The organism is Micromonospora sp. CA-111912 (genome assembly GCF_050948415.1).
Classification (GTDB): domain Bacteria; phylum Actinomycetota; class Actinomycetes; order Mycobacteriales; family Micromonosporaceae; genus Micromonospora.
In genome coordinates, this window is the sequence record NZ_CP192007.1 from 5,951,763 (window position 1) to 6,009,433 (window position 57,671).

Sequence of the window (57,671 nt, forward strand, 5' to 3'; positions counted from 1 at the left end):
ACGGCGTCCAGCTCCGGGCGGGTGGCGTCGCCGAACGGGTCGCGGGCCTGCCAGCCCACCGTCCAGAGGCCGAAGGAGAACTTGTCGGCGGGGGTGGGACGGGACGCCATGGCGGACCTCCGGCAGCTATTTGTTCAGTGGTTGAATTATTTGACGGGCGTGTGGCAGTGTCAAGGGGTGACCCGTCCCGCCGCTCCGGCCGCGGCGGTCCGCCAGGGCAGCCTGCGCGAGCTGAACCTCGCCGTGGTGCTCGGCCGGATCGCCGCCGCGCCCCGCCCACCGTCGCGGGCCGCGGTGGCCGCCGCGACCGGCCTGACCCGGGCCACCGTCTCCGCAGTTGTCGACGACCTCGTCGCCGGCCGGCTGGTGGGCGAGTCGGAGCCGGCCCCCCGCACCGGCGCCGGACGCCCGGCCCGGGGCCTGGTGCTGGCCGGCGACGGCCCGGCCGGGCTGGGCCTGGAGATCAACGTCGACTACCTGGCCGCCTGCGTGGTCGACCTGGCCGGCGAGGTCCGGCACCACACCGTGCGCCGGGCCGACCTGCGCCCGGTCTCCCCCGCCGACGCGCTGGCCCGGCTCGTCGGGCTGGCCGCCGCCGCCCGGGTCGACGCCGAGCGGCAGGGGCTCACCCTGGCCGGGGCCGCCCTCGCGGTGCCCGGGCTGGTCGACGCGGCCGGGCTGGTCCGGCTCGCCCCGAACCTGGGCTGGCGGGACGTGCCCGTCCCCGAACTGCTCTCCGACCATCCGCCGCTGGTCGAGCCGGTCCCCGGCATCCCGGCGCTGGTGGTGGAGAACGAGGCCAACCTGGCCGCGCTGGGCGAGCTGCACGCCGACCCGGACGGGCCGGTCAGCTTCCTGCACGTCTCCGGCGAGGTCGGCATCGGCGCCGGGATCGTCCTCGACGGCACCCTCTTCCGGGGCGTACGCGGCTGGAGCGGCGAGATCGGTCATATCCCCGTCCAGCCGGAGGGCCGGCCCTGCCGGTGCGGCGGCCGGGGCTGCCTCGAACGGTACGCCGGCCAGGAGGCCATCCTCGCCGCCGCCGGGCTGGACCGGGCGGACCTCCCGGCCGACACCGCCGCGACCCGGCTGGCCGACCTCGCGGCCGCCGACCACCCCGCGACCCGGGCGGCCCTGGCCGAGGCGGGGCAGGCGCTCGGGGTCGCGGTGGCCGGCGTGGTGAACCTGCTGGACCTCGACACCGTGGTGCTCGGCGGCGGATACGCCCTGCTCACGCCCTGGCTGCGGCCACCGGTGCTGGCCGAGGTGTCCCGGCGGGTGCTCACCGCCGGCTGGTCGCCGGTGACCGTGCGTTCCTCGGCGCTCGGCCCGGAGGCCGCCGTGGTCGGCGCGGCCGGCTCCGTCGTCCGGCGGATCGTCGCCGACCCGGTCGGATGGCTGAGCCGCACCGGCTGACCTGCTCTTCGTCGATGTACGGCGGGCACCCTCGCCGCAGGTGATCCGACCGCTGCGACCGGGGATGCGGACCAGGACGGCCTTGCTGAGCCCGACTGCGGCGGTCTGGGCCAGGTCCTGGTCAGGCCGTACGCGACCAGCCGCCCGCGGCGGCCTCGCGGGACCACCCGCTCGGGGCTTCGCCGGTCGACCGGCCGTGCGGTATTCCGCCGGGCCGGTTCCCGCTCGACCAGCCGGCCTGCGGCTCCCCCGAGGGCCAGTCACCCGGCCCGGTCGCCGTCGCCTGCTCCCCCGACCGGGTCTCGGCGTCCGGCTCCGCGATTGGCGGCTCCGGCGGGTGCCGGTGCCGGGCCACCTCGTCGAACTCCTGGAGGCCGGCGAGCAGCGCCTGCCGCCCCTCGGGGGTCATCCCGGCCAGGATCACGGCAAGCCGCTGCCGGCGGTCGGCCCGCAGCTCGGCGAGGAGCCATTCGGCCTCCGCGGTGAGGTGCAGGGAGATCTCCCGGCGGTCGGACCGGCCGGGCTCGCGCTCCAGCATGCCTGCGGCCACCAGCCGGTCGCAGAGCCTGCTGGCCGAGGAGAGCAGCATGTCGAGCAGCGTCGCCAGCCGACGCAGGTTGATCCCGTCGTGCTGCTCGACCACCATCACCGCGCGCAGTTGCGCCCCCGAGAGCCGGCTGGTGGTCCGCTCGCGCGCCGCCTCGAAGACCGTGAGCAGGGTGCCTGCGGCCGCATCGAGGGCGGCGGCCATACTCGCTTCTGGTCCGCGTGGACCGTTTTCTTCGGACATGGTGGGCACGAGACTACCCGGCGTCCCTGGTCGCCGGGCCTCCGAACAGAGGAGCGACGATGAGCGGTGCGGTAGACCGGGCCCGCCGGACGCTGACCGAGGCGCCGGCCGACCTGCTGGTCGACCGACTCGCCACGGACCTCGAACGGTCGTACGGGATCACGCACGTCGAACTGCTCCAGGTCGACTACCGGCTCTCGGCGCTGCTTCCGCTCACGGAAGGTGAGCCGGTGACCGGGCCGGGACATCCGGCCTGGCGGTGCTTCGACCACCAGGAGCCGATCGTGGCCGACCGGACCGGCTACTTCCCGGTGAGCATGCGGGGGGAACGGCGCGGGGTCCTGCGGGTCGCCCCGCTCCCCGGGGACCGGGACGCCCGAGACGAGCTGCTCGGGATCGCCACCGCCCTCGGCCACGAACTGATGGCGGTGAACGACGGCACCGACGTGTACCGGGCCACCCGCCGCAGCCGCCGGCTCACCCTGGCCGCCGAGATGCAGTGGGAGCTGCTGCCCGGCCGGAGCCGGATCCGCCCCTCGTTCAGCCTGGCCGGACAGCTCGAACCGGCGTACGCGGTGCGCGGCGACAGCTTCGACTGGTCCGACGACGGGCACCGGCTGTGGCTGTCGACGATCAACGGGATGGGTGAGGGGGTCACCGCGTCCGTGCTGACCGCGCTGGCCACCCACGCCCTGCGCAACGCCCGACGGGGCGGGCTCTGCCTGGCCGACCAGGCGGCGCTGGCCGACCAGGCGGTGTACGCCCTGCACCGGGGCGAGCAGCACGTCTCGGCGTTGCTGCTGGAGCTGGACCTCGCCGCCGGGTTGATGACGGTGGTCGACGCCGGCTCACCCCGACTGGTGCTGCTGCGCGACGGCGAGGTGGTCGAGCAGCCCCTGGAGGCGCAGTTCCCGCTGGGCATGTTCGACGGGACCGACTACCGGGAGCAGCAGTTCACGCTGCACCGCGGGGACCGGCTCTTCGTCCTCAGCGACGGCGTCATCGAGGCGACCGGCCAGGACGTCCGGTACGGCGGGACGGCGCTGGACCGGTTCCTGCGCCGGACCGGCGCGATGGAGCCGCTGGAGGCGGTCCGGTCGCTGCTCGGCGACCTGCGGGCGTTCGTCGCCGGTGACCTCGTCGACGACGCGGTGGTGGTCTGCCTGGACTGGACCGGCCCTCAGCCGTGACCGGGCCGGGCCCTGCCCGTGGCCGTGGCCGTGGCCGTGGCCGTGACCGTGACCGTGACCGTGACCGGCCCCTCAGCCGTTCCCGGGCCCTCGGCCGGGCCGGGGTCGCTGCCGGCGTCGCCCCGCCGCCGGGTGGTCAGTAGGCGCCCCGGCTGCGCATCACCGCGCCGAAGGTCTTCCACATGATGGTCAGGTCGGCGGCCAGCGACCAGTTCTCCACGTAGTAGAGGTCGAGCCGGATGCCGTCCTCCCAGCTCAGGTCGGACCGGCCGCTGACCTGCCAGAGCCCGGTCATGCCGGGCTTGACCAGCAACCGCCGGGCCACATCGCCGTCGTAGCGGGCCACCTCGGAGGGCAGCGGCGGGCGCGGGCCGACCAGGCTCATGTGGCCGAGCAGAACGTTCGCCAACTGGGGCAGCTCGTCCAGCGACCACTTGCGCAGCACCCGGCCGACCCGGGTCACCCGGGGGTCGTCGCGCATCTTGAACATCAGCCCGTCGGTCTCGTTGCGGGCGGCCAGCTCGGCGAGCAGGGCGTCGGCGTTGATCACCATGGTGCGGAACTTGAACACCCCGAACTCCCGGCCGCCCTGGCCGACCCGGGTCTGCCGGAACAGCACCGGCCCCCGGCTGTCGATCTTGATGGCCAGCGCGATCACCGCCACCAGCGGCAGGAGCAGCGCCAGCGCCACGGTGGCGGCGGACCTGTCGACGAAGCCCTTGACCAGCTTGCGGGCCCCCCGGAACTCGGGGGCCTCCACGTGGATCAGGGGGAGGCCGGCGACCGGCCGGGTATGGATGCGGGGACCGGCCACGTCGGTCAGCGCGGGCGCGACGACCAGGTCCACCCCGGTCCCCTCCAGCTGCCAGCCGAGCCGCCGCAGCCGGGTCGCGGTCAGCTCACCGGAGGCGGTGACCGCCACGGTGTCGGCGCCGATCGCGGTGGCCGCCTGCGGGATGCCCCGGAACGAGCCGACCACCGGGACGTCGCCGAGCCGCTGCGGCACCGGTGCCAGCAGCGCGTCCGGGATGCAGGCGCCGACCACCTGGTAGCCGGCGTACGGCTCCCGGCGCAGCTGGTGCACCAGCTCAAGCACGTGCGCGGTGTCGCCCACCACCAGCACCTTGCGCGACCAGCCCCGGCCCTGGGACCGGGCCCGGTGCAGCCGCTTGCGGGCGGCGAACCGGGCCGCCTCCAGGCCCAGCATGCCCACCGCGAACGAGATGGCCAGGAAGCCCCGGGATACGCCGACGTCGGCGATGTAGCCGGCGATCGCGGTGCCCCCGGCGAGCCGCAGGCTGGCCGTGCTCACCCGGCGGTACTCGTCGGCGCCGTAGCCCAGCACCCGGTCGTCGTAGCAGCGCAGCACCTTGAGCGAGACCAGCCAGGTGAGCACGAGCGCGGGCGCGACCACGACGTACGGGATCTTCGAGCCCACCGGCTCCTCGTCGCCGAATCGGGTGACGTAGCCGACCAGCACGGCGACGGCCAGCACGGCGGTGTCCAGCACCACCAGCATGCGGACGTACGCCCGCTCGTCGACGCGGGCCACCGGCCCGGCCCGGTGGTCACCAGGACGCGACGGCGTCCTGGTGGGGGTCAAAAGCGTCGTCGACGTCACCGGCCATCCCCACTTCTGCTGAGGCCGACCCCGGTCAACGGTCTGTCCTTTTCACGGGACCATCGACGCCGGAGCACCCCGACATCTTGCCTCAGAACCATGGCCACCGATCGCCTCGGACGTATTGCCGTCATTTGCTGGGAAGCAGCTTCCATGAAAAAACTTTCCGTCGCACCGGTTCCACCGGCGCGACGGTCCAATCTGCACTGATTGGTTACTCAGCGTGGAGCGTTCGGACGGAGCGCGATCGCCTTCAGGAAGATGTCACCGATCCTGGTCGGGTCCTCGGTGACGAAGTTCCCCCCACCGGTGACCTTGGTGATCGACTCCAGCTCGGCCTTGCTGACGTCGGCGCCGATGCCGATGACGACGACCTGGACCGGCCGCTCGGGGTCGGCGATCCGCTTCAGCTCGGAGAGCAGCTTCTGCTGGGAAATGCCGTCGTCGTCCTCGTTCTTGCCGTCGGTGAACAACACCACCGAGTTGACCCGGCCCGGTTCCCAGTCGTTCTGGACCTCCTGGTACGCGGCCAGCAACGTGTCGTACAGGCCGGTGTCGCCGTTCGAGGGCCGGATCGTGGTCAGCCCCTGCTCCAGCCGGGCGCGGTTGCCCGACAGCGGGTTGATCGGCACCAGCTCGCGGTAGTCCCGGGCGCCCACCAGCTTCGTGGAGAAGGTCCACAGCCCGATCGACCAGGAGTCGTCGAACAGGTTCAGGCCCCGGCTGGCCGCCGCCACCGTGACCTGCTCCCGGGTGGCGTTGTTGGCGCTCGGCACCGGCTGCTTCATCGAACCGGAGACGTCGATCACGCACAACATCCGGCCGGACTGGGTGGCGATCGACCAACTGGAGACGACGCGCTCCATCGCCGCCGGGTCCAGGCCGCCGGCACCGTTGCCGGCCGGAGTGGGCGGGACGCCCGCGCCGCCGCCCGGGCTCGGCGCGCCCCGCGGCGCCTTGAAGCCCTCGCCCCAGGCGCCGTCCGGCGCGCGCAGCGACCGCTCGGCCAGCCGGTCACGGAAGCCGGGGGTGGTGAGCGCCCCGAACAGGACCCGGGCTGCGGACTGCTTCGCCGGCTCGACACCGGGCAGCACCGCGTACGGGTAGTCCAGCGGCACCGGCGATGGTTCGAGGTAGAGCGCCGCCAGCGGGATCGGCGGCTTCCCCTCGTTGTACGCCATCACGGCCTCCTCCGACAGCGTTGCGGCACCGAGGCCGCCGGCAATCGCCGTCGGGTCGGACGAGCGCGGGAACCGGGCGAGCAGGTCCTGGCGCAACGCGGACCGGCCGGCGGCCAGCGCCCGCAGCGTGCCGGTGGTCGCCTCCTGCGCGTCGCCGCCGGAGGCGCTGGCCGTCGCAGTCAGCGACAGCAGCCCGGACAGGCCGGCCGCGTCCCGGGTCGGCTCCACGATCCCGGTCCGCAGCGGCTTGCTGCTGCTCACCTGCCGCAGCAGGTCGGACCAGGTCAGCTTCTTCTCCGGCCAGCCGAGCCGGGAGGAGGCCACCGGCTCGGGCACCGCCACCACGACGGGGCTACGGGCGATGGACCTGCCGTTGCTCGGGGTGAACGCGGTGGCCCCGGCGTTCTTCAGCCGCAGCAGCCAGGTCGAGGAGTCCGGCACCCACACGTCCGGGGTGACCGCGATGCCGCTGACCTGACCCACACCGGGAAGCTGCACGCCGTGTTTGCTGGCCACGGCCGCGGCGACGTGCACCGAGTCGACGGCCGAGACGTCGACCGTGATGCAGGTGCCACCGACCGCCGCGCCGTCGGCCATCCACCCGGCGGCCTCGGCCCGCACGGCGGGCGCGACCTCGGGGGAGGCCGCGACGGTGAGCTGGACCTGCCCCGAGCATGCCGGCTGCGCCAGGTGGCGGTACCCGAACCAGGCGCCCGCGACGACGACGACCAGCGCGGTCGCCGAGGCGACGGCACCTGCTCCGCGGAGACTTGGACGTATGCGATGGCGGCCTGGCACGGTGACCATCTTGCGTAACCGCTGCGGGCGCTGCCACGGCCGTTCGGACGAAAGTCACCCCGGCGGAAACAGTTCCCGGCCGCTTCGTGACAGTGAGTCGCCGGCTTGTGTCCCCGTGTTGCCGGACCGCCCCTGAACAGGGGTGGAGCGTGATGCCGGTCGCCGCCCGGTCAGGGCAGGACGCAGGTCGGGCTGGGCACCGGGACGGGCTCGCCGACCGGCGTCGGCACCCCCGTCGCCGGGTCCACCCGGAACACCCGGATCATGTCGGCGCGCTCGTCGGCGACGTAGAGGTGCCCGCCGGCCAACGCGAGGTGCCGGGGCCACTCCCCGCCGGTCTCCACCTCGGCGACCAGCTCGGGCAGCTCACCCGCCAGCGCGAAGACCGACACCGTGCCGACGCCCCGGTTGCCGACGTAGAGGAAGCGGCCGTCCGCGCCGACCGTGATCTCGGAGGGCTGGACGTGGCCGGCGCGGGTGCTGGCGTCCACCCGGCCGCGCTGGTGCAGCGCCCCGTCGGGGGTCAGCTCGTACGCGGTCACCGTGCCGTCCAGCTCCCCCGCCAGCCAGCAGCGCCGGCCGTCCGGGTGCCGGGCCAGGTGCCGGGGGCCCGTGCCGGCCGCCAGGTGCACCCGGGGGGCCCGGGGCACCAACCGGCCGGAGGCGGCGTCGAGGTCGTACCGGTAGACGGAGTCGGTGCCGAGGTCGACGGCGAGCAGCGGCCCAGCGTCCGGTGCGGGGGACACCATGTGGCAGTGCGCCTTCTCCTGGCGCTGCGGGTCCGGCCCGTGCCCGGAGTGCACCACCAGGTCGCTGCGCTCGCCGGGAACGCCCTGCGGGTCGAGCGGGAGGACTGCGACGCTGCCGCCGCCGTAGTTGGCGACGACCAGGTGCCCGCCGTCCGGGGTGACCGCCAGGTGACAGGGGTCCGCGCCGCCGGTGCCCCGCACACCCAGCGGGGTCAGGTCGCCGTCCGGGCCGGTGCGGAACGCGCTGACCTCCCCCTCGGCCAGCTCGTTCACGGCGTAGAGCACCGGCAGGACGGGATGCCGGACGAGAAAGGACGGCGACGGGGTGACCGCGACGGTGCCGAGCGGGGTCAGCGCGCCGGTTCCCGGGTCCCGCCGGGCGGCGACGATCCCGTCGCCCCGGCCGCCGCTGGCCGCCGTGTAACCACCGAGGTGGACGATCGTCTGCTGCCCGGTCACCCGATCCGCCTTCCGCCGCTGTCCGTGTCGATCCCACCAGAGCTTTCCCCGCCACCCACCGCGTCAGCCCTGATTTTCGCGAATCGACCAGATCGCCGTCTCGCCGGGAGCCGCCGCGGGCCGGGTCAGGCCACCGGCACCGGCTCGCCGCGCTGCCGGGCGACGTGCTCGACCAGCGAGATCAGCACCTCCTTGCCGGACTGCCGGTCCCGGGCGTCGCAGAACACCAGCGGCACCCCCGGGTCCAGGTCCAGGGCCTGCCGTACGGAGTCCAGGCTGAACCGGCGGCCGTCGTCGAAGCAGTTCACCCCGACCACGAACGGGATGTTCCGTTGCTCGAAGTAGTCGATCGAGGGGAAGCAGTCGGCCAGCCGTCGGGTGTCGGCGAGCACCACCGCGCCGAGGGCCCCGAAGGCCAACTCGTCCCAGAGGAACCAGAACCGGTCCTGCCCGGGCGTGCCGAACAGGTAGACCTGGAGGTCCTCGTTGATGGTGATCCGGCCGAAGTCCATCGCCACCGTGGTGGTCGACTTGCCCTCCACGCCGGAGACGTCGTCGACGCCGATCCCGGCCCCGGTGAGGACCTCCTCGGTCTGCAACGGCCGGACCTCGCTCAACGCGCTCACCAGCGTCGTCTTGCCGGCGCCGAAGCCGCCGGCGATGAGGATCTTCAGGGCCAGCGGGATCCGCACCCTTGTTCCGTCACGGTCATAGCGCACGGAGTCCATTGACCACCGCCTTGAGGATGTTGTCATCGGGTAGGAACGCGGTGCCGGCCGGCGCGTGCACGGAGACCAGGCCGCGGGCGAGCAGGTCGCCGACCAGCACCCGGACCACGACGACCGCGAGGTCCAGCTCGGCGGCCAGCTCGGCGACCGGCACCGGCCGGCGGGCCAGCTCGACCAGCCGCCGGTGCTCCGGGTGCAGTCGCGAGTGGGTGGCGGGGTCGACGGCCCGGGCGGTGAGCACGAAGGCCACCAGGTCGAGACCGGCCGGCGGCCGGACCCGGCCGCCGGTCAGGGTGTACGGGCGGACCACCGGACCGGCATCGGCGTCCAGCCACTCGTGCTGCGGCCCGGGAGACTCAGCCCGCATCGGCGGCACCCGATCCGGCCCGGGCCGGCGCGGTGAGGTTCTCGCCCACCCGGATCACCAGCATCGCCATCTCGTACGCCACCAGGCCGATGTCCGCGTCGGCCTCGGCGACCACCGCCAGACACGCGCCCTGGCCGGCGGCGGTGACGAAGAGATATGCCGACTCCATCTCCACCACGGTCTGCCGGACTCCCCCGGCGTCGAGGTGCCGGCTGGCGCCCTTGGCCAGGCTGGAGAAGCCGGAGGCCAGGGCGCAGAGGTGTTCGGCGTCGCTGCGGTCGGAGTCGGCCGAGGCGCCGAGCAGCAGCCCGTCCGCCGACAGCACCACCGCCTGGCGGCTGGCCGGCACCCGTTCCACCAGGTCGTCGAGCAACCAGTCGAGATCGACGTTCGGCCTCGTCGTGTGCACCACTAGGCATCCCTCTCAGTTGCGGTCGGGGGTTGCGCAGGCACCGCCGGGGTGTCCGGTTCCGGTGACGCGTCGGCGGCGGAGGTGGAGGTGGAGACGGGCGGCACGGGACCCCCGTCGGCGGCGCCGTCCCGGCGGCCCCGGGCGGTGCCGGCCTGCAGGGCGGACATCAGCCGGCGGGCCTCCTCCGGGGCGCGTGGGGCCGGCGCGTCCAGGGCGGCCGGCCGGGGGCGGGCGGCGGGGCCCCGCCGGCGCACCCGGCGGGGCAGGCCGTCGCCCTCACCGGACGGGTCGACCGGCACGGCGCGGCTGGGAACCAGCGGCACCACGGCGGTCGGCGAGTCCGCCCGTTCCCGGGTGATCCGGGCCGGACGCGTCCGGGGCAGGGTCTTGAGCCGGGTCACCTTGGCCATCCGCCGGTCGTCGAACGAGCCGTCCGGCGCGGCGGGCAGCGGATCGGGCGGCGGCTCGGTGGTCACCAGGTCCGGCGGGATCAGCACCACGGCGGTGACCCCGCCCTGGGCGGCCCGGCAAAGCCGTACCCGGATCCCGTGTCGGGAGGCGAGCCGGGCCACCACGAACAGCCCGAGCCGGGCGCTGTCGGCCGGATCGAACTCCGGTGGCGTCGCCAGCCGCCGGTTGGCCTCCTCCATCGCCGGGACGGACATGCCAAGCCCCTGGTCGGTGATCTCCAGCGCGTACCCGTTGGGCAGGCTCTGCCCGCGCACCGACACGTGGGTGCCCGGCGGGGAGTACGCGGTGGCGTTCTCCACCAACTCGGCGAGCAGGTGGGTGACGTCGCCGACCGCGCGGCCCACCGTGGCGGCGGGCTGCACGTCGACGATGTCGACCCGGTCGTACGACTCGACCTCGGAGATGGCCCCCCGGACCAGGTCGACCATCGCGACCGGGTTGCGCCAGCCCCGGCCGGGCGCGGCACCGGCAAGGATGACCAGGTCCTCGGCGTGCCGGCGGAGCCGGGTGGCCAGGTGGTCCACCCGGAACAGCTCGGCCAGCTCGTCCGGGTCCTCGACGCGGCGCTCCATCCGGTCCAGCAGGGCGAGCTGCCGGTGCACCAGGCCTTGGCTGCGCCGGGCGATGTTGAGGAAGACGTCGTTGAGCCCTCGGCGCAGGCTGACCTCGTCGACGGCGGCGCGCAGGGCTGTGCGGCCCACCTCGTTGAAGGCGTGCCCGACCTGGCCAATCTCGTCGCGGCCGTACTCCAGCACGGGCGCCTCCCGGGCCACGTCCACGTCCTCGCCGCGGCGCAGCCGGGCCACCACGTCCGGCAGCCGGTGTTCGGCCATCTCCAGCGCGGCGGTGCGCACCCCGGAGAGCCGCTGCGCCAGTGACCGGCCCACCCGCAGGGACACCAGCACCGACACCACCACGGCGACGAGCCCGAGCACGCCGGCCGCTCCGAGGCGGGCGAGGATGCCGACCGCCACCGGAATCGTCCGCTCGGCCAATCCGTCGGCCTGGGTCAGCTCGAAGTCGCGCAGGCTCTGCTGGACGGCGTCCTGGCTGGTCTGCCAGGCCCGGAGGTCCACGGCGGGCGCCCGGACGGGGTCGGCCCGGACCAGGGCGTCCTGGAGGGCCCGCAGCCGGGCGAAGGCGTCGCTCTCGGCCAGCCGCTGGTACGCGGCCCGGTCGTCGGCCGGCAGGTCGGCCACCGCGGACTCGATCAGGAAGCGCTGGTTGCCGATGGTCTGCACGAGCTGGGCGTGCTCGCCCTCGGCGAAGTGCCCGCTGACCAGCACCCCGGCGAGCAGCGCGTCGGCCTGCCCGAGCAGCTCCCGGGACCGGCCGAGTGCGGTCAGTGCCAGGGCCTGCCGGTTGAGGTCGTCGTCGGGCAGCGTGGCCAGCGCCGAGAACGCCTGGAACGCCGCGCCGACCATGCCGCTGTAGAGCCCGATCGCGCCGGTCCGGTCGACCTCGCGGCGGTCGATGAAGCCCCGCCCGGTGGGCAGCCCGTCCAGCGCGCCGAGCAGCCGGTCGACGCGGGCGTCGAGCAGGTCGTCGGCGGCGTCGCGCAGGCGTTCGCCGGTAACCCGCCCGCGCAGCTCGGCGACCGCGATGTCGGTGCGCCGCCGCTGTTCGGCCAGCGCCGGCAGCGCGGCGTCGCCGGCGAGCTGCACCACGCTGAGCCGGCGCTCCCGTTGCAGCTCGGCGACGACCGTCTCGCCCGGCCGGCCGAGGTCGGACAGGAGGGTGCTGACGGAGAGCAGGTCCCGGGCCGGGCCGAAGGTGAGGGTGGTCGCGAAGATCCAGAGCACCAGCAGCGCGCTCAGCGGCGCGACGACCAGCGCCGTCAGCTTCGAGCGGATCGGCCAGTCGCGGGTGTTCATCAGACCTCGCCCGGAGGGTGTGGCAGCGGGTGGCGCCGACGCCGACACGGGCTTCGCCCGCCGCGGCGCCGAGGCACCGGCACGGCGCCTTGGGCAGGATACGTAATCGCCGGCCGTTGCGATACCGGCCTATTGCCCCACGCTTCGACCCGGGCACGCTCCGCTGTGGTCGGTGCACACACGAGCGCCCCGCCCGGGATTGGGCGGGGCGCTCGGTCCGGTGCCTGCGCAGCCGGTGGGGTCGGGCGGTTGTCGGTGCCCACCCGGCCGGTTCGACCGGCGCGGGTCAGGCGTTGACGGAGATGCCGAGCCCCTCGGCGATCCGCCGGCCGTAGTTCTCGTCGCACTGGCTGAAGTGCCACACCATCTTCTCCTGGATGTGCTTGTCGCACTGGGCCAGCAGGTTGGTGAGGTTGAGGACCAGGTCGTCGCGCTCCCAGTCGGCCATCTCGCGGTAGCGGCGGCCGGCCTGGGAGTAGTTGTTCTGCCGCTCGAGCGGGGCCCGCATGATCTGGCCCGAGACGAACGGGCGGTACTCCCGGTAGGACTCGTCGGCCTCGTCGAGGCCCGCCACCGAGGACGGCTCGAAGTTGATGTGCGGGTTGCTGCCCCGGTTGTCCACCCCGTACGACATCTGGCCACCACCCTGGTTGGTGCTGACCTGAACGTCCTCGCGCGGCCGGTTGACCGGCAGCTGGAGGTAGTTCGGGCCGACCCGGTAGCGCTGGGTGTCCGAGTAGGAGAACGTCCGGCCGATCAGCATCTTGTCGTCGGAGAAGTCGATCCCGTCGACCAGTACGCCGGTGCCGAAGGCGATCTGCTCGTTCTCGTTGTGGTGGTCGGTGATGTTGCGGTTGAGCGTCATCATCCCGACCGGGAGGTACGGGAAGTCCTCCTCCGGCCAGATCTTGGTGTCGTCCAGCGGGTCGAAGTCCAGCTCAGGGTGCTCGTCGTCGCTCATGACCTGGACGTTGAGCTCCCACTGCGGGTACTCGCCGCGTTCGATGGCCTCGTAGAGGTCCTTCGAGGCGTGGCCCAGCTCGCCGGCCTGGATCTCGGCGGCCTGCGCCTCGGTCAGGTTGTGCTCGCCCTGCTGGGTCATCCAGTGGAACTTGACCAGCACGCCCTCGCCCTCGGCGTTGACGAAGCGGTACGTGTTGACCCCGGAGCCGCGCATCGTCCGGTAGTTCTTCGGGATGCCGTACGGCGAGAAGAGCCAGGTCAGCATGTGCATCGACTCGGGCGTGTTCGACATGAAGTCGAAGATCCGGTTCGGCTCCTGGCGGAAGGTCACCGGGTCCGGCTTCAGCGAGTGGATCACGTCGGGGAACTTGATCGCGTCCCGGATGAAGAAGACCTGCAGGTTGTTGCCCACCATGTCCCAGTTGCCGTCCTCGGTGCGGAACTTCACCGCGAAGCCGCGCGGGTCGCGGGCCGCCTCGGAGGAGTCCCGGCCGCCGATGACCGTGGAGAACCGAATGGTGAGCGGGGTCTTCTTGCCCTTGGTCTGGAACAGCTTGGCCCGGGTGTACTTCGACGCCGGCTCGTCACCGATCGTCCCGTACGCCTCGAACTCGCCGTGCGCGACGAATCCACGGGCGTGCACCACCCGCTCCGGGATGCGCTCCCGGTCGAAGTGGCTGATCTTTTCCAGGAAGTGGTAGTTCTCCAGCGTCGCCGGGCCGCGCGAGCCGACCGTCCGCTGCTGCTGGTTGTTGTGCACGGGGTGGCCCTGGCGGGTCGTCAGGATCGGCTTGCTGGCCTGCGAGTCGCTCATCGCTCTCCTCCGGATAGGTGTCGCTGCTGGCAGTCGGGGCAGCGCCCCCAGTACGTGACCTCGGCGAACTCCACCGCGAAGGTGGCCGCCGTCGAGGGGTCGAGGCAGGGCCCCGGTGCGGGGCTCCGGCCGGTGTCGCTGATCACGCCGCACTCCCGGCAGATCAGGTGGTCGTGGTCCGTCCCGCGCACCTCGTACCGCGCGGGACCACCGGCCGGGACGAACCGGCGCAGCAGGCCCACCCCGGTCAGGGCGTGCAGGACGTCGTAGACCGCCTGACCGGAGAGCCGCCCGAGGCGGCCCCGGGCGAGACGGGTGATCGTGTCGGCGTCCAGGTGGGGCCGACCGCGCACCGTCGCGAGCACCGCGAGGCGGGGCTGCGTGACGCGCAGCCCGGCCGCCCGGAGGCGCTCGACGTCTGACTCGACCGGCATCACCCCACCCTGGCTCGTTTTCTGGAACCAGTCAAGTTTTCGCCGGGAGCAGCCCTGTGGGCCGGGTCATCCCACTGCCCGGGAACCGGACGCCGAGGCGCAGCGCGCCCGGAACCGCCCGTGCCGCGTCCCGATACCCGTGATCACCCAGGAAATTCCCCCGGATCGGGATTGGCGATCAGTAGCCAGAGGGAATACCGGAGGGACGAAGGAGGAGCCATGTCGCCCACGCAGGTAATCGTCATAGTTCTCGTCGTGCTGGTGGTCGTCGCGGCGCTGGCCGTCGTACTCCGGCAGGTCGCCCGCCGCCGCGCGCTGCAATCCCGGTTCGGCCCCGAGTACGACCGGGTGGTCGCGGAGCAGGACAGCCGCTCGGCCGCCGAGCGGGAGCTGCGGGACCGGGAACGCCGGCACGCCGAGCTGACCCTCACCCCGCTGACCCCCGAGTCCCGGGCCCGCTACGCCGCCGCGTGGGAGGAACTCCAGGTCCGCTTCGTCGACTCCCCCGCCGAGACGGTGAGCGACGCCGACGAACTGGTCGGCCGGCTCGTCGCCGAGCGCGGCTACCCGACCGGCGAGTTCGACGACCAGGCCGCCCACCTGTCGGTCGAGCACGCCCGGACGCTGTCGCACTACCGGGACGCGCACGAGATCCGGCTGCGCAACGAGCGCGGCGAGGCGGGCACCGAGGAACTGCGGCAGGCCGTCGTCCACTACCGGGCGCTCTTCGCCGACCTGCTCGGCGAGGATCCGGTGGGCAGCCGGGCGCCGGAGCAGGGCCAGCCGGAACACGTGCCCGGGCACCAGCCGGTCGCCACGCCCGAGCAGCGGGCCGATGCCACGCCCGCCGACCGTCCGCACGACGCCACGAGCCGTTGAGGAGAGCCACGATGCGCCAGGAGCAGCAGACCAGCAGCGACCACCCGGAGGCCGTCCGATCCGCGCCGGTGCCGGTCCCGCCCCCGGGCGACCGGCCCGCCGAGGCCGGCCACCACCGGGACCGCGACGCCGACGGCCGGGTCGACCTGCCCGAGGACGTACTCGACGACCGGGGCACCTTCGACGACCCGGCCGTAACCGGGGAACGGGACGGCGAGCACGGGACGGACCGGCAGGGCGAGCGCCGCCGGGACGCCGACGACCTGGACGACACCCGCCCGTACGACGTGCGGGACGCCGACCCCGACCGGGCACCCGAGTTCCACGAGCCGGCACCCCTGCCCACCGCGTTCGGGGCGACCACGGTGGGCGACGCGGTGGCCGCCTCGGCCATGGCCAGCGGCCGTCCGGAAGACGAGCGGGACCCGCGCGGCGAGGACACCGCCCAGCCCGGCGACGGCGCACCGGGGCGCACCGACGCGTTCGACGCCGAGCGCGCCGACCCGACCGCCGGGGACAGGTTGCACGACCGGGACCGCTGGGAGGCCGCCGAGGCGGCCGGCGGGCCCGACGACGCGCGGCACCCGGGCGACCGGCACGCGGGCGACGCCGAGGCCGACCGGGCCGACGAGCGCCACGGGGCGGACCGCAGCCGCGAGGACGCGGTGGTCGCCGGCGCCGCCGGGTACGGCCGGCCCGAGCCGGGCATGACCGACCCGGACGCCGCCACCTCGGACGCCGCCGAGGCGGGCGCTCTCGGCGCGGCCACGGCCCGGCCGGCGGGCGGCGCGATGCACGAGGACGCCACCGACCTCTTCGAGCCGGAGGCCGCCCAGGCCTTCCGGGACCGCTGGCGCGACGTCCAGCTCCGCTTCGTCGACGACCCGAAGGCCGCCGCCGGTCAGGCCCAGTCACTGGTGGACGAGGCCATCCAGGCGCTCGCCGCCGCGCTCGCCGAGCAGAAGAACAGGCTGGGCGACTGGCAGCAGACCGGCGACGACACCGAGCAGCTCCGGATCGCGGTACGCCGGTACCGCGACTTCCTGGACCGGGTACTCGGCCGCTGACCGCCCTTTCGACGTAGCCCCTCCGCACGCCCCGGCCCACGACGGCCGGGGCGTGCGGCGCGTCCGCCTCTTGCGCTCGAACAGCTTCTCCGGGGCTCTCCGGCGGTGACGGCGTAGCGCGCCCGCCCGCGTTTGTTATTCAAAGCTCGGCTGCGATGCAACCCTGCCGGGAGTGCGCTCCGTCGTGCGAGTGGATGCGATGGGAAGGAGCAGCGTGAAGAAGTCCGAGGAGGACGACTTTCGGGCATTCGTCGGCGCTCGCATGGACCGCTGGCGGCGCGCGGCGTACCTGCTGTGTCATGACTGGCACGGCGCGGACGATCTGGTGTCAATCGTCGTGGGCAAGCTCTACCGGCACTGGCGCAGGGTGACCTCGGCCGACAACCCGGACGCGTACGCCCAGCGGGTGCTGACGAGGTCCTGGCTGGACGAGCGCCGCCGGCCCTGGCGGCGGGAACAGTCGGTGGAGGATCCCCCGGAGACCGGCTGGACGCACCCGGACCGGGCCGACGACCGGGATCAGCTGACGGGGTTGCTGGCGCACCTGGCGCCACGGCAGCGAGCAGTCGTTGTGCTGCGCTTTTACCTCGACCACTCGGTCGAGGACACCGCGGAACTGCTGGGCATCTCCGCGGGAACGGTCAAAAGTCAGTCGGCGCGGGGGCTCGAGACGCTGCGCACCCTGGCGTACTCATCTGGGAGCACTTCATGAATCAGCAGATCTTCGACGAGCACATCGGCACCGCACCGCCGTCGACGGTCGACGTCGACCGGATCATCCAACGCCAGCGGCGCGGAAGCCTGCTGCGCCGCATCGCGGGAGGCGGCTCCGCCTTGGCGGCGACCGGCCTCGCGATCTCGGTCGGCGTCGCCCTGAGCGGGGGCGCCCAGCTTCAGCCTGGGCCGTCGGCGGCGGCTCCCCCCGGATCGGCATCCGCCGCCCCCTCGGCGTCCCCGTCCGCGCCGACCTCGGGTCTACGGCTCGACGCCAGCGATCCGAAGGCGATCCAGCAGACCCTCAACCGGCTGCGGGTGGCACTCGAGACGGCAGTCGCCGGGGCCGCGCCCGACGCCCGATGGATCTACATGCCCGACGTACCAGGTGAGAAGCGCCTCCCGGACGGTCACCCGGCGATGTACGCCGAGCGGAATCCGGTCGGGTGGGCCGCCCGATCTGGTGTGGCCCGCCACGGCGAGAAAGCCGGCTTGTACATGTGGGTCCGGCCGGACAGCTGCGGCTCGCAGGGCGGTGCCGGCCTTGATCCGGGCGGTCAGCTCCCGCGCGGGAGCGGTCCACTGGCCGGCTCCGGCCCGCGCGTCTGCGCAAACGTGCTCGAGTGCGATCACGGCATGAAAGCCGGCACCTGCCAGGCGTCGACGACGGCCGAGGGCCTTGAGGTGGTGGAGACGACCGAGACCAGCCCGGCGAAGAACGGCAAGCAGTACCGCTTCTACCAGGTGCAGGTCAAGCTTCCGCAGGGCTACTACCTGCGCTTGTTGGCGGTAAACTACTTCGGGGGCGACGGCAGCGGGGTCACCAACAAGACTCCGCTGCTGACCAAGGCCGAACTACGCACGGCCGCGACGGCCATCGCCGCCCAAGTCGTCGGCTGACACCCACACAGATGATCCCGGATGGTGTCCTTTCCCTCGCGGGCCTGCGGACACCTTCCGGGATCATCCGCACCAACTGTGCGGACGGGACCGGGCGGTTATCCGAAGCGGTCAGCCAGCTTCGTCAGCTTGGTGACGTACGCCGGCCAGTCGTAGTCGTCGGGGATGTTGGTGCTCTCCCGTCGCAGGCCGATCGCCGTGTCGTGCTGCTCGCGCATGATGTCGGCGTGACCGGCGTGCCGAGCGAGGTCGCAGGTCACGTGGACGATGATCCTCTGCAGCGTCACGGCCTGTCCACCTGGCCGCCACCACGGCACTTGCCCCGGCGCGTCGAGCGGTAGCTGTTCGATCGTCTGATCCGCGAACACACCGACACGGCGATACAGGTCGATCAGCCCATCCTTCGTCTCCTCCTCCCGCGCATACCAGTCCGCCTGCGGATCCTCCTCGAATGCCTGCATGGGGACCAGTTCCTCAGGCGTCGGGAATTCGCGCCCGAAGGTAGGCCCGAAGTAGCCGGCTTCGACATTGAGGCAGTGCTTGACGATTCCCAGAAAGTTGTTGCCGGTCGCGGTGCGGGGCAGTCTGGCTTCGCGTTCGCTCAGCCCGTCGAGCTTCCAGACCAGGTTTTCGCGAATCGCCTGGAGGTAGTGGTGCAGCGCAGCCTTCGCATCGCCCAAGTCAGCCATGCCCGCCAGTCTTCCTCACGCGCCGAGCCATCATGGGGAGGGTCGTCTGCAAGATCAACGCCCGGCTGCACCGGTCGGCATTCTCAGCTCCGGGGCGCGCGTTCGGCCTTCGGCCGGTCAAGCCCTGGCGCGCACGGCGTACGGCGGCGTTAGCGCCGTTCGAGTGTGAGCAGCGCCTCGGACAGCGCGGGCGATGGCGCGCCGGGATCGGCGGATACGGCCTCCTCGATGCTGCGGAGGCCGGCCTCCGCCTCGTCGGGGCCGAGCCGGGCGAAGAACGAGAGAGTGCGCAAGCGCAGCCGTTCGAGCACGTCGGCGCGAGTGCCATCGGACGGAGGGGTGACCATGCCGAATCCGGCAACGCGCCAACCGGCCGCCGTGAACATCGCGATGACCTCGTGCAGCGGCTGGAACAGCGCGGTGTCCACCTCAAGACCGCGAGGGAAGTGGTCCAGCCACCACGGCTCGGGATGATGGTCGTTGAAATTTCCGCGCAGTAGCAGCCGGCCGGCCGGCCTGAGCACCCTGGCCAACTCCCGGGCCGCTCGGGGCTTGTCCTGGACATGGTGCCAGGACAAGAACATGAGCGCGTAGTCGGCGCTGCCGGACGGCACCGGCATGTCCTCGGCAGAGCCTGCCAGGTATTGCACGCCGGGATGCTGGGACTCCGCCTGCGCCACCTCGCGCATGCGGGCCGACGGCTCGATCCCGGTCACCGGCCCGAACACTCGCGCCAGCGCCGGGGTGAACCTGCCGGTTCCTGACCCGACGTCCAGCCCCACCAGCGGACGCCGCTCGGGTAGCGCGGCTGCGAAGGCGCTCATCCAGGCCCCCAACTGCTGCTCGGTGAGCGCGCGGCCGCGCGTGTAGTTCTGGTACTGCTCCCTGTCGTAATCGACCAGCTTCATCGCCGCTCCCTCGTCAGTGGGGCCTAACTGTCCGATGTATCGAGACGATACATCGAGGCGATACGCAGCGTCGCGCGCCGACCCATTGCCCTCCCTGTCGGGCGTGGGCGATCCGATTGACCGCGGATGAGGCTCGGGATCTGGAGCACGAACCGGGCCAAGGCGACCCGTACACCGGGCAGTCGGGCTGCGGGCTGACGAATTCCCCCCGGTCGGGGACCTGCCCTTCGGCCCCTACGGAGCTGCCCCGTCCACGCTCCCACTCCACCGACAGCACAAACGGGGCAGTTCCTGACCGGCTCCACGCTCGCATCGGCAGGAACGGTCCTGGCCACCGATGCAGCGGCAGTCCTGTGAACGTGAGGCGGCCACCGCGTGATCGTCTGTGCGTTGCCGACACAGCCTTCTGATCAGGCGCAACACCCTTACCGGGAAGTTGGCCTTCCATCGCTGCAGAACCCCCGCAGCCGGCCAGTCTCGCCCAACTCGTGCGGGTAGCCGGGATCCGCCGCGCCCCTCAACTGGCGCGGCGGCGGTCGGCCCTTCCAAGAGCACCGCCGGCGCTTCCAGGAGTAGGCAGGTGGGCGGTATGCGGAGCCGCTGATTTGCCGTTGCGGGCCCGGCGGGTGGGCGTGCTGTCGCTGGCGGTCAGCTCAGGGCGTCTTCCCGAACGCTCTGCACGAAGGTCGACCAAGAGGCGGGGGCGAAGGCAAGGGCAGGCCCCGCAACGTCCTTGCTGTCCCGCACGCCGACCACGCCGGGCAGGTTGTCGGCCACCTCCACGCAGGCACCCTCGTTGGCGCTGCGGCTGCTCTTGCGCCAGGAGGCGCCAGCCAGATCACTCATCGTAGCTCTCCTTGATCACCGTGCTTATCAAGTCCTCTGAGGCGCGCTCGTCAAGGGCAAGCCCTCGCAACGTCTGCCAGACGTCTGAGTATGCCTCGATTTCGTTCGGGCGGTCCAGATAGAGGCTTCCCGTCAATGATTCACAGTAGATTGTGGAGGGCTCCGCTGGGCGCGTCCCGACAGGAGGGAAATCTAGCATGATGAATGCTCCGGTGATGGACGCCAGGTGCGGCCCAGCGGCCAGTGGCAGCACTACGAAGCTCACGTTGGCTGCCTGCGATGCGTTCACCAAGTGGGCAAGCTGCCGCCTCCACGCTTCAAGATCCCCAATAGGCCGGCGGATGACCGCCTCATCGATGATCGCCTCGAAACCAGGTGCGGCCGGACTCCGGCGAGTAAGAAGCTTTTGCCGCTCCAGCCGCAGCGCCACCTTCTGTGCCACCTCCTGCGGCGTCCGGCTCTTCTTGGTGGCGAACACCCCCTCCATGTACTCGGGCGACTGCAACAAGCCGGGAATCAGGTTCGGCTCGTAGTGTCGTACCCGGCGGGCAGCCGCTTCGAGTCCTACGTACAGCTCGAACCAAGCGGGGATGACGTCCCCGTAGGCGTGCCACCAGCCCTTGCTCTTGCTCTCCCGGGAGAGGCAGACGAGGACTTCCGTCAGCTCGGTCGACGTGCCGTAGTGCTGGCACATCAGGTTCACGTCGTGGGTCCGTAGCGCGGTCTGGCCGCTCTCCAGTCGGTACATCTTGGCGCGGGACCACTCCAGAGCCTCAGCCGCAGCCTCCAGATTGATGCCCGCTTCCTCGCGCGCCTGTCGCAGCATTCTGCCGAGCTGCCGACGTGGCACAGAAGAAAGTCCAACGTCACTCACATTCAGCCTCGATCCCAGTTGAGCCCGTCTGCTCGTCTCATTCGGCACACCCTGCCGCGCTGGACGGCACGGCGTCAATCAATAGCGCCGAAGTGGGCCTTCAGATATTGCCGAGCGCCCTATCGTCCCCCGACTGTGAGCAGGAGCCATATCGGCACAAGATTTCGGGAGGTCGCGGGTGGGGAAGATCAAATGGTTTCAGCGACAGGGCGAACCGCTGGACGTGGTCGAACGATCGACCTTCTCCCGACGATCCGGCGCGTACCGCGAGCCAGATTCTCCTCCTGAAGACACCGGGCGTCCGGACGCCACGCGCGGGTCCCACCAGGCCGCCAAGGGTCAGCCCCAGGGCAAGGGCCGGCATGAGTAGCCGAAGCCGGCCGGGGACACCGTTCAGCGTCGTCATGGCCGGCTACGTCATCGACTTTCATCACCGCAACGTCTGCTCGAAGTGCGGCGACAATGGATGTCCAAGGCTCGTGCAGGCGCGCAAGACGCTTGAGGCTTGGCAGGAACGGAGGCGGAAATGAGCGACGATGCTCCCGTCGACGACAACAAGGGCGAGCAGATTCAGCAGGCGGAGCGAGAGGCCGCCAGGCGGCGCATCCTCGCGCAGGCCGAGGCGGATCGGATACCGGTCGAGGAGACCACCCGCGCGGTGCCGGACCGGCGGTGGCGTCGTGGAGAGCGGTGACCGGCTGCCGGTCGGCCGCCGAGTGGCGTACTGGCGGGGGCGGCGGAAGCTGTCCCAGCAGGTCTTCGCCGACCGGCTCGGCAAGTCGAAGAGCTGGGTCGACAAGGTCGAGCGCGGCGTCCGGGCCCTCGACAAGGTGTCCACCCTCCAGGCCATCGCCGGCGTCCTGCGGATCGACACCGCCGTGCTGCTCGGCCGGGACGCTCGGCCCGCCGACGTGACCCGGTGCGTCGAGGGCGTGGATCGGATCCGGGCGGCCCTGTCGACGTACGACATCGCCCTGGGCCGGCCGGCGGCACGCGGGCCCGGGTTGCCGGCGGATCGGGTGGCGGGGGACGTCGCGCACGCGTGGACCACCTTCCAGCACGCCCGGTATCCGCAGGTGATCGCGCTGGTGCCGGGCGTGTTGGCCGATGCGCAGCGCTGCCACGCCGACGACCCGATGGCGGGCCGCGCGCTGTTGGTCGAGGCATACCGGGTGACCGCGTCGCTGCTGGTGAAGCTCGGCGAGGCCGACCTGGCGTGGCTGGCCGCCGACCGGGCCATGGCCACTGCGGCCGGCGAGCCGGTGCTGGTGGCCGCCGCAGCCGTGCAACTCGGCCAGGTGCTGCGCGCCTCGGGGCGGGCGCGGGCGGCCATGTCGACGGCGCTCGCCGCCGCGTACCGGATCGCCCCTCCCGACCCGGACGACGCCCGGCCGGCGGAACTGTCGTTGTGCGGGACGCTGCTCGTGCAGGCCGCCCTGGCGGCGGCCCGGCACGGCGACGACCGCGCCACCACGGACCTGATCGGCGAGGCCGCCGAGATGGCGCTGCGGGTGGGCGATGGCCACGACCATCACCGGACCGCGTTCGGGCCGACGGCGGTCGAGCTGGCCCGGGTCGCCGCCGCCGTCGAGCTGGGCGCGGCCCGTGACGCGGTCGCCTGGCACGAGAGGGTCATCGGACGGGACGGCTGGCGGTGGCTGCCCGCCGAGCACCGCGCCGCGCACCTGCTCGACGCCGCCCGCGCCTACCTCCAGGCCGACGACCCGGCCAACGCCGGCCGGGTCCTGGTCGACGCCGAACGCACCGCGCCGGCCGAACTGCGGCACCGCCCGGCCGCCCGGGACGTGGTCGCCCGGGTGGCGCGCGACCCGCACGCCCCGGCCACGATCATTGCGCTCGCCGTCGCCCTCCAGGTGACCTGAGGATGACCGCCTGCCGGTCCCCCGGGTCCTGCGCCGTCGGCATGTCCGGGGCGCTGCGGGGTACGCCGCGGGGATCAGGCAACACCCGGGGACAGGAGGGCAGCAGGATGACCAAGCGCGACCGGAACGCCGGGCGACCGCTGGAGGAGAGCCCCGAGGTGGCAGCGGCGGTGGACGACGAGAGCACAGTGCGGCAGTTGGCGACCGGTGGCGGGGCCGACCGGGACACCCCGTCCTTCGGCGGGCCGGGGGACGTCCCGGAGGGCGCCGGCTCGACCGAGGACCTGCTCGGCGACCCGCACGGCGCGGGCACGGGGGCCGGCGGGGACAACATCCGCACCGGCGCGGAGCAGCCGTGGGAGCCGGAGGACCTGGTGCGGGCCCGGGGCCAGGACGTGACGCCGAAGAACGTCGAGCGGGCCCGCCGCGACCTGGCCGAGCAGGGCCAGGCGGCGGTGGAGAAGACCGTGCCCTGACAGGCCGGGGGCCCCTGGCCCGACCGGTGAACGGTCGGACCAGGGGCCGGGGGAACCTGCCGCTGAGAGTGCCTCACTCCTCGCCAGCGGCGGGCAGGCGTGCCTGGTGGAGCGTCAGAGCGCCGGGTAGGCGTTCTGCATGAGCTGGGCGAACTGCGCCGAGAACCAGGCACCCGAGATCGGGGCGTCCGGCAGGGCGCCGCTCATGCTGTTGCCGTTGCGGGCGTTACCGGTGTAGGTCGGGTCGCACATCCGGTCGAAGCCCTTGCCCTCGTTGTTCGGGATCGCCTTGCTGGAGCCGTCCGACTCGCCCGGGGGCTTCACCCAGACGTAGGCGTCGATGCCGGACTCCGGAGCGGCCTTGGGACGCTCACCGAGGCCCGCGCCGGACTGGTTGCACCAGTTGCCGGCGTGGATCCGCCGGTCGACCCGGCCACCGTTGACGTAGGTGTCGACGCTGGTCAGGGCACCCGGGCCGGTCGGCCGGGCGGTGCCGCCCCAGCCGTTGCGGGAGGTGTCGATCAGCATGCCGATGTTGCTGTTGAAGCCGACCGAGACCAGCTTGGTGCGGAACGCCTGGGCGAACGAGAGCTCGTCGGTGTAGAAGTTCCAGTCGATCCACTTCGACTGCCGCACGGACGTGCCGTTCACGTTATCGGTGATCTTGACGTACGGCTCGTGCAGCGCCGAGTAGTTGGCCGTGTTGACGATGAAGCCGTGCACGTTGTTCACGTTGCTGCCCGAGGCGACGGCGGCGGCCTTGAGCTGGTCGGCGGTCGGGCCGAAGTTGCTGTCCCAGCCGATCCAGCCGTGGTGCGCGGCGTCGATGTAGTTGTAGACGTTGCCGAGCGCGCCCAGCTTCGCCAGGGCGTACCCGACGCCGTTGACGTAGGCGCCGTTGGCCTTGACGGTGTCGCACATGGCCGTGCCGCCCGGGTTGCCGGAGGTGTTGGTCACCAGGTTCGGCAGCGAGTCGATCTCGATGATGTTGATGATCCGCAGGCTGGCGTACTTCGCGTCGCCCTGGATCGCGGCGATCGGGTCGATGTACTCGGCCTTGTACCGGGGCAGGTCGTTCGGGCCCAGCTCACCGTTGGAGGCGAGCGCGGCGCAGTCCCGGCCGGGCAGGTTGTAGACCACGAACTGGATGTACTTGGCACCCTGCCTCAGCGCCTCGTCCAAGTGGGCACGGACGCCCATCGCACCGTTGGAGGTGCTGTCCGGCGTGCCGTTGATCGCGGCGATCCGGTCGATCCAGACGGCGGTCGGGTTGTTCGACACCCGGTTGCCGCCGGCCACCGATTCGGCCTTGGCCTTCCACTCCGGGTTCACGTACCCCTTGGCGTTCAGGTAGGGGTTGTCCACCTTCTCCCCCGGCGGGGGCGTCGTCGGCGGGGGCGTGGTCGGGGGCGGCGTGGTGGGGGGAGTGCTGCCGTTGCAGACCACGCCGTTCAGGGTGAACGAGGTGGGCTTCGGGTTGCTGCCGCTCCACGCGCCGTTGAAACCGATGCTCACGCTGCCGCCACTGGCGATTGAGCCGTTGTACGACTCGTTCGCGGCGGTCACGTTCTGCCCGGCCTGGCTCCACTTGGCCGACCAGCCCTGCTGCACCCGCTGGCTGCTGTTCGGGAAGGTGAACCCGAGGTTCCAGGAGCTGACCGCGTCACCCAGGTTCTTGATGGTGACGCTGGCGGTGAATCCGCCGGCCCAGTCGTTGGTGGTGTAGTCGACGCTGCACTGGGTCGCGGCCTGGGCCGCGGTGACCGGGAGGGTCACCAGGCCGGCGGCGACCAGGACACCCGCACCGGACAGTGCGAGCGCCCGGCGGTGGCCGGACAGTCTCTTCCTCATACTCATGGCACAGATCTCCTTGGGCGTGACCGGACTCGCGGCCCGGCGGAACGGCGCCCGACGTCCTGCAGGGACGATCGGCGGCGCCACGGGGGGATTTTCGGGGTGCCCGACCCGGACGGGCGGTTTTTGGTGGTGGTGCGCGACCGGCGCGAGAAACGGCCGGTCGGGGCGGCGGACGGCGTCCGGTGGGACCGGTGCCCTCGACGTCTGCCTTGTGCGGTGTGGCTCCCCGTACCGCGTGAGGGAAATTCTTGCATGGGAGCGCTTCCATGGCAATGGTTCGATGCTTGTTCGCCCGAGCCCAACAGGACACCCGGAGCAGTGCGGCGTGATGACACCGCTGGAGACAGCCCGGGGCGAGGCGCCCCCGTCCCCCGAAAGGGTGCGCCCCGCGCAGTCGGGCCGCAACCCTTCCCCGGGTCGGCAACGCCCGAGGGGAGCCGACGAAGTGCGCTTGTCGGACCTTCCACCCGAAGGCCGGGAAACTGCAAAAGATGAATCTTTCCTCTTATAGCTCGCGAACCGGTCTAACGTCTTGAGTAGCTCGGCTGACGTCGAGCTCAGGACGAACAGGGATGGAGTGACGCAGGTCATGGCAAACAAGATGCTCGGGAAGGTCGTTGCGGGTGCCGCCCTCGGGGGGGCCTCCCTGCTGGTATTCACGCCAGGGATCGCGTTCGCGGATGGCCACGACGGCGAGTCCCGCGACGGCAAGGTCTACGCCAAGCCGCACGTCGTCAAGGCGGGCGACAAGGTCGAGCTCCTGGAGATCTGCTCGGAGCCGCAGAGGAACGCTTTCGTCTGGTCCAAGGTCACCGGCAAGGTCAAGCTGCACGCGGCCGAGGACGACCGCGGCCAGCACGGCGAGGACGGGGGCAAGCCGGGCGAGGACCACGGCAAGGACGACGGCAAGGACAACGGGGAACACGGCAAGCCCGGCGACGAGCAGGGCAAGGACGACGGCAAGGACAACGGGGAGCACGGCAAGCCCGGCGGGGAGCACGGCAAGCCCGGCGGGGAGCAGGGCAAGCCCGGCGGGGAGCAGGGCAAGGACGACGGCAAGCCGGGCGAGGACCACGGCAAGGACAACGGCAAGCCGGGCGGGGAGCAGGGCAAGCCCGGCGATGAGCAGGGCGGCGAGCACGGCAAGCCCGGTGGGGAGCAGGGCAAGGACGACGGCAAGCCCGGCGAGGAGTCGGGTGGCAAGGGCGGCGGCACCGCCGACCCGTACGGCGAGCAGGACTGGGGCGGCTACGAGCAGGGCCAGAAGGCCGAGAAGGACCACGGCAAGGAGTCCGGGAAGGACCGGTCCGGCGAGGGCTCCAGCTGGGGCCGGGACGAGGAGTCGGGCCACGGCAAGGACTCCGGCCGCGGCAACGACTCGGAGCACGGCAAGGACTACGGCCGCGACAACGACTCCGAATACGGCAAGGACTCCGGCCGCGACAACGACTCCGAATACGGCAAGGACTCCGGCCGCGACAACGACTCGGAGCACGGCAAGGACTCCGGGCGCGGCGAGGACGAGCGGTCCTGGGAGCACAAGAAGGACTTCGTCTACTTCGGCGAGGCCAGGGTTTCCGAGGACGCCGAGCCGGGCCGCCACAAGCTGCACGGCTCCTGCGGCGAGGGCGAGCTGGTCGTGCTTCCGCGCGGCCACGTCGACGGCGGTGACGGCGGCGCGACCACCGGCACCGACCGCGGGATGGCCACCACCGGGGCGGGCATGCTGGGCGCCGCGGCGCTCGGCGGCATCGTGCTGATGCGGCGGCGTCGGGTCAATGGGTCCCTCGTCTGACGTGACGGCGACACCGGCCGGCGGCCGCCACGGGAGACCGTGGCGTGCCGCCGGCGCGGCCGTCGTCGTCACGCTCGCGATGGTCGGTGCCGGCCTGGTGGGCGCCTCGCTGCGCAGCACGCCCGAGCCCGCACCCCGCCCACCTCAGCCGCTGTCCCAGACCGGCGCGGACGGCCGCACCGCCGCCGGCCCCGGCGGGAACGGCGTCGACCAGCCCACCGATCCCGACATCGGGTCGGCCGCCGAGGGACAGCCGGTGGCCGGGCTGGGCCGGGCCACGCCGACCACCATCGCCATCCCCCGGATCGGGGTCGACGCCCCGATCATGACGCTGGGCACCAACCCCGACGGCACCGTCCAGGTCCCGCCGCTGGAGCAGGCCCTGAGCGCGGGCTGGTACTCCCCGGGGCCGAGCCCCGGCGAGACCGGCAACGCGGTGGTCGTCGGGCACGTCGACTCGGCGAAGGTCGGCGGTCCCGCCGTCTTCTTCTCACTCGGCGCGCTCCAGCCGGGCGACGCCATCACGGTGTCGCGGGACGACGGCAGCCAGGCCGCCTTCACCGTCGACGAGGTGAAGTCGTACCCGAAGAAGGCCTTTCCCACCGAGCTGGTGTACGGCCCGAACGACCGGGCCAGCCTGCGGGTCGTCACCTGCGGCGGGCAGTTCGACAAGAACGCGGGCAGCTACCTGGACAACGTCGTCGTCTTCGCGACGATGACCGGCTGAGAAGTGGGGACGGGCGGCCCCCGGAACGCACCACGGCCGGTCGGGGACACCGACCGGCCGCGGCGCGCTCCGGGCGACTCAGGCCGCCGAGGTCCGCACCAGGGTACGAATCTGACGCAGCAACACCGACAGGGCGGCGAGGTCCGCCCGGGACTCGTCGAACTCCCCCATCGCCCGCTGGGCGCGGTGGATCGAGGTGGCGTTCGACTGTTCCCACTGCAACACCCGCTCCAGCGGCGGCAGGTCGTTCGGGGTGGAGCCGAGGACCTCCGCGGTGAGCGCGGCCAGCGCGGCGTACAGGTCGTAGCGCAGCGCCATCCGGGCCAGCGTCTGCCAGCGGTCCTCCCGCGGCAGCAGCGAGATCTTCGATAGCAGGGAGTCGACCCGGAACCGGTCGGACAGGACGAAGTAGACCGAGGCCACCTCGCCGACGTCCGGACCGGTGCTCGCCGAGGTCTCCACCACGTCGAGCAGCCCGAAGCTGTACATCAGCCGGGTCGCCTGCTCGGCCAGGCCGCGCGGCAGCCCTCGGGAGGTCATCCCGTCGATGTGCGCGGCGATGGCCTCCCGCTCGCTGCCGTAGAAGAGGTTCTCCAGGCCGGGCAGCAGCCGGGCCACCCCGTCGCGCAGCCGGGCGGTCTCGGCCGGCACGTCGATCGGCGAGCGCCGGTTGGTGACCAGCCAGCGCACCGCCCGATCGAGCAGCCGCCGGGTGTCCAGGTAGACGGCGGTCTGCAGATCGGGGTCGACCTTGTTGTCGAGCGCCTCGACGGCGTCCCACAGCTCGCGCAGCCCGAACACCTCGCGGACCACCACGTACGCCCGGATCACGTCCGCCGCGGACGCCGCGGTCTCCTCGACCACCCGGAACACGAACGAGATGCCGCCCCGGTTGATCGCCTCGTTCACCAGCACGGTGGTCACGATGTCCCGGCGCAGCCGGTGCTGGCCCATCCGGCCGGCGAACCGCTCCCGCATCGGGGTCGGGAAGTAGTTGACCAGCACCTCGGTCGTCCACTCCTCGTCGGCGAGGCCCTCGGCGAGGATCTCCCGTTCCAGCACGATCTTCACGTACGCCAGCAGCACCGCGAACTCCGGCGCGGTCAGCCCGAACTCGGTGCGCACCGCCAGCTCGTCGTCCGGCGGCAGCCCCTCCAGCGCCCGGTCCAGCGCCCCCGAGCGCTCCAGCTCGCCGATCATCCGGCGGTGCACCGGCAGCAGCGAGGCGGCCTGGGCCTGCGAGTTGTTGATCGCCCGGGCCTGGTCGTAGTTGTCCCGCAGCACCAGCTCGCCGACCTCTTCGGTCATCCCGGCCAGCAGCTCGTCGCGCTCGGGCCGGGTCAGCGCCTCGTCCGCGACCGCCGTGTTGAGCAGGATCTTGATGTTCACCTCGTGGTCGGAGCAGTCCACCCCGGCCGCGTTGTCGATGAAGTCGGTGTAGATCCGCCCGCCCGCCCGGGCGTACTCGATCCGCCCGACCTGGGTGCAACCGAGGTTGCCGCCCTCGCCGACCACCCGGCAGCGCAACGCCTTGCCGTCCACCCGGATCGCATCGTTGGACTTGTCGCCCACCTCCGCGTTGGTCTGGCTGGACGCCTTGATGTACGTGCCGATGCCGCCGTTCCAGAACAGGTCCACCGGCGCGGTGAGGATCGCCTTCATCAGCTCCTGCGGGGAGAGCTGGCTGACGTCGTCGTCCAGCCCGAGGGCCGCCCGGACCTGCGGCGAGATCGGCACCGACTTCGCCGCGCGCGGGTACACCCCGCCCCCTTCGGAGATCAGCGACCGGTCGTAGTCCTCCCAGGACGACCGGGGCAGGTCGAACAGCCGCTTGCGCTCGGCGTACGAGGCGGCGGCGTCCGGGTCCGGGTCGAGGAAGAGGTGCCGGTGGTCGAACGCGGCCACCAGCCGGATGTGCTCGGACAGCAGCATCCCGTTGCCGAACACGTCGCCGGACATGTCGCCGACGCCGACCACGGTGAAGTCCTGGGTCTGGGTGTCGTGCCCCAGCTCCCGGAAGTGCCGCTTCACCGACTCCCAGGCGCCCCGGGCCGTGATGCCCATCTTCTTGTGGTCGTACCCGGCCGAGCCGCCGGAGGCGAACGCGTCACCGAGCCAGAAGTTGTGCGCCGCCGAGATCTCGTTGGCGATGTCGGAGAACGTGGCGGTGCCCTTGTCCGCCGCCACCACCAGGTACGGGTCGTCGCCGTCGTGGCGGACCACGTCGTCGGGCGGCACGATCTCACCGGCGGCGATGTTGTCGGTGATGTCGAGCATCGCGCCGACGAACTCCTGGTAGCAGGCGACCGCCTCGTCCCGGTCCCCCGGCTTCTGCTTGAGCACGAAGCCGCCCTTGGCGCCCACCGGCACGATCACGGCGTTCTTCACCATCTGCGCCTTGACCAGGCCGAGCACCTCGGTCCGGAAGTCCTCCCGCCGGTCGGACCAGCGCAGCCCGCCCCGGGCCACCGGCCCGTACCGCAGGTGCACGCCCTCGAACCGGGGCGAGTAGACGAAGATCTCGAACTTCGGCCGCGGGGCCGGCAGGTCCGGGATGGCCTGCGGGTCCAGCTTGAAGGCCACGTACGCCTTCGGCCGCCCGCCGACCGGCTTCTGGTAGAAGCTGGTGCGCAGGGTGGCCTGGATCAGCGTCAGGTACGACCGCAGGATCCGGTCCTGGTCGAGGCTGACCACGTCGTCCAGCGCGGCGCCGATCTCCGTCACCAGCTCGCCGCTGCGCTCGCGGCGCTGCTCGGCGGTCGGCTCCCCGGGCGCGAAGCGGGTCTCGAAGAGCTCCACGAGCAGCGCGGTGATCCGCGGGTACGCGATGAAGGTCTGCTCCATGTACTCCTGGGAGAAGACCGTCCCGGTCTGTCGCAGGTACTTCGCGTACGCCCGCAGCACCACCACCTGCCGCCAGGTGAGCCCGCCGCGCAGCACCAGCTCGTTGAAGCCGTCGACCTCGGCCTCGCCCCGCCACGCCGCCGCGAAGGCGTTCTCCACGTGCGGGCGCACCTCGGCCAGTTCCTGGTGGCCCTCGGGCAGTTGCAGCCCGAAGTCGTACAGGTAGACCCGACCGTCGATCCGGTCCACCTCGTACGGGTGCTCGTCGACCACCCGGACGCCGAGGGAGTGCAGCACCGGCAGCACCGCGGAGAGCATCATCGGCTCGCCGTACCGGTAGACCTTGAACCTGACGTCCATCGCCTCGTCGAGGTCCGCGCCCCGGCCCGCGCCGTTGCCGCGCGGGGCGAGCTGCTTGCGGAACAGGTGCATCTCAAGCTGGCCGGGCTCCTCCAGCAGCTCCAGCTTCGCCAGGTCCTTCATCGCCTCGTACGGCGTGTGCCCGTCCTTGTAGCCCTCCGGGAAGGCGTCGGCGTACCGGCTGAACAGGTGCTTGGCCTGCTCGTCGCCGAGCTTGCGCTCCAGCACCAGGCGGTAGTCGTCGTCCCACAGCCGGGTGGCGTCGGCCAGCTCCTCGGCGAGCAGGTCCGCGTCGATGTCCCCCGGTGGCCGGGTCGGATCGGTGCGGACGATGAAGTGCACCCGGGCCAGCATCGACTCGGTGACCCGGGTGGTGTAGTCCACCCCGACGCCGTTCAGCTCGCGCAGCAGGATGTCCTGCATGCGCAGCCGGTTCTGCGTGGTGAACCGGTCCCGGGGCAGGTAGATCAGGCAGGAGATGAACCGCCCGTACGCGTCCCGCCGCAGGAAGACCCGCAGCTGCCGGCGGCCGGCCATCCGCAGCACGCCGATCACCGCGTGGTACAGATCCTCGGTCTTGATCTGGAACAACTCGTCACGCGGGTACGTCTCCAGGATCTGGAGCAGGTCCTTGCCCGAGTGGCTGCGTCGGCTCAGGCCGGAGCGGTCCAGCACCTCGGCCACCTTGCGGCGGACCACCGGCAGCTCCCGGACGCTGGTCCGGTACGCCGCCGTGGAGAACAGCCCGAGGAAGCGCCGCTCGCCGATCACCTGACCGGCCTCGTCGAAGATCTTGAAGCCGATGTAGTCCAGGTACGCCGAGCGGTGCACGGTGGCCCGGGAGTTCGCCTTGGTGATGATCAGCAGGCGCTTCTCCAGCGCCCTCTCGTGCGCCTCGGACGTCATCGAGGACAGCGCCCGCACCTCCGGGGAGTCCGAGCGCAGGATGCCCAGGCCCGTGCCGAGCACCGCCTCCACCGCCGAGCCCTCACCGCCGGGGGCGTCCACCAGCCGGTACTCGCGGTAGCCGAGGAAGGTGAAGTGGTCGTGGGCCAGCCAGCGCAGCAGCTCCACCGAGTCGGTGATGTCCTTCTCCGGCACCGGCGGGCGGTTGTCTGCGGTACGGGCGGCGGCCAGCTCGTCGGCCAGGGCCAGGGCGCGCTGGCGCATCTTCGGCCAGTCCTCGACCGCCTCCCGCACGTCGGTCAGCACCCGTTGCAGCTCGCGGCGCAGCTTCTCCCGCTCGCCGGCGTCGCGGACCGGGTCGATCTCGATCCGCATCCAGCTCTCGACCAGGTCCCCGTCGATCGCGTCGTCGGGCTCCACGTCCGCGGAGACCTCGGTCAACCGGCCCAGCGGCTCCCGGCGCACCACCACCAGCGGGTGCACCAGCAGATGCACGTCGAGGTGGTGGGCGTTGAGCAGGGCGGTCACCGAGTCGACCAGGAACGGCATGTCGTCGGTGACGATCTCGATCACCGTGTGGTGCTGGTCGGCGTCCGGTTCGTGGATGCGCAGCTTCAGCTCGCCCGGCACCCGCTGCTGCGCCAGGTCCCAGTGCGCCCGGGCGGCGTCGAGCATCTCCTCGGCCGTGAACCCGATCAGTTCCTCGTCCGGGGCGAACCGCCAGAAGCGCCCGACCAGTGTCGCCGCGTCGTGGTCGTCGCCGGCGAGGGCGACCGCCTGGGCGACCAGGCGCTCCACGTTCGGCACCGGCTCGTCGAGCTCGGCGTCCTCCACGTCGTCGGCCAGCGCATCCACCGGCAGCCCGAGATCATAGATGGTGTCGATGCTCGAACCGGTCATCCCGGTCACTCCCGTGTCGAGCCGGCCGAAGCCGTCCCCGTCGGTCGCCGAATCGAAGTCGTCCCGGCCGCTGTCATCCTGCCGGAGGTCGGGTCCCGGTTTGATCGCCGGACGCCGGTCCATCGGTGCCACTCCCCTCGACCCACCGCATTGTGGGTCACTCTGCCGCCCAGCCTAGGCCCTGCCGCTCCGTGCCTTCGTCGGCGGACCACCGGCCGGACGTCCGGTTCGGGACTCTGTCCTTTCACCCGTTGCAGATATGCGGTCAGCCGGCTGGGGAGTACCCCGGTCGGGATGTTCATCACACCTTCGCGGGCCCTCTTTGCGCACGTGGCGGGCCGGGCGGGGCAGTGTGCCCGGCGGGGCCGTACTACCGTGGCGGAAGCCCGAGATTCGGAAGGACGGCTCCATGCGTCTGTCGTACCCCCTTGGTGGGCCCCGCCGATCGCGCTCCCGCCGGCTGGTCGCGGCGCTCGCCGCCACCACGCTGGCCGCTGCCGCGCTGACCGGCTGCTCAGCCGAGGACGGTCCGGAACGCGCCGTGGACGCCTTCCTGTCCGGTTGGGGCAAGGGCGACCTCCAGGCGGTCGGCTTCGTCGACCCGACCGGGAGGAAGGTGCCCGCCGCCGACGTGACGCGGGAGATCCGGGAGCTCTCCGGAGAGCTGGCGGCCACCCCACCGGCGCTGCGCCGCACCGGGGACCCGAAGATCGACGCGAACATCGCGACCGCCGGCATCCGGGTGGACTGGACCCTGCCCCCGGCCGGCACCCGCTGGGGGTACGACCGGCAGGTACGGCTCACCCGGGGCGGCGACGACCAGTGGCAGGTGATCTGGGAACCGCAGGTGGTGCACGAGCAGCTCACCACGGGCGACCGGCTCGCGGTACGCCGGGACGTGGCGCCCAGGTCCGGGGTGCTCGACAGCGCGGGCGCGCCGGTCGTGGCGCCCCGCCCGGTGGTCCGGATCGGGCTGCAACCGAGCGAGGTCACCGACGCGAAGGCGGTGTCCCGGAAGCTCGACGCCGCGTTCCGGGCGATCCGGCCGGCGCTCAACCCGCCGGTCGACCTCGCCGACCTGCCCAAACGCCTCGCCGAGGCCGACCCGGGCGCGTTCGTCGAGGTCGTGACGCTGCGCGATGAGGCGTACCGGCAGATCCGCTCGCGGGTCTACGACCTGCCCGGCACCAAGTTCCGGGCCGAGAAGCTCGACCTCGCCCCCACCCGCGAGTTCGCCCGGGCGCTGCTCGGCTCGGTCGACCAGGCCCAGGCCGACGACCTGGCCGCCCACCCCGACCGGTACCGGCGGGGCGACCTGGTCGGCCACGGCGGCCTCCAGGGCCGGTACGACGAACGGCTACGCGGCGCGCCCGGGCTCACCGTGATCAGCGAGCGGACGGAGCCAGACGGCACCGTCGTGCCGACCGGCACGACGCTGTTCCGCGAGGAGCCGAAGGCCGGGCAGTCGGTGAAGACCACCCTCGACGTGGCCACCCAGAACGCCGCCGACACCGCGCTGCGCGGGGAGAAGCGCCGCGCCGCCCTGGTGGCGGTGCGGATCAGCGACGGCGCGGTGCTGGCCGCCGCGAACGGGCCGGGGGCCGCCGGGGAGAACCTGGCCTTCACCGCCCAGGTGCCGCCCGGCTCGACGTTCAAGATGGTCAGCGCCCTCGGCCTGCTGGACCGGGGTGCGGTCACTTTGGACGGCCCGGTCGCCTGCCCGAAGACGTTCACCGTGGACGGCCGGTCGTTCAAGAACTCCGACAACTTCGTCCTCGGCTCGGTGCCGTTCCGCACCGACTTCGCGAAGTCCTGCAACACCGCTTTCGCCGCGCTCGCCCCGAAGCTGGGCGCGGACGGCCTCGCCCAGACCGGGCGGGCGCTCGGCCTGGAGGCCGGGTGGGACCTGGGCGTCGACGCGTTCACCGGCAAGGTCTCCGCGAACGGCTCCCCGGCCGAACAGGCCGCCGCCTCGTTCGGGCAGGGCACCACCGTGGTCAGCCCGCTGGCCATGGCCGCCGCCACCGCCGCCGTCGCCCGGGGCCGCTGGGAGCAGCCGAAACTGGTCCTCGACCCGGCCCCGGCCAAGGCCGCGCCCGCCGGGCCGGAGCTGAAGCCGGAGTCGGTGCAGCCGCTGCGGACCATGATGCGCGAGGTCGTCACCGCCGGCACCGCCGGCGCGCTCAAGGACGTCCCCGGCGGCCCGGTGCACGGCAAGACCGGCACCGCCGAGTACGACGACAACCCCGCGCACACCCACGCCTGGTTCGTCGGCTGGCAGGGCGACGTGGCGTTCGCGGTCTTCGTGGAGCGGGGCGGGTCCAGCACGGCCAGCGCGGTGCCGATCAGCGAACGCTTCCTACGCGCCCTCGCCGCCTCCTGACCGCCCCACCGCCTGCCGCCCGCCGCCTGCCGCCCGCCGCCCCACCGCCGCCCGCCCGCCGCCCCACCGCCGGCCGTCTGCCGCCTGCCCGCGCCGTACCGCCATACCGTTCCCACCGGGCCACCGGCGGCCCACACGGCCACCGGTCCGTGGAGACGGTGCTCGCCGACCGGGCTCCGGTACGCCGGGCGATTTTCCCGGCGCGGGCCTGTACCGGATTGCCGTTGAAGCTGCAAGGTCGCCCTCGACATGCTGCGGGGTCTCGGCGTTGCCGGCACCGGCTTGTGCCGAAGCGCCTTTGAAGCTGCCCGCACAGACGGGGCACCTGTCGCCCTGAACACCTCTACGGGCGCTCGATCGTCACCCGTTTGCGCCCCCACCCTTAGCCCTACGGGCAGGCGCCCCGGCGTCCAGGTGGGCGCACCAACGGGGCAGCTCCAAAGGCACTATGCGGATGCCGCCGGCCCGCGTCGCGACCCGGCGACCGGCGACCCGGCGACCGGCCACGCCCCAGGTAACGCCTCGACGGACCGGCGGGGCAGCACCGAACAGATCAGCAGGCGGCGACGGACGGACTGCGGCGGTCGGCCTGCGGCAGACCGACCGCGGCGGACCGACGCGTCAGGCGATCCCAGCTGCGGAATGCGACGTGTCGCCGCCCGTGCCGGGGCGGCTGGTGCCTGGAGAGGGTGCGGGAACACGGCGCAACAGGCCCGGGCCGGCCGAGGCGGGGGGCCCGACGGGTTCCAGGACCGGGTCCGGGGCACCCTCGATTGGGCTGCCCAGATCCGCCGACCTGTCCGGCTCCTCCGGCCCGCCGACGGAGGCGGGGGCGGGGGCGACGGGAAGAACGGAGGCGACGGAGGCGGCGGGGAGGGCAGCATCGGTGGAGGAGGCGGCATCGACCGGATCCCCCGCCGCGTCCCGGTGCGGCGCATCAGCCGGGAAGGCCCCGGAGACGGCGGGGCGACCGGTCGAGGGAGGGTGCCGGCCGGGGCCCGCCGAAAACAGCCGGGGCGGCACCGCGCTCGGGGCGGTGACCGGGGCCAGCCCGGCCACCACCGTGTTGACGATCTCGGCGGCGTACGCCCCGTCCTGGTCGTAGTCGGGGTCGAAGACGGTCAGCTCGACGCCGAGGCAGTGCGGGGTGTCCACCAGCCCGGCGAGCAGGATCTCCAGCTCGGCGAAGGCGATCCCGCCCGCGTCCGGGGCGTCCACCGCCGGCATCACCGCCGGGTCGAGCACATCCACGTCGACGTGCACCCAGTACCCGGCGCAGTCGGCCAGTTCCTCGTGCGCCCACTGGGCGGTGCGGGCCGCACCTTCGGCGCGCAGCGCCGGCACCGGCCGGGTGGTGATCCCGGCGGCCTGGAGGTCGAGGCGGTACTCGTCCTGCGCCCGGATGCCGAGCACCACCACGTCGATGTCCCGGAAGTACGGCCGGCGCCCCTCGATGGCCGCCAGGTCGGCCTGCCCGCGCCCGGTGACCAGGGCCAGGTCCTCCCCCGCCGCGGCCCCGACGTAGGAGGCGTTGCCGGGGTGCCGGAAGTCGGAGTGGCCGTCGACGAAGACGAGCCCGATCCGGCCGCCGACCGCCTCGCCGAGCCGGTGCATGGCCAGCGCCGAGCCGAGCAGGATCGAGCAGTCCCCGCCGAGCACGAGCGGGAACTCCCCCCGGTCGATGATCGAGCCGATCCGGTCGGCCAGCGCGGCCGAGTACGCGGCGATCTCCGGGGCGTGGCAGACGCCGTCACCGGGACGCCAGTCGCCCGGGTCGTACCGGGGCGGGGTGAGGCAGCCGGCGTCGCGGGCCCGCAGCCGGGCCAGCAGGCCCTGGTCGCGCAGCGCGCCGGGGGCTTTGCCGCAGCCGGGGACGGCGGTGGGGGTGGGTGGGCGCAGCCCGAGGTTGGACGGCGCATCGAGGACGGCGATTCGGCGCATATGGGCTCCCGTCCTCGTGGGTCGGGCGGGCCGGCGAACGCCGGCCCGCGCTGGCGTGCGGCGAACTCAGAACAGGGCGCTGGCCAGGGACCGGCGGGCGGAGGCGACGGCGGGATCGTCCGGCCCGGCGACGGTGAACAGGCCGACCAGGTGCTGGCGTACCTTCTCCCGGTCCTCGCCGGCGCTGCGACGGACCAGGCCGACCAGGCGCTGGTAGGCCTGGTCGGCCATGCCGCTGAGCACCTCGACGTCGGCGGCGAGGAGCTGGGCCTCGACGTCGTCGGGGTCGGCCTGGGCGGCGGCGAGCGCCGCGCCCGGGTCCGCCCCGGCGACCCGGCGGGCCAGCCCGACCTGGGCCAGGCCGGCCTCGGCCGCGGCGTCCCCCGGCGACTCGGCGAGGATCTTCCGGTACGCCTGCTCGGCGGCATCCAGGTCGCCGCCCATCAGGGCGTCGTCGGCCTCGTCGAGGCGTGGGTCCTCCGGCTCGGCGACGGTGGCCCCGCCGGCCTTGAGCACCGCGCCGATCCACTGGCGCAGCTGGGCCTCGGGGACCACCCCGGAGAACGCGTCGACGGGCCGCCCGCCGACGACCGCGTAGACGGTGGGGATCCCCTGGACCTGGAACATCTGGGCGATGCGGGGATTGTCCTGGACGTCGACCCGGGCCAGCACCCACGCGCCGCCGCCCTCGGCCGCCAGCCGCTCCAGCACCGGCGCGAACTGGTCGCTCTCCGGGTAGCCGGCCGCGCCGAAGAAGACCACGACGGGCAGGTCCACGGAACGTTCGAGCACCTCGGCCTGGAGGGTGGCCTCTGTCACGTCGATCACGGCGGCCCCGCCGCCGGTGGCGACGCCACCCGGCAGACCGGGGGGCGGGCCGGCCTGGGCCGGTGTGTTGGAACGGGTGGGGGCCGGTGCGGTGCCGCGCAGTGCGCTGAGGTCGACCGCGCCGCGGGTGAAGATCGACGAGGTGATCCGTGGGTCGCTCATGGTTACCTAGTCTCGCACGACCGCCGCCCAACTCCGATCAACCGCGACGGCGACAAATGTGACTCTCGCGGCTGGTCACCGGCCGTGTCGCCGCACCCCGTCGGGGGGTGCGGCGACACCCGGTCAGAAGCGTGCCGGTTCGCGGTAGACGCCCCATTCGGCGCGCAGCGCGTCGCAGATCTCGCCGAGGGTGGCCTCGGCGCGGACGGCGTCGAGCATCGCCGGGATCATGTTCTCCCCGGTGCGGCTCACCTCGACCATCCGGGTCACCGCGGCGGAGACCGCCGCGTCGTCCCGGACCGTCTTGCGCTCGGCCAGCATCCGGCGCTGCTCCAACTCCACCTCGTGCGAGATGCGCAGGATCTCCAGGTCCTTGGTGACCGTGCCGGTGTGGCAGTTGACCCCCACGATCCGCTTGTCGCCCTTCTCCAACGCCTGCTGGTAGACGAAGGCCGACTCGGCGATGTGGCCGGTGAACCAGCCGTCCTCGATGCCACGCAGGATGCCGGAGGTCATCGGGCCGATCTGGTGCGGCCCCTCGCCGCCGAGCTGCCGGATCCGGGCGAAGATCTCCTCCGCCTCGGCCTCGATCCGGTCGGTGAGCGCCTCGACGTACCAGGAGCCGCCGAGCGGGTCGGCCACGTTGGTCACCCCGATCTCCTCCATCAGCACCTGCTGAGTACGCAGGGCGATCTCGGCGGACTCGTCGGTCGGCAGGGCCAGGGTCTCGTCGAGGGCGTTGGTGTGCAGCGAGTTCGTCCCGCCGAGCACCGCGGCGAGCGCCTCCACGGCGGTACGGACGACGTTGTTGACCGGCTGCTGGGCGGTCAGCGACACCCCGGCGGTCTGGGTGTGGAACCGCAGCCACAGCGCCTTCTCACTGGTCGCGCCGTACACGTCGCGTAGCCAGCGGGCCCAGATCCGGCGGGCGGCGCGGAACTTGGCGATCTCCTCGAAGAAGTCGACGTGCGAGTCGAAGAAGAAGCTCAGCCCGGGGGCGAAGACGTTGACGTCCAGCCCGCGCGACAGCCCCAGCTCGACGTAGCCGAACCCGTCGGCGAGGGTGTACGCCAACTCCTGCGCGGCGGTCGAGCCGGCCTCGCGGATGTGGTACCCGGAGACCGACAGGGGCTTGTACCGGGGGATCTCGCGGGCGCAGTACTCCATCAGGTCGCCGATCAGGCGCAGGTGCGGCTCCGGGTCGAACAGCCACTCCTTCTGCGCGATGTACTCCTTGAAGATGTCCGTCTGCAGCGTGCCGTCCAGGGCGGACACGTCGGCGCCCTGCCGCTCGGCGGCCACCAGGTACATGCAGAACACCGGCACCGCCGGGCCGGAGATGGTCATCGACGTGGTGACCCCGGCCAGGTCGATGCCGTCGAAGAGCGTCTCCATGTCGGCGGCGGTGTCGATGGCCACCCCGCAGTGCCCGACCTCGCCGAGCGCCTGTGGGTCGTCGGAGTCGCGGCCCATCAGCGTCGGCATGTCGAACGCGACGGACAGGCCGCCGCCGCCCGCGCCGAGGATCATCTTGTAGCGCTCGTTGGTCTGCCGGGCGTTGCCGAAGCCGGCGAACTGCCGGATCGTCCAGGTGCGCCCCCGGTAGCCGGTCGGGTACAACCCCCGGGTGTACGGGAACTCGCCCGGCCAGCCGATCCGCTCGAAGCCCGGGTACGTGACACCCTCCGGCGGGCCGTAGACCGGGTCGACGGTCATCCCGGAGAGCGTGGTGAAGTCGGCGTCCCGCTTGCGGGCGGCGTCGTAGCGGGCCTGCCAGCGTGCCCGTCCGGCAGCGATCTCGTCGGCGTCCATGCGCGGGGCTCCTCCTCGGGTCCTCGTCAGAAGACCGAGTGTAGAACCCGTGCCTGAACGATCGCTAAGGGAGTTCGGTACCGGCTGGTAACCCGGCTCAGGCCGGAGGGCCGGCCGGCTCGCCCATCGCCACGTCGTCGACCCGAATGTTGATCTCGTCGACCCGCAGCCCGTACGCCTCGACGGCCTGGGTGACCGCCGCCCGCACCCCGTCGGTCACCTGCGGCACCGGCCGGCCGGCGTCGATCACGATGACCAGGTTGACCACCGCCGCGCCGTTCGTGACGTGCGCCGAGCAGCCGCGCCGGGCGTCGCCCACCCGGTCCAGCCCGACCTTGTCGAGCACCGCGTTGAAGAACCGGGCCACGTCGCCGCCCAGCTCCGACACCCCGGGAACCGACCGCGCGGCGGCCACCGCGATCTTCTCCACCACCTCGTCGGAGACCTGGGTGGTGCCGCCCGCCACCGCGTCCGGCGTCACCGACAGTTCCTGCGTCGCCTCGTCGCCCATGTTCTCCCCCAGTACGCTCGCACCGCCCCACGGTGCCGTGGAGCGGTGCGAGCGTACTAGTTCGTGCGGGTCCGCAGTGGACGTCTCAGGAGCCGAGCTGGGCCAGCAGTTCGTCGGCCGCGGCGTACGGGTCGAGGGCCCCCTCGGCCACCTTCGCGGCGAGCGTCGGCAGCTCCGTACCGTCGCGCAGCGAGCCGATCCGGGCGCGCAGCACGCCCAGCGCGATCGCCTCGATCTCGGCGGCGGCCCGCGTCTCCCGACGGCGGCGCAGCTCGTCGTGCTTGTCCAGCCAGTCACGGTGCTTGTCGATCGCGGCGGCGATGTCGTCGATCCCCTCGCCGCGCGAGGCGATCGCCCGGACCACCTGCGGCCGCCACTCGCCGGGCCCCCGCTCACCCAGGGCGATCATGCCCTGGATGTCGCGGACGGTGGCGTCGACCCCGTCCCGGTCGGCCTTGTTGACCACGAAGACGTCGGCGATCTCCAGGATGCCGGCCTTGACGGCCTGGATGGCGTCGCCCATGCCGGGGGCGAGCAGCACCAGCGTGGTGTCGGCCAGCGAGGCGACCTCCACCTCGGCCTGCCCGACGCCGACGGTCTCCACCAGCACCACGTCGCAACCGGCGCCCTCCAGCACCCGGACCGCCTGCGGGGTGGCCGCCGACAGCCCACCGAGGTGACCCCGGCTGGACATCGACCGGATGTAGACGCCCGGGTCGGTGGCGTGGTCCTGCATCCGCACCCGGTCGCCGAGGATCGCCCCGCCGGTGAACGGGCTGGACGGATCGATGGCGAGCACCCCGACCCGGTGCCCGCGCGCCCGAAGCGCGCGGACCAGCTCGTTGGTGGTGGTCGACTTGCCCACCCCGGGGGACCCGGTCAGCCCGACCACCTGGGCCTGACCGGCGTACGGGGCGAGAGCCGCCGCCACCTGGGGCAGCGCCTCGTCGCCGGACTCGACCAGGGTGATCAGCCGGGCCACCGCCCGGGGGTCACCGGCGCGGGCCCGCTCCACCAGCATCGGCACGTCCCGGCTGCGGCGCACCGACGGCACACCGGCGGCCGGCGCCTGCCCGACCGCTCCGCTCACCGAGCCACCTTCGTTCGCGACTGCGGGGCTCGCACACCCCGCTCACTCCTCGCGCTCACCGGGCCACCTTCGTTCGCGACTGCGGGGCTCGCACACCCCGCTCACTCCTCGCGCTCACCCTGCCACGCTGGGGCTGGGGACGTGGATGATCAGCGCGTCGCCCTGTCCGCCGCCGCCGCACAGCGCCGCCGCGCCGGTGCCGCCGCCACGCCGCTTCAGCTCCAGCGCGAGGCTGAGCACCAGCCGGGCGCCGGACATGCCGATCGGGTGGCCGAGCGCGATGGCCCCGCCGTTGACGTTCACCTTGTCCGGGCTGATCCCCAGGTCGCGGGTGGACTGGACGCCGACGGCGGCGAACGCCTCGTTGATCTCGACAAGGTCGAGGTCGGAGATGCCCAGGCCGCCCTTCTTCAGGGCGTGGCTGATCGCGTTCGAGGGCTGCGAGTGCAGCGAGTTGTCCGGGCCGGCGACGTTGCCGTGCGCGCCGATCTCGGCCAGCCAGGTCAGCCCGAGCTCCTGGGCCTTGGCTTTGCTCATCACCACCACGGCTGCGGCCCCGTCGGAGATCGGCGAGGAGCTGCCGGCGGTGATCGTGCCGTCCTTGGCGAACGCGGGACGCAGCTTGGCCAGGGACTCGACGGTGGTGTCCGGCCGGATGCCCTCGTCCTCGCCGATCACCAGCGGGTCGCCCTTGCGCTGCGGGATGATCACGGGGGTGATCTCCTCGGCGAAGTGGCCGTTCTTCTGCGCGGCGGCGGCCCGCTGGTGGCTGGCCGCGGCGAACGCGTCCTGCTCCTCGCGGGTGATGCCGTGCTTCGCGCCGTGCCGCTCGGTGGACTCACCCATCGAGCAGCAGTCCCAGGCGTCGGTGAGCCCGTCGAGCGCCATGTGGTCCTTGATCGTCACGTCGCCGTACTTGTAGCCGGCGCGCTGGCCGAGCATCAGGTGCGGGGCGTTGGTCATCGACTCCATGCCGCCGGCCACCACGATGTCGAACTCGCCGGCCCGGATGAGCTGGTCGGCCAGGGCGATCGCGTCCAGGCCGGAGAGGCAGACCTTGTTGATGTTCAGTGCCGGCACCGACATCGGGATGCCCGCCTCGACGGCTGCCTGCCGGGCCGGGATCTGGCCCGCGCCGGCCTGGAGCACCTGGCCCATGATCACGTACTGCACCTGCTCGGGGGCGACCCCGGCGCGCTCCAGCGCGGCCTTGATCGCGACACCGCCGAGCTTCGTCGCCGGGAGGTCCTTGAGGTTGCCGAGCAGGCGACCCATCGGGGTCCGCGCGCCGCTGACGATCACCGAAGCCACTTGCCTGCCTCCGAGGGGGATGCCGAGCCTTACACCTTAACGATTGTTTGGTTACCCGGGTGTTCGGTCAGACTAGCGCCATGGCTGAGAACTCCCCCGCCGAGCCCACTGCCGACTTTGTCACAGACATCGGCCTGCGCCGCATCGACCACGTCGGGATCGCCGTCGCCGACCTGGACGCCGCGATCGACTTCTACCAGCGGACCTTCGGGATGCGCTGCGTACACACCGAGACCAACACCGAGCAGGGCGTCCGCGAGGCGATGCTGGCCGTCGGCCCGAGCGCCGAGGGCGGCTGCGTGCAACTGCTCGCCCCCCTGACCCCGGAGTCGACCATCGCGAAGTTCCTCGGCCGCAACGGCCCGGGGGTGCAGCAGGTGGCGTACACCGTGGTCGACATCGACGCGGCCTGCGCGGCGCTGCGGGAACGCGGGATGCGGCTGCTCTTCGAGACCCCCCGCCGGGGCACCGCCGGCTCCCGGGTCAACTTCGTGCACCCCAAGGACGCCGGGGGCGTCCTCGTCGAGCTGGTCGAGCCCGCCGAGCACTGATCTGATCGCCGGCCGGGGGTGTGGCAGGGGCCCTGCCCACTCCCCCGCCGGCCCCTCCGGCACCGGCCCACCCCTGCTCGGCGAGCGCGACGATGCGCGGTTGAGCAGCCCGGCGGACAGCTCCACACATCGGCCGATGCAGTTTTTCACAGACCCTTCCCGCCCTAACTACCGTTCAGTAACGTCCTGCTCCGACAGGAGCGGCCGTTGCCGGAGTCGGATGCCGACATCGCGGTCGGTACGCACCGGTGCCGATGGCAGCACCCGGACCGAAGCGACGGCCACCAAGCGGATCCGCCGGGCCCCGACGCGGGTGCGGACGAACGGGAGGTCACCGTGCAGGACATCCTCGAAGCGATCATGGCGGTGGAGGGCTCCGACGAATCCGGGCGGCAGCTCGCCGGCCTCGCCGGCCTTCCCGTGCCGAAGAGCTACCGGGGCGTGGTGGTGCGCGCCGACCAGGCCCGGATGTTCGAAGGGCTGGCCACCCAGGACAAGGACCCGCGCAAGTCCCTGCACGTCCAGGAGGTGCCGACCCCCGAGCTGGCACCCGGCGAGGCGCTGGTCGCGGTGATGGCCAGCGCGATCAACTACAACACCGTCTGGACCAGCATCTTCGAGCCGCTGCCCACCTTCAAGTTCCTCGAGCGGTACGGCCGGATCTCCGCGCTGACCGCCCGGCACGACCTGCCGTACCACGTGGTGGGGTCGGACGCGGCGGGCGTGGTGCTGCGCACCGGGCCCGGGGTGACGAAGTGGGCCGCCGGCGACGAGGTGGTGGCGCACTGCCTGTCGGTGGAGCTGGAGGACGCCGCCGGACACGACGACACCATGCTCGACCCGCAGCAGCGGATCTGGGGCTTCGAGACCAACTTCGGCGGCCTGGCCGAGCTGGCCGTGGTCAAGGCCAACCAGCTCATGCCCAAGCCCCGCCACCTGACCTGGGAGGAGGCTGCCAGCCCGGGGCTGGTCAACTCCACCGCGTACCGGCAGCTCGTCTCACACCACGGGGCGAACATGAAGCAGGGCGACGTCGTGCTGATCTGGGGCGCCTCCGGCGGCCTCGGCGGGTACGCCACCCAGATGGCGCTCAACGGCGGCGCGATCCCGATCTGCGTGGTGTCCTCCCCGGACAAGGCCGAGCTGTGCCGGCGGATGGGCGCCGAGTTGGTGATCGACCGGGCGGCGGAGGGGTTCCGGTTCTGGTCCGACGAGCACACCCAGAACCCGGACGAGTGGCGGCGCCTCGGCGAACGGATCCGGGGGCTGACCGGCGGCGAGGACCCGGACATCGTCTTCGAGCACCCGGGCCGGGAGACCTTCGGCGCGAGCGTCTACGTCGCCAAGCGCGGCGGCACCGTCGTCACCTGCGCCTCGACCAGCGGCTACCAGCACCAGTTCGACAACCGCTACCTCTGGATGCACCTGAAGCGGATCGTCGGCAGCCACTTCGCCAACTACCACGAGGCCTGGCAGGCCAACCGGCTCGTGGCGCTCGGCCAGATCCATCCGACGGTGTCGAGGACGTACCCGCTGGAGCAGGCCGGCCGGGCCGCGTACGAGGTGCACCGCAACCAGCACCAGGGCAAGGTGGGGGTGCGCTGCCTCGCCCCGACCGACGGCCTCGGCGTGCGGGACCCGGAGCTGCGCTCCCGGCACGAGGACGCGATCAACCGGTTCCGCGGTCGCTGAGCCGTCCGGGGGATGCCCGGCCGGCCATTGCGGTGGTCGCGCATTGCCTTTCGACAGGGGTCATCGGCCCTCCTTTCGCGTGATAACGCCACGAGTCGACAAAGGGCCGCGGAGTGTTCGCGCGGCCCTTTGCCCGGCCGGCCGGCCGGCCGCCCGACCCGGCCGGGAGCTGCCAAGATCGCCGTCGACACGGGCCGGGTGACAGCGGCCAGTTGACCATGTAAAGAGGACACGAAAGCCCCGCACCGCTCTTGCGAAACACCCCGGGGCGTCTGCGAGTATGTCCCAATGCCCCAGCAGCAGTCCTCCCCTCTTGCGTTCTTCGATAACGCGAACTCGCAGCCAGATTTCACCGTTGGCCTGCGCGGATACAACGTTGGGCAGGTCGATGACTTCATCGGTCGACTCACCGCCGCGCTGACCCAGTCCGAGCAGGCCCGCGCCGAGGCCGAGCAGCGGATGAACGACGCCCAGCGTCGGCTCCGCCAGGCCGAGCAGCGGCAGAGCGCGCTGGAGCAGAAGCTCACCGAGACCAACAAGCAGCTCGAGGAGAACAGCCGGCCGACCCTCTCCGGCCTGGGCACCCGCGTCGAGCAGATCCTGCGGCTGGCCGAGGAGCAGGCCAACGACCACCGCAACGAGGCCAAGCGCGAGTCCGAGGGGATCCTCTCCGCGGCCCGCCTGGAGGCCCGCGAGATCACCGACAAGGCTCGCGCCGAGGCTGCCGCGATGAAGGCCACCGCCGAGCGCGAGGCCGGCAGCGCCCGCACCGCCGCCGAGCGGGAGGCCGCCGAGGTCCGCGTGCAGGCCCGCCGGGAGGCGGACACCCTGCGCGCCGACGCCGAGCGGGAGACCAAGCAGCTGCGCACCGTCACCGCGCACGAGGTCGCCGAGCTGAAGTCGACCGTCGAGCGGGAGGTCGCCACCCTGCGCGCCACCGCCGAGCGGGAGATCACCCAGCAGCGGGCGAAGGCGGCCCGGGAGGCCGAGGAGAAGCGCGCCGAGGCGACCAAGCTGCTCACCGACGCCCGCGACAAGCGCGACAAGGACCTGCAGGCCCTGGAGCTCCAGCTCGCCGAGCGGCGCGAGAAGTCCGAGCGCGAGGAGTCCGAGCGGCACGCCGCCCAGGTCACGCAGACCCAGAAGCTGGTCGGCGAGGCCGAGCAGCGGGCCCGGGCCGCCCAGGAGCGGGCCAAGGAGATCGAGCAGCGCGCCGAGGCCCGCCGGGTCGAGTCCGAGCGCACCGCCAACGAGACGGTCGAGAAGGCCAAGTCGCTCTCGGAGAAGACCCTCAACGAGGCGAAGTCCGAGGCGAAGCGGCTGCTCACCGAGGCCCGCACCGAGGCCGACCTGACGACCCAGGCCGCCCGCCGCGAGGTCGATGACCTCACCCGCCAGAAGGACGCCGTCACCTCGCAGCTCGGGCAGATGCTCTCCGGCCTCGCCGGCATCGTGCCGGGCATCCCGTCGGCGCCGGCGCCGGCCAAGCCGGCGGCCGCCAAGGTGGACGCCAAGGACGAGCGGGTGACTGCGGAGCCCGCCGGCTGACCGACCGTACGGCCGGGGCATGACACGGCGCGGGGTGACACCGGGTGACCGGTTCAACCCCGCGCCGTATGCGTTTCCCAGCCCTTGGCACCGGTGTCGGTGGCGTTTGTGAAGTACCTCCCATCCGGGCCGCCCGTATCGCCCCAGCCGAGCCTGATGCGTGTGAGGATGGGGGCATGTCGCGCGGCGAGGAACTGTTCGCCCTCGGCGGGGATGTGACCACGGAGCCCAGCTTCGAGTCCGCCCTGCGGGGGTACGAAAAACGACAGGTGGACCGGTACGTCGCTCGTGCGGAGCACGAGATCGCGACCCTGGCGGCCGAGCGGGAGCAGGCGTACACACAGATCCACAAGCTGGCCGGTCAGGTCGAGGTGCTGCAACGCGACCTCGCCCAGGTGCGCAAGCAGGTGGGGGTGGTGGACCGGGCCTCGTTCCGGCACCTCGGCCCCCGGGTCGAGCAGATCCTCGGCCTCGCCGAGGAACAGGCCGACGACATCCTGGCCGCCGCGAACGAGGAGATCGAGGCCCGGCGGGCCTCCGCCGAGCACATCGTCGCCGAGGCCAAGGAGCAGGCCGCCCAGGCGCTCAAGGACTTCGAGATCGCCCTCGCCGCCCGGCGGGCCGAGGAGGAGCGGCACAGCGCCGGCCGCCGCGCCGAGGCGGACGCCACGCTGAGGGCCGCCAAGGAGGAGTCCACCCGGCTCGGAAGGGTTGCCCAGGAGGCCCTCGCGAAGGCCCAGCAGGAGGCCACCCAGCTCCGGGACGCCGCCAAGGAGATCCACACCCGGGCCCAGCAGGAGGCGACCAAGCTCCGCGAGGCGGCCAAGGAGGCCCTGGCCAAGGCCCAGCAGGAGGCCACCCAGCTCCGCGAGGCGGCCAAGGAGGTGCACGCCAAGGCCCAGCAGGAGGCCAGGCGGCTCACCGATTCCGCCACCGAGGCCGGCCGGGCCACCCACGCGAAGGCGTTGCAGGAGGCCAAGCGGATCACCGACGACGCCGAGGCGGCGGCGAAGGGCAACCGCGACCGGGCCCGGCAGGAGGCCGAGCGGCTCACCGCCCAGGCCGCCGAGGCCACCCGGCACCAGCGCGCGGAGACCGAGGCGTACGTGCAGCGGATGCGCACCGAGACCGAGGCGTACGTGCAGCAGTCGCGCGCCCAGACCCAGCAGGAGCTGGGCGCCTGGCGGGCCGGGGTGGAGAAGGAGGTCAACGACCGGCGGGAGGTGGCTGACCGCGAGCTGGCCGAGCGTAAGGCGAGCGTCGAACAGGCGTACGCCGAGCGCCGGGACAAGCTCGACAAGCAGCACGCCACCCGGCAGGGCGAACTGGACGAGCAGCACGCCACCCGGCGCGCGGAGATCGAGGGCGGCGCCGCCGAGATCCGGCGCGCCGCCGAGCAGGACGCCCTGACGATGCGCCAGCAGGCCGAGGAGGAGGCCGCCACCCTGCTGAGCCGGGCCGAAACCGACTCGACCGACAAGCGCCGCAAGGCCGACGAGCACGTGGCCGCCTCCCGCCGCCAGTTCGAGGAGTACGCGGCCACCACCCAGCAGCACCTGGCCACCACTCAGCAGCACCTCGCGGCCACCCAGCAGGAGGTGGCCTCGGGGCGCCAGCAGCTGGCCCAGGTGATGCTCGAGATCGCCCAGGCCCAGCAGCAGCTCGCCGACCTGCGGCAGGAGACCTGGCAGTCCCGGCAGGAGTCCGACGAGCTCCAGCAGCAGATGCTCGACCTGCGCCACCGGTTGGCCGGCGCGCGGCTGTCGGGCGACGCCACCGGCCCAGCCCTGGTCACGCCGAGCCTGGACGGCGCGGGGCCGGTCAGGATTGGCGACGGCAAAGTGCCGGCGGCGGCCCACAACGGCACCGCCCCGGCGATGGCTGCCGGCGGCCCCGGTCCGGCCGCCAAGGCCACGCCCGGCCCCGCCCCCGCCGGCGGTGGGGCCGTCAAGGCGACCGCCGACGCGGGGACGGCGAAGGCCGCGCCGGCCGACGACGCGCCGGTCAGGGCCCGGCCGGTGGCCGAGCCGGTCACCACCGTGGACGGCGGGGCGGCCAGCGCGGGGGTCGACGGCGAGCCGACGGTGGCCGCGGTGCCCGGCGAGGGAGGCCGGAAGCCCACCCCCACGAAGATCACCAGCACCGGCGAAAACGGCAAGCGGCCGACCAAGCCGACCACCGACGAACGCAGCGCCAAGCCGAGCAAGGTGACCATCGAGGCCGAGTGAGCGGGCCCACCGGTGACTCCGGGCGACCTGGCCTGCGGGGCCTGGTGAGCGGGGGTTGGCCCTGGGATCATCGGGCACTACCCTCCCGGGCAGGAGCCCGCGTGCCCGGGAGAGGGTCTCCGGTCGGGGCACCGGAGCGCGCGGAGGAGGCCCGGTGACGCAGGACGCGCCGGTAGGCGGTAACCCACCGGACGACGAGACGACCGCAGCGACTCCGGCCGACGACCGCCCGCCCCGCAACACCCCGGCCGACAGGCGGGGCGGCCGGGAGCCGGCGGGCGACGCCCCGACCAACGACGCCGACGCGAGCGACGTCGACGCGAGCGACTTCGAGGTGCCCGGCGGGGTCGCGACCGGCTCCGGCCGGTTCGGGCCGCCGGGGCGTCCGTTGCGTCGCAACAGCTTCCTGGTCGGCTTCACCGGTGCGCTCGGCGTGCTGTTGGCGTACGCCGTCTTCCTCGGCGTGCGCAACGCGGCCGGCATCCTCGTGCTGGTGGTCATCGCGCTGTTCCTGGCCGTGGGGCTCAACCCGGCGGTGGTCCGGCTGCGCTCGTGGGGGCTGCCGAACGGCCTGGCGGTGGCGACGGTGGCGCTGACCCTGCTGCTGCTGATCGTCGGCGGCCTGGTGGCGCTGGTGCCGCCCGTGGTCACCCAGTCCGGCCAGTTCGTCGAGCAGCTCCCCAGCTACGTGGAGGCACTGCGCCGCAACGAGGCCGTGAACGACTTCGTCGTGCGGTTCGACGTGATGGAGAAGGTCCAGGCGGCGGCGAACGCCAACACCATCGGCCGGGCGCTGGGCGGGGTGCTCGGCGGCGCGCAGCTGATCGCCGGCACCCTCTTCCGGGCGCTCACCGTGCTGGTGCTGACGATCTACTTCCTCGCCTGGTTCGACCGGCTGCGCCGCGTCGGGTACTCGCTGGTGCCCCGCTCGCGTCGCCGTCGGGTACAGCTGATCGGCGACGAGATCCTCGCCAAGGTCGGCGCGTACATGGTCGGCGCGCTGAGCATCGCCGTGCTGGCCGGCGTGACCACCTTCGTGTTCGCGCTGGTCGTCGGGCTGCCGTACCCGTTCGCGCTGGCGGTGGTGATCGCGGTGACCGACCTGATCCCGCAGATCGGCGCGACGCTGGGTGCGGTGGTGGTGAGCCTGGTCGGCTTCGCCACCAGCCTGCCCGTCGGGATCGCCTGCGTCGTGTTCTTCGTGCTGTACCAGCAGGTGGAGAACTACCTGATCTACCCGAAGATCATGCGCCGATCGGTGGAGGTCAACGAGGTCGCCGCCCTGCTCGGGGCGCTGCTCGGGGTGGCCCTGCTGGGCGTGGTCGGCGCGCTGGTCGCGATCCCGCTGGTGGCCGCCCTCCAGTTGATCCTGCGCGAGGTGGTCCTCCCCCGCCAGGACGCCCGCTGACGGACGCCCCGAACACCGGGCACCCCGGGGCGCACCGGCGGGTCGCCCGGCTCCAACGCGGCCGGGTCAGTCCGCGCGCGGGCCGGGGACCGGGGTGTCGGCGAAGGACGCGACCGTCCGGTCGGCGTACGCGCTGACGTCGCCGGTCTGGATCGGGCCGTCCCAGGTGCGCGGCAGGGGCAGCGGGGCGGCCGGGTTGACCCGGCGGACGATCTCGTCGAGCACGGTCTCGGCGTCGCCGACCCACAGGTGCTTCGCGCCGGGCACCCCGACCAGCTCGGCCTGCGGCACCGCCGCGAAGCGCTCGCGGGCCTCGTCCGGGCGCAGGTAGTCGTCGAACTCGGGCACCAGGGCGGTCAGCGGCTTGCCGCTCTCGGCCCAGTGGGTGAGGTCGCCGGGGGCGGAGAAGCGCAGCGGCGGGGAAAGCAGGATCGCCCCGGCCACCGCAGGGTCGCAGCCGTACTTCAGCGCCAGGTCGGTGCCGAACGACCAGCCGACCAGCCAGATGTTCGGCAGCTCGGCGAACTCGGCGTACTCGATGGCGGCGGCCACGTCGAAGCGCTCGCCGGCCGCGTTGTCGAACGCGCCCTCGCTGGTGCCGCGCAGGCTGCTGGTCCCCCGGGTGTTGAACCGGAGCACGGCCAGGTCGGCCAGCGCCGGCAGCCGCCAGGCCGCCTTGCGGAACACGTGGCTGTCCATCATCCCGCCGTGGGTGGGTAGCGGGTGCAGGCAGACCAGCGTGCCGACCGCCTCCCGGTCCACCGGCCGGGCCAGTTCGCCGACGAGCCGCAGACCGTCTGCGGTGTGCAGCTCGATGTCCTCGCGGTGCCCGGGCAGGATCGACGACGCGCGGATCGGTGTGCTCACCGTCCCAGTCTCCCGCGCCGCCGCCGTCGGCGCCCGGCGGGGCGGAAACGGGGTGATCCAGATCGCTCAGCCGTACCGGGGGGCGCCCCGGCCGCGCTGGACCCCCGGGCCGCGCCGGTCCCGCGCCCGCCAGCAGCCGCTGTGCCAGTGCCTGCGGTCGGTCAGGTCGCCCCGGTCGTCCGCCGGCCAGGCCACCAGGTGCGCCACCCCCGGGCGGATCTCCTGGTCGCAACCCGGGCAGCGGTACGTCTTGGCCGACGCCCCGCCGCTGATGCCGCGCACCTGCCAGTCGCCGTCGCGCCACTGCTGCACGGTGGGCACGCCGTGTCGCGCCTGGTCGGCGTTCAGGTGGACGTGTTCGTCCCGGCGGGGGCGGTTGCGACGGGGGCTCACAGTCACCAAGCGTACGGTCCGCCGGCCGGACCGGCCCGGGTCGGGCGGCCCGGCCGGCGCACCCCCGCTCAGTCCCAGGTCTCCGGATCGCCCAGGTCCTCCGCCACCTGCACCCCGGCCAACACCGTCGTCGCGTCCGCCTCGGTGAAGCCCTTCCCCGACCAGCCGAAATCGGCGGTCAGGTGTGCCTTCGGGAACCCGAGCAGCTCCAGTCTCGTGCCATCCGGGTAGAGGTAGCCGGGTCGGCCACCCACCACACGGTTGCTCTCGGTAGTGCTCTCCCCGATCCCCACCCCGTACAGCAGTTTCACCCACATGGTCGCCGGCGGCTCCCGGTAGAGGGTGAGCTCGACCTTGAGACCCCTGGGAAAGGCGGCGACGTCAACGGAGCAGGCGCTCACCGCCGCGCCCTCCGGCAACGTGCTCAGCCGCAATGGCGCCACGCACCGTCTTGCCTCATCCCAGCGGATGGCATCCACGGCCTTGACCAGCACGCTCCGGTCGCCGACGAGCATGCTCGCCCGGGCGTACAGGCCGGGGGCGGGCTGCCAGGCCGTGACCAGACCGCCGCCCGTACGGCCGAACTGCCGGACGGCGCCGTCGAAGGTGAGCCGGACCACGGCCTCCTGTATGGGAACACCATCGATCAGGAGTTCGTTGATCATCTGCGCGGAGCGGCTCACCTCGACCAGGACCGGCTGTCCGCCGCCGACGTCGAACCGGATCGACTCGAGCTGGTTCGAGCGGTAGACGGCCCAGCCCAGGTAACGAGCCTGGCTGGTGTCTACGCCCAGGTGCAGCACCTGGGGGTCGGTGCCGACCAGGTCGGGCCGCTGGGCGGCACCCGGCACCCCGTCAGCCCGGGGCGGCACGGGCGCGGCGACGGCCGGTGTGGCCGCGGCCCACGGCAGCCGGCCGGAGAGCCCGGCGAAGTCCGTCCCGGTCACCCCGACGAAGCCAAGGACCCCGACCAGGGCCAGGGCGGTGCCGGTGGCGGCCCGACGGCGCAGTTTGCGGCGGCGGCCCTGGGCCTGCGAGGCCCGCAGCAGCCGGTGGGTATCGGTCTCCCCCTCGGCGCGCTCCCGCAGCGCCGAGGCGATTCGCTGGTCCAGATCGGTCACGACCGGCTCCTGTTGGTCGTCGGGGCACCGCAGCGCTCCCGGAGGTGGGCGAGCGCCCGCATCGCGTGGCTACGGACGGTGACCGGCGAGCAGTCAAGGATCTGGGCGATGGTGGCGTCGTCCAGGTCCTCGTAGTAGCGCAGCACCAGCACGGCGCGCTGGCGGTCGGGCAGCGCCCGGATCAGCCGCCACATCTCGTCCCGATCGGCCGCCTCCCTGCCGAGGTCGCCCCGCTGGGCCCGCTCGGCGAAGGTGTCCACGGCCAGCTCCCGGCTGGACCGCCGGCGCCACCACGAGTTGTTGGCGTTGACCAGCATCCGGCGCACGTACACGTCGGGCCGGTCGGCGCCGGCGATCTTCCGCCAGTGCACGTACGCGCGGGCCAGGACGTCCTGGGTCAGGTCCTCGGCGCGGTGCTCGTCGCCAGTCAGCAGCCGGGCCAGGCGCAACAGGGCCGGGCCACGGCTGCCGACGTACTCCTCGAAGGTCACACCCTCAAGACGCCGTCACCGACTCCCGGTGTTGACCCGGATCAGCGATTTGTGTGGTCGCGGAACCCGCGCCCGGTCTTGCGGCCCAGGTAGCCGGCGGTGACCAGGTGCTCCAGCAGTGGGGCCGGGGCGAAGCCGGGCTCGCGCAGTTCCAGATACAACTCGCGCTGGATGGCCAGCGAGACGTCGAGGCCGACCACGTCGAGCAGCTCGAACGGGCCCATCGGGTAGCCGCAGCCGAGCTTCATCGCGTGGTCGATGTCATCGGCGGTGGAGTAGCTGGCCTCCAGCATCTTCACCGCGTCGTTCAGGTACGGGAAGAGCAGCGCGTTGACGACGAAGCCGGACCGGTCGGCGCAGACCACGCCGGTCTTGCCCAGCGCCGCGCACACCGCGCGGGCCGTGGCGGTGGTCTCCTCGGAGGTGCGGATGGTCCGCACGATCTCCACCAGGGGCATGACCGGCGCCGGGTTGAAGAAGTGCAGCCCCACCACGTCGGCCGGCCGGTGGGTGGCCATCGCGACGTCGATCACCGGCAGCGAGGAGGTGGTCGTGGCGAGCACGACACCCGGCTTGCAGATCTCGTCGAGGCTGGCGAACAGGGCCTTCTTGACGCTCAGTTCCTCGATCACGGCCTCGACGACGAGGTCGACGTCGGCGAGGTGGTCCAGGGTCGCCGACCAGGTGACCCGGCCGAGGGCGGCGTCCCGGTCGGGCTCGCTGAGCTTACCCCGCACCACGCCCTTGTTCAGCGAGGTCTTGACCGCCTCGCAGACCTTCGCGGACTTCTCCGCACCCCGGGTCACCGAGACGACCTCGTAGCCGGCCTTCGCGAAGACCTCGATGATCCCGGTGGCCATCGTCCCGGAACCGACGATTCCTACTCTGGTCACGACTGCGGGGCTCGCAAGCTCACTCCTCGCGCTCCCGGCCCCGACCTTCGCGATGGCCCGCGCGCCGTCGGCCAGCGCCGGCCCCGTCGCCGCCGGGGTCCGCTCGTCCGGTACGACCTTCGGTGAGCCCGGCCGCTCGTAGGTGTAGAAGCCCCGGCCGGACTTCCGGCCGAGTAGCCCTGCGGTGACCATCTGCTTGAGCAACGGCACCGGCGCGTGCCGGCGGTCCCGCCCACCCCGCCGGTACATGGTGTCCAGGATCTCGTAGGCGGTGTCGAGGCCGATCAGGTCCATCAGCGCGAGGGGGCCCATCGGCAGGCCGCAGCCGAGCTTCATGGCGGCGTCGATGTCCTCGCGGGTGGCGTAGTGCGCCTCGTGCATCGCCACGGCGTGGTTGAGGTAGCCGAACAGCAGCGCGTTGGCGATGAAGCCGGCCCGGTCGTTGATGGTGACGTCGACCTTTCCGAGCCGGGCGCAGAGGGCCTCCACGTCGGCGACCACCTCGGCGGAGGTGACCACCGTGCGGACCACCTCGACCAGCTTCATGACCGGGGCGGGGTTGAAGAAGTGGATGCCGATGACCTGGTTCGGCCGCCCGGTGGCGACCGATATCTCGGTAACCGACAGCGAGGAGGTGTTGGTCGCCAGGATCGCCTCGGGCCGGCAGATCCGGTCCAGCTCCGCGAAGAGCCGCTGCTTCAGGTCGAGGTGCTCGGGAACGGCCTCGATCACCAGGTCCACCGAGTGCAGCGCGTCCAGGCCCACCCGGAAGTCCACCCGGGAGAGCAGGGCGTCCCGGTCGGCCTCGGCGAGCTTGCCCCGGGCGACCGCCCGGTCGGTAGATCCGGTGAGGTTGGCCCGGCCGCGCTCCAGGGCCCCGTCGGAGATCTCGACCGCGACCACGTCGATGCCGTTGCGCGCGAAGACCTCGACGATCCCCGCGCCCATGGTGCCCAGCCCCACGACACCCACGCTGGTGAACTCGCGCGCCACGACCGGCCTCCCAATGCTCCACGAGACCGCTGAACGGTCGCTAAGGGTTATGCGCGCGAGTCTGCCACGTGACGCTCAGTTGTCGAGTCACGGTGGGGTATTTCACGAGGTGGGCGCGGTCGGCACCGTGGGCGCGGTCGGCACCGTCGAGGGTGGCGGCCTCAGGTGCGGGCGGCGGGCGGGGCGGCGAGCGGCAGCGGGAGGGTGGGGCGGCGGTCACGGCTTCGGGCAACAGGGCTCAGCCGCAGCCCGACGGGGTCGGTCCGGGCCAGGCCCGGGTCGAAGAAGCGCAGCTCGGTGCGGCCCAGCCGGATCACGTCCCCGTCGGAGAGCTGCTCCGGCCCGTCGATCCGCCGGTCGTTGAGCCAGGTGCCGTTGGTGGATCCCAGGTCCACCAGCGTCACCCCGCCGACGGTCAACCGCACACTGGCGTGCCGACGGCTGAGGTGCGGATCGTCGACGGCGATGTCCACCGTCGACGCGCGGCCGATCACCTGCGGCTCCGTGCGGAGTCGGAAGCTCGCCCCGCGCATCGGTCCGCCCGCCACGGTCAGCAGCGGCATCAGTTCCGGAAGATCCTCCATGGACGGTCAGCCTCCAGCCACCGGTGTCCCGGCGTCAGCGTGCCATCACGTGGTAGCCGTCCCCACCACCGGCCGGTCATCTCCGCGACCCCGCCCGGCCATCTCCGGCTAGCCGGTTCGGCTCCCGCCAGAGCCATCCGGCCCGTCCCGCCAGTCGGGTTTCGGCGCTGTCGACGCCACCGGCCCTCGGGGCCGTCCGGGGGCGCGCTGCTCATATCCAACCGCTTGCCCGGGGTGGCTTCCGGGTGGCGCGACGCCGGCCTCCCGGGCCGCCGGCACCCGGCTCTTCGGCACCCGGTTCTCCGGCACCTGGCTCTCCGGGCCACCGGAGACCTACCAGCGGGTAGCTTCCGGGTCTAGACTTCCGCCATGACGGCTGTGCGTGTCCCGGGTGCCCCGGTCATCGAGGACGGTCGGCTGGTGTCGACCAGCCCCGCCACCGGCGCGGAGGTGGGACGGCTGCCGGTCGCGGCAGCGGCCGACGTCGCGACGGCGGTGGACCGGGCCCGGGAGGCGGCGGCCTGGTGGGCCGGGCTCGGCTTCACCGGCCGCCGGGAGCGGCTGCTGCGCTGGCGTGGCGTGCTGGCCCGGCGAATCGAGGAGCTGGCTGAGCTGGTGCACGCCGAGGGCGGCAAGCCCGTCCCCGACGCCATCGTCGAGGTGCTCACCGCGATCGAGCACATCGACTGGGCCGCCCGCAACGCCGGCCGGGTGCTCGGGCCGCGCCGGAAGCGCTCCCGGCTCATCCTCGCCGAGTTCTCCGCCCACCTGGAATACGTGCCGTACGGGGTGGTCGGGGTGATCGGCCCGTGGAACTACCCGGTCTTCACGCCGATCGGCTCCACGGCGTACGCGCTCGCCGCCGGCAACGCCGTCGTACTCAAGCCCAGCGAGTACACCCCGGCCGTCGGCCAGTGGCTGGCCGACGCCTTCGCCGAGGTGGTACCGGAGCATCCGGTGTTCACCGTGGTGCACGGCCTCGGCGACGTCGGGGCGGCGCTGTGCCGTTCCGGGGTCGACAAGCTGGCCTTCACCGGCTCGACGGCCACCGCCAAGAAGGTGATGGCGGCCTGCGCCGAGTCGCTGACCCCGGTGCTGCTGGAGGCCGGCGGCAAGGACGCCATGATCGTCGACAGCGACGCCGACCTGGACGCCGCAGCCGAGGCGTGCGTCTGGGGCGCACTCACCAACGCCGGCCAGACCTGCATCGGCATCGAGCGGGTGTACGCGGTGGAGACCGTCTTCGACGCCTTCGTCGGCAAGGTGGTGGAGAAGGCCGGCCGGCTGACCGTCGGCGCCGAGGGGGCCGACATCGGCCCGATCACCATGCCCGCCCAGCTCGACGTGATCCGCCGGCACATCGACGACGCGCTGGCCCGGGGCGGTCAGGCCGTGCTCGGCGGCGCGGACGCGGTACGGCCGCCGTACGTGCACCCGACCGTGCTGGTGCAGGTGCCGGAGGACTCCGTCGCCGTCCGCGAGGAGACCTTCGGCCCGACGCTGACCATCAACCGGGTCCGCGACGCCGACGAGGCGGTAGCCCGCGCCAACGCCCTCCCGTACGGCCTGGGTGGTTCGGTCTTCGGCCGGCGGCGGGCGGTGGCCATCGCCCGGCGGCTGCGCTCCGGGATGGCCGCGGTGAACTCCACCCTGACCTTCGCCGGGATGTCCACCCTGCCGTTCGGCGGGGTCGGCGACTCCGGCTTCGGCCGGATCCACGGCGAGGACGGGCTGCGCGAGTTCGGCCGGGCCAAGGCGGTCACCCGACGCCGGGCCCGGTCGCTGCTGCCGGCGATGACCTTCGAGCGCACCCCGGCCGACGTCGCCCGCCTGATCAAGGTCACCAAGCTGATGTACGGCCGCCGCCGCTGACCGGGGTGGGCCGGCGGCCGGTCAGAACAGGGTCAGCTCGTCGCGCTCGATACCGCGCAGCTTGTCGTAGTTGACCACCACGCATCGGATGCCCCGGTCC

The 57,671-nt window shown here is 72.7% G+C and carries 48 protein-coding genes (2 of these 48 cut by a window edge); 18 read left to right on the forward strand and 30 right to left on the reverse strand.

Translation table 11 applies throughout. From position 1 onward, the window contains the following. Positions 1–110, reverse strand: the beginning of a protein-coding gene (gene xylA / locus ACQPZO_RS24925; RefSeq protein WP_433344384.1) for a xylose isomerase. It extends 1,078 nt beyond the left edge of the window; 110 of the gene's 1,188 nt are visible here — the first part of the coding sequence; its start codon is at positions 108–110; its stop codon lies off the left edge, out of view. A 40-nt stretch (positions 111–150) separates the two neighbouring features. On the opposite strand from xylA, the gene ACQPZO_RS24930 reads away from it, so the two are divergent. Continuing rightward, positions 151–1,416: an ROK family protein gene (locus ACQPZO_RS24930; RefSeq protein WP_433344385.1), complete on the forward strand. Its 1,266-nt coding sequence runs from the start codon at positions 151–153 to the stop codon at positions 1,414–1,416. Between the two features lie 121 nt (positions 1,417–1,537). On the opposite strand, the gene ACQPZO_RS24935 is transcribed toward ACQPZO_RS24930, so the two are convergent. Beyond that, entirely contained in the window at positions 1,538–2,167 is a 630-nt protein-coding gene (locus ACQPZO_RS24935; RefSeq protein WP_433344387.1) for a MarR family winged helix-turn-helix transcriptional regulator, read from the reverse strand. Between the two features lie 98 nt (positions 2,168–2,265). Between ACQPZO_RS24935 and ACQPZO_RS24940 the strand changes: the two genes are divergently transcribed. After that, positions 2,266–3,396 carry a PP2C family protein-serine/threonine phosphatase gene (locus ACQPZO_RS24940; protein WP_433344389.1) on the forward strand — a complete coding sequence of 377 codons (1,131 nt, stop codon included), beginning with the start codon at positions 2,266–2,268 and terminating at the stop codon, positions 3,394–3,396. Positions 3,397–3,532: 136 nt separating this feature from the next. Here ACQPZO_RS24940 and ACQPZO_RS24945 read toward each other — a convergent pair whose 3' ends face one another. The 9 genes from ACQPZO_RS24945 to ACQPZO_RS24985 all read right to left on the reverse strand — a co-directional run bounded on the left by ACQPZO_RS24945 (position 3,533) and on the right by ACQPZO_RS24985 (position 14,267). After that, entirely contained in the window at positions 3,533–5,017 is a 1,485-nt protein-coding gene (locus ACQPZO_RS24945) for a sugar transferase (protein ID WP_433344391.1), read from the reverse strand. Positions 5,018–5,235: 218 nt separating this feature from the next. Beyond that, positions 5,236–6,996, reverse strand: a complete 1,761-nt coding sequence (locus ACQPZO_RS24950; RefSeq protein ID WP_433344393.1) for a substrate-binding domain-containing protein — start codon at positions 6,994–6,996, stop codon at positions 5,236–5,238. Between the two features lie 170 nt (positions 6,997–7,166). Next, entirely contained in the window at positions 7,167–8,204 is a 1,038-nt protein-coding gene (locus ACQPZO_RS24955; RefSeq protein WP_433344395.1) for a lactonase family protein, read from the reverse strand. 125 nt (positions 8,205–8,329) lie between these two features. After that, positions 8,330–8,932 carry a GTP-binding protein gene (locus ACQPZO_RS24960; RefSeq protein WP_396670021.1) on the reverse strand — a complete coding sequence of 201 codons (603 nt, stop codon included), beginning with the start codon at positions 8,930–8,932 and terminating at the stop codon, positions 8,330–8,332. Next, positions 8,913–9,299: a DUF742 domain-containing protein gene (locus ACQPZO_RS24965; RefSeq protein WP_396670022.1), complete on the reverse strand. Its 387-nt coding sequence runs from the start codon at positions 9,297–9,299 to the stop codon at positions 8,913–8,915. Before ACQPZO_RS24965 ends, ACQPZO_RS24960 begins: the two co-directional genes overlap by 20 nt. Continuing rightward, positions 9,289–9,711 carry a roadblock/LC7 domain-containing protein gene (locus ACQPZO_RS24970; protein ID WP_433344397.1) on the reverse strand — a complete coding sequence of 141 codons (423 nt, stop codon included), beginning with the start codon at positions 9,709–9,711 and terminating at the stop codon, positions 9,289–9,291. The genes ACQPZO_RS24965 and ACQPZO_RS24970 overlap by 11 nt, the downstream gene beginning before the upstream one ends. Then, positions 9,711–12,056 (reverse strand): nitrate- and nitrite sensing domain-containing protein, encoded by a 2,346-nt coding sequence (locus ACQPZO_RS24975; RefSeq protein ID WP_433344399.1) that lies wholly within the window; start codon positions 12,054–12,056, stop codon positions 9,711–9,713. Before ACQPZO_RS24975 ends, ACQPZO_RS24970 begins: the two co-directional genes overlap by 1 nt. Before the next feature lie 286 nt (positions 12,057–12,342). Further along, positions 12,343–13,833 carry a catalase gene (locus ACQPZO_RS24980; protein WP_433344401.1) on the reverse strand — a complete coding sequence of 497 codons (1,491 nt, stop codon included), beginning with the start codon at positions 13,831–13,833 and terminating at the stop codon, positions 12,343–12,345. Continuing rightward, positions 13,830–14,267, reverse strand: a complete 438-nt coding sequence (locus tag ACQPZO_RS24985) for a Fur family transcriptional regulator (RefSeq protein WP_433344403.1) — start codon at positions 14,265–14,267, stop codon at positions 13,830–13,832. Before ACQPZO_RS24985 ends, ACQPZO_RS24980 begins: the two co-directional genes overlap by 4 nt. A gap of 219 nt (positions 14,268–14,486) precedes the next feature. Here ACQPZO_RS24985 and ACQPZO_RS24990 point away from each other — a divergent pair, with 219 nt between their 5' ends. The 4 genes from ACQPZO_RS24990 to ACQPZO_RS25005 all read left to right on the forward strand — a co-directional run bounded on the left by ACQPZO_RS24990 (position 14,487) and on the right by ACQPZO_RS25005 (position 17,827). Further along, complete coding sequence (locus ACQPZO_RS24990; protein ID WP_433344404.1) at positions 14,487–15,146, forward strand: hypothetical protein; 660 nt, start codon at positions 14,487–14,489, stop codon at positions 15,144–15,146. Positions 15,147–15,157: 11 nt separating this feature from the next. Next, positions 15,158–16,213 carry a hypothetical protein gene (locus ACQPZO_RS24995; RefSeq protein WP_433344405.1) on the forward strand — a complete coding sequence of 352 codons (1,056 nt, stop codon included), beginning with the start codon at positions 15,158–15,160 and terminating at the stop codon, positions 16,211–16,213. Between the two features lie 214 nt (positions 16,214–16,427). Next, complete coding sequence (locus tag ACQPZO_RS25000; RefSeq protein ID WP_433344406.1) at positions 16,428–16,925, forward strand: SigE family RNA polymerase sigma factor; 498 nt, start codon at positions 16,428–16,430, stop codon at positions 16,923–16,925. Next, positions 16,922–17,827 carry a hypothetical protein gene (locus ACQPZO_RS25005; protein WP_433344407.1) on the forward strand — a complete coding sequence of 302 codons (906 nt, stop codon included), beginning with the start codon at positions 16,922–16,924 and terminating at the stop codon, positions 17,825–17,827. Before ACQPZO_RS25000 ends, ACQPZO_RS25005 begins: the two co-directional genes overlap by 4 nt. Positions 17,828–17,925: 98 nt before the next feature. On the opposite strand, the gene ACQPZO_RS25010 is transcribed toward ACQPZO_RS25005, so the two are convergent. From ACQPZO_RS25010 to ACQPZO_RS25025, 4 genes are all read right to left on the reverse strand, one after another. After that, positions 17,926–18,516 carry a DinB family protein gene (locus tag ACQPZO_RS25010; protein ID WP_433344408.1) on the reverse strand — a complete coding sequence of 197 codons (591 nt, stop codon included), beginning with the start codon at positions 18,514–18,516 and terminating at the stop codon, positions 17,926–17,928. Between the two features lie 149 nt (positions 18,517–18,665). Then, positions 18,666–19,424 carry a methyltransferase domain-containing protein gene (locus ACQPZO_RS25015; RefSeq protein ID WP_433344409.1) on the reverse strand — a complete coding sequence of 253 codons (759 nt, stop codon included), beginning with the start codon at positions 19,422–19,424 and terminating at the stop codon, positions 18,666–18,668. A 648-nt stretch (positions 19,425–20,072) separates the two neighbouring features. Next, positions 20,073–20,270: a DUF397 domain-containing protein gene (locus tag ACQPZO_RS25020; protein ID WP_433344410.1), complete on the reverse strand. Its 198-nt coding sequence runs from the start codon at positions 20,268–20,270 to the stop codon at positions 20,073–20,075. Then, on the reverse strand, positions 20,263–21,096 hold the full coding sequence (locus tag ACQPZO_RS25025; protein WP_433344411.1) for a helix-turn-helix domain-containing protein: 834 nt from the start codon (positions 21,094–21,096) through the stop codon (positions 20,263–20,265). Before ACQPZO_RS25025 ends, ACQPZO_RS25020 begins: the two co-directional genes overlap by 8 nt. Before the next feature lie 574 nt (positions 21,097–21,670). Here ACQPZO_RS25025 and ACQPZO_RS25030 point away from each other — a divergent pair. From ACQPZO_RS25030 to ACQPZO_RS25040, 3 genes are all read left to right on the forward strand, one after another. After that, the gene (locus ACQPZO_RS25030; protein WP_433344412.1) at positions 21,671–21,838 is read left to right on the forward strand and encodes a hypothetical protein; all 168 of its coding nucleotides are present in this window, start codon (positions 21,671–21,673) and stop codon (positions 21,836–21,838) included. Continuing rightward, on the forward strand, positions 21,825–23,027 hold the full coding sequence (locus ACQPZO_RS25035) for a helix-turn-helix domain-containing protein (protein ID WP_433344413.1): 1,203 nt from the start codon (positions 21,825–21,827) through the stop codon (positions 23,025–23,027). Before ACQPZO_RS25030 ends, ACQPZO_RS25035 begins: the two co-directional genes overlap by 14 nt. A 107-nt stretch (positions 23,028–23,134) precedes the next feature. Next, positions 23,135–23,503, forward strand: coding sequence for a hypothetical protein (locus tag ACQPZO_RS25040; protein WP_433344414.1), 369 nt, complete (start codon positions 23,135–23,137; stop codon positions 23,501–23,503). A gap of 114 nt (positions 23,504–23,617) precedes the next feature. Here the strand turns inward: ACQPZO_RS25040 and ACQPZO_RS25045 are convergent, their stop codons facing one another. After that, entirely contained in the window at positions 23,618–25,360 is a 1,743-nt protein-coding gene (locus ACQPZO_RS25045; protein WP_433344415.1) for a glycoside hydrolase family 6 protein, read from the reverse strand. Positions 25,361–25,949: 589 nt separating this feature from the next. Between ACQPZO_RS25045 and ACQPZO_RS25050 the strand changes: the two genes are divergently transcribed. Beyond that, on the forward strand, positions 25,950–27,155 hold the full coding sequence (locus ACQPZO_RS25050) for a hypothetical protein (protein WP_433344416.1): 1,206 nt from the start codon (positions 25,950–25,952) through the stop codon (positions 27,153–27,155). 1 nt (position 27,156) lies between these two features. Then, entirely contained in the window at positions 27,157–27,882 is a 726-nt protein-coding gene (locus tag ACQPZO_RS25055; protein WP_433344417.1) for a class F sortase, read from the forward strand. A gap of 78 nt (positions 27,883–27,960) precedes the next feature. On the opposite strand, the gene ACQPZO_RS25060 is transcribed toward ACQPZO_RS25055, so the two are convergent. Continuing rightward, positions 27,961–33,015 carry an NAD-glutamate dehydrogenase gene (locus tag ACQPZO_RS25060; RefSeq protein WP_433344418.1) on the reverse strand — a complete coding sequence of 1,685 codons (5,055 nt, stop codon included), beginning with the start codon at positions 33,013–33,015 and terminating at the stop codon, positions 27,961–27,963. Between the two features lie 286 nt (positions 33,016–33,301). Here ACQPZO_RS25060 and ACQPZO_RS25065 point away from each other — a divergent pair, with 286 nt between their 5' ends. Continuing rightward, entirely contained in the window at positions 33,302–35,275 is a 1,974-nt protein-coding gene (locus ACQPZO_RS25065; RefSeq protein WP_433344419.1) for a penicillin-binding transpeptidase domain-containing protein, read from the forward strand. Between the two features lie 621 nt (positions 35,276–35,896). Here the strand turns inward: ACQPZO_RS25065 and ACQPZO_RS25070 are convergent. The 6 genes from ACQPZO_RS25070 to ACQPZO_RS25095 all read right to left on the reverse strand — a co-directional run bounded on the left by ACQPZO_RS25070 (position 35,897) and on the right by ACQPZO_RS25095 (position 42,930). Then, positions 35,897–37,216, reverse strand: a complete 1,320-nt coding sequence (locus ACQPZO_RS25070) for an arginase family protein (protein WP_433344420.1) — start codon at positions 37,214–37,216, stop codon at positions 35,897–35,899. Between the two features lie 66 nt (positions 37,217–37,282). After that, on the reverse strand, positions 37,283–38,206 hold the full coding sequence (locus ACQPZO_RS25075) for a tetratricopeptide repeat protein (protein WP_433344421.1): 924 nt from the start codon (positions 38,204–38,206) through the stop codon (positions 37,283–37,285). Positions 38,207–38,329: 123 nt separating this feature from the next. Next, a complete protein-coding gene (locus ACQPZO_RS25080) occupies positions 38,330–40,018 on the reverse strand; it encodes an acyl-CoA mutase large subunit family protein (RefSeq protein ID WP_433344422.1) in 1,689 nt (562 codons plus the stop codon). A 97-nt stretch (positions 40,019–40,115) separates the two neighbouring features. Beyond that, entirely contained in the window at positions 40,116–40,529 is a 414-nt protein-coding gene (locus tag ACQPZO_RS25085) for an Asp23/Gls24 family envelope stress response protein (protein WP_433344423.1), read from the reverse strand. Between the two features lie 85 nt (positions 40,530–40,614). After that, the gene (gene meaB / locus ACQPZO_RS25090) at positions 40,615–41,550 is read right to left on the reverse strand and encodes a methylmalonyl Co-A mutase-associated GTPase MeaB (protein ID WP_433351238.1); all 936 of its coding nucleotides are present in this window, start codon (positions 41,548–41,550) and stop codon (positions 40,615–40,617) included. 183 nt (positions 41,551–41,733) lie between these two features. Then, positions 41,734–42,930: an acetyl-CoA C-acetyltransferase gene (locus tag ACQPZO_RS25095; RefSeq protein WP_433344424.1), complete on the reverse strand. Its 1,197-nt coding sequence runs from the start codon at positions 42,928–42,930 to the stop codon at positions 41,734–41,736. Positions 42,931–43,010: 80 nt separating this feature from the next. Here ACQPZO_RS25095 and mce point away from each other — a divergent pair, with 80 nt between their 5' ends. The 5 genes from mce (at position 43,011) to ACQPZO_RS25120 (ending at position 50,357) form a co-directional block, all read left to right on the forward strand. Next, a complete protein-coding gene (gene mce / locus ACQPZO_RS25100; RefSeq protein WP_433344425.1) occupies positions 43,011–43,481 on the forward strand; it encodes a methylmalonyl-CoA epimerase in 471 nt (156 codons plus the stop codon). Positions 43,482–43,817: 336 nt separating this feature from the next. Continuing rightward, positions 43,818–45,173, forward strand: coding sequence for a crotonyl-CoA carboxylase/reductase (gene ccrA, locus ACQPZO_RS25105; protein WP_396670044.1), 1,356 nt, complete (start codon positions 43,818–43,820; stop codon positions 45,171–45,173). Between the two features lie 288 nt (positions 45,174–45,461). Then, entirely contained in the window at positions 45,462–46,721 is a 1,260-nt protein-coding gene (locus ACQPZO_RS25110) for a cell division protein DivIVA (protein WP_433344426.1), read from the forward strand. A gap of 176 nt (positions 46,722–46,897) precedes the next feature. Next, positions 46,898–48,949: a hypothetical protein gene (locus ACQPZO_RS25115; RefSeq protein WP_433344427.1), complete on the forward strand. Its 2,052-nt coding sequence runs from the start codon at positions 46,898–46,900 to the stop codon at positions 48,947–48,949. Between the two features lie 334 nt (positions 48,950–49,283). Next, positions 49,284–50,357, forward strand: a complete 1,074-nt coding sequence (locus ACQPZO_RS25120; RefSeq protein WP_433351239.1) for an AI-2E family transporter — start codon at positions 49,284–49,286, stop codon at positions 50,355–50,357. A 66-nt stretch (positions 50,358–50,423) separates the two neighbouring features. Here the strand turns inward: ACQPZO_RS25120 and ACQPZO_RS25125 are convergent, their stop codons facing one another. The 6 genes from ACQPZO_RS25125 to ACQPZO_RS25150 form a co-directional block, all read right to left on the reverse strand. Then, positions 50,424–51,224: an alpha/beta hydrolase gene (locus ACQPZO_RS25125; RefSeq protein WP_433344428.1), complete on the reverse strand. Its 801-nt coding sequence runs from the start codon at positions 51,222–51,224 to the stop codon at positions 50,424–50,426. A gap of 66 nt (positions 51,225–51,290) precedes the next feature. After that, entirely contained in the window at positions 51,291–51,572 is a 282-nt protein-coding gene (locus ACQPZO_RS25130) for a hypothetical protein (RefSeq protein WP_396670725.1), read from the reverse strand. 113 nt (positions 51,573–51,685) lie between these two features. Further along, positions 51,686–52,738 carry a hypothetical protein gene (locus ACQPZO_RS25135; protein WP_433344429.1) on the reverse strand — a complete coding sequence of 351 codons (1,053 nt, stop codon included), beginning with the start codon at positions 52,736–52,738 and terminating at the stop codon, positions 51,686–51,688. Then, entirely contained in the window at positions 52,735–53,229 is a 495-nt protein-coding gene (locus ACQPZO_RS25140) for a SigE family RNA polymerase sigma factor (protein WP_433344430.1), read from the reverse strand. The genes ACQPZO_RS25135 and ACQPZO_RS25140 overlap by 4 nt, the downstream gene beginning before the upstream one ends. A gap of 41 nt (positions 53,230–53,270) precedes the next feature. Continuing rightward, positions 53,271–55,115 (reverse strand): 3-hydroxyacyl-CoA dehydrogenase family protein, encoded by a 1,845-nt coding sequence (locus ACQPZO_RS25145; protein ID WP_433344431.1) that lies wholly within the window; start codon positions 55,113–55,115, stop codon positions 53,271–53,273. Between the two features lie 161 nt (positions 55,116–55,276). After that, positions 55,277–55,699, reverse strand: coding sequence for an FHA domain-containing protein (locus tag ACQPZO_RS25150; protein WP_433344432.1), 423 nt, complete (start codon positions 55,697–55,699; stop codon positions 55,277–55,279). Positions 55,700–56,068: 369 nt separating this feature from the next. Between ACQPZO_RS25150 and ACQPZO_RS25155 the strand changes: the two genes are divergently transcribed. After that, positions 56,069–57,571 carry an aldehyde dehydrogenase family protein gene (locus ACQPZO_RS25155; protein ID WP_433344433.1) on the forward strand — a complete coding sequence of 501 codons (1,503 nt, stop codon included), beginning with the start codon at positions 56,069–56,071 and terminating at the stop codon, positions 57,569–57,571. A 21-nt stretch (positions 57,572–57,592) separates the two neighbouring features. On the opposite strand, the gene nucS is transcribed toward ACQPZO_RS25155, so the two are convergent. Next, a protein-coding gene (nucS, locus tag ACQPZO_RS25160) for an endonuclease NucS (RefSeq protein ID WP_350884471.1) crosses the window boundary here: on the reverse strand, positions 57,593–57,671 show its final stretch. The gene runs 581 nt beyond the window's last position; the window shows 79 of its 660 coding nt (coding positions 582–660); the start codon falls outside the window, past its right edge — the gene reads right to left on this strand; its stop codon occupies positions 57,593–57,595.

Coding starts and splice junctions, on each gene's coding strand:
- ACQPZO_RS24935 (WP_433344387.1), bottom strand. CDS start 2,167: ATGGCCGCCGCCCTCGATGCGGCCGCAGGCACCCTGCTCACGGTCTTC.
- ACQPZO_RS24940 (WP_433344389.1), top strand. CDS start 2,266: ATGAGCGGTGCGGTAGACCGGGCCCGCCGGACGCTGACCGAGGCGCCG.
- ACQPZO_RS24960 (WP_396670021.1), bottom strand. CDS start 8,932: ATGGACTCCGTGCGCTATGACCGTGACGGAACAAGGGTGCGGATCCCG.
- ACQPZO_RS24965 (WP_396670022.1), bottom strand. CDS start 9,299: ATGCGGGCTGAGTCTCCCGGGCCGCAGCACGAGTGGCTGGACGCCGAT.
- ACQPZO_RS24975 (WP_433344399.1), bottom strand. CDS start 12,056: ATGAACACCCGCGACTGGCCGATCCGCTCGAAGCTGACGGCGCTGGTC.
- ACQPZO_RS24980 (WP_433344401.1), bottom strand. CDS start 13,833: ATGAGCGACTCGCAGGCCAGCAAGCCGATCCTGACGACCCGCCAGGGC.
- ACQPZO_RS24985 (WP_433344403.1), bottom strand. CDS start 14,267: ATGCCGGTCGAGTCAGACGTCGAGCGCCTCCGGGCGGCCGGGCTGCGC.
- ACQPZO_RS24990 (WP_433344404.1), top strand. CDS start 14,487: ATGTCGCCCACGCAGGTAATCGTCATAGTTCTCGTCGTGCTGGTGGTC.
- ACQPZO_RS24995 (WP_433344405.1), top strand. CDS start 15,158: ATGCGCCAGGAGCAGCAGACCAGCAGCGACCACCCGGAGGCCGTCCGA.
- ACQPZO_RS25005 (WP_433344407.1), top strand. CDS start 16,922: ATGAATCAGCAGATCTTCGACGAGCACATCGGCACCGCACCGCCGTCG.
- ACQPZO_RS25010 (WP_433344408.1), bottom strand. CDS start 18,516: ATGGCTGACTTGGGCGATGCGAAGGCTGCGCTGCACCACTACCTCCAG.
- ACQPZO_RS25015 (WP_433344409.1), bottom strand. CDS start 19,424: ATGAAGCTGGTCGATTACGACAGGGAGCAGTACCAGAACTACACGCGC.
- ACQPZO_RS25020 (WP_433344410.1), bottom strand. CDS start 20,270: ATGAGTGATCTGGCTGGCGCCTCCTGGCGCAAGAGCAGCCGCAGCGCC.
- ACQPZO_RS25025 (WP_433344411.1), bottom strand. CDS start 21,096: ATGCTGCGACAGGCGCGCGAGGAAGCGGGCATCAATCTGGAGGCTGCG.
- ACQPZO_RS25030 (WP_433344412.1), top strand. CDS start 21,671: ATGAGCGACGATGCTCCCGTCGACGACAACAAGGGCGAGCAGATTCAG.
- ACQPZO_RS25040 (WP_433344414.1), top strand. CDS start 23,135: ATGACCAAGCGCGACCGGAACGCCGGGCGACCGCTGGAGGAGAGCCCC.
- ACQPZO_RS25045 (WP_433344415.1), bottom strand. CDS start 25,360: ATGAGTATGAGGAAGAGACTGTCCGGCCACCGCCGGGCGCTCGCACTG.
- ACQPZO_RS25050 (WP_433344416.1), top strand. CDS start 25,950: ATGGCAAACAAGATGCTCGGGAAGGTCGTTGCGGGTGCCGCCCTCGGG.
- ACQPZO_RS25060 (WP_433344418.1), bottom strand. CDS start 33,015: ATGGACCGGCGTCCGGCGATCAAACCGGGACCCGACCTCCGGCAGGAT.
- ACQPZO_RS25065 (WP_433344419.1), top strand. CDS start 33,302: ATGCGTCTGTCGTACCCCCTTGGTGGGCCCCGCCGATCGCGCTCCCGC.
- ACQPZO_RS25070 (WP_433344420.1), bottom strand. CDS start 37,216: ATGCGCCGAATCGCCGTCCTCGATGCGCCGTCCAACCTCGGGCTGCGC.
- ACQPZO_RS25075 (WP_433344421.1), bottom strand. CDS start 38,206: ATGAGCGACCCACGGATCACCTCGTCGATCTTCACCCGCGGCGCGGTC.
- ACQPZO_RS25080 (WP_433344422.1), bottom strand. CDS start 40,018: ATGGACGCCGACGAGATCGCTGCCGGACGGGCACGCTGGCAGGCCCGC.
- ACQPZO_RS25085 (WP_433344423.1), bottom strand. CDS start 40,529: ATGGGCGACGAGGCGACGCAGGAACTGTCGGTGACGCCGGACGCGGTG.
- meaB (WP_433351238.1), bottom strand. CDS start 41,550: ATGCTGGTGGAGCGGGCCCGCGCCGGTGACCCCCGGGCGGTGGCCCGG.
- mce (WP_433344425.1), top strand. CDS start 43,011: ATGGCTGAGAACTCCCCCGCCGAGCCCACTGCCGACTTTGTCACAGAC.
- ACQPZO_RS25110 (WP_433344426.1), top strand. CDS start 45,462: ATGCCCCAGCAGCAGTCCTCCCCTCTTGCGTTCTTCGATAACGCGAAC.
- ACQPZO_RS25115 (WP_433344427.1), top strand. CDS start 46,898: ATGTCGCGCGGCGAGGAACTGTTCGCCCTCGGCGGGGATGTGACCACG.
- ACQPZO_RS25150 (WP_433344432.1), bottom strand. CDS start 55,699: ATGGAGGATCTTCCGGAACTGATGCCGCTGCTGACCGTGGCGGGCGGA.
- ACQPZO_RS25155 (WP_433344433.1), top strand. CDS start 56,069: ATGACGGCTGTGCGTGTCCCGGGTGCCCCGGTCATCGAGGACGGTCGG.